General features: G+C 44.2%; 56 protein-coding genes, 1 tRNA gene and 1 pseudogene (2 of these 58 cut by a window edge). 22 read left to right on the forward strand and 36 right to left on the reverse strand.

Annotation, left to right across the window (positions count from 1 at the left end; all coding sequences use genetic code 11):
- The 5 genes from F4V45_RS03535 to F4V45_RS03555 form a co-directional block, all read left to right on the forward strand.
- Positions 1–634: the end of an outer membrane family protein gene (locus tag F4V45_RS03535; protein WP_150337091.1), read on the forward strand. The gene continues 713 nt to the left of window position 1, outside the view; only the last 634 of its 1,347 coding nucleotides appear in the window; the start codon falls outside the window, past its left edge; the stop codon is at positions 632–634.
- Positions 635–704: 70 nt separating this feature from the next.
- Positions 705–1,982 (forward strand): TolC family protein, encoded by a 1,278-nt coding sequence (locus F4V45_RS03540; protein WP_150337092.1) that lies wholly within the window; start codon positions 705–707, stop codon positions 1,980–1,982.
- The gene (locus F4V45_RS03545) at positions 1,979–3,046 is read left to right on the forward strand and encodes an efflux RND transporter periplasmic adaptor subunit (RefSeq protein WP_150337093.1); all 1,068 of its coding nucleotides are present in this window, start codon (positions 1,979–1,981) and stop codon (positions 3,044–3,046) included. The genes F4V45_RS03540 and F4V45_RS03545 overlap by 4 nt, the downstream gene beginning before the upstream one ends.
- Positions 3,046–6,105: an efflux RND transporter permease subunit gene (locus tag F4V45_RS03550; protein ID WP_150337094.1), complete on the forward strand. Its 3,060-nt coding sequence runs from the start codon at positions 3,046–3,048 to the stop codon at positions 6,103–6,105. Before F4V45_RS03545 ends, F4V45_RS03550 begins: the two co-directional genes overlap by 1 nt.
- Before the next feature lie 14 nt (positions 6,106–6,119).
- Positions 6,120–6,407, forward strand: a complete 288-nt coding sequence (locus F4V45_RS03555; protein ID WP_170235152.1) for a DUF3240 family protein — start codon at positions 6,120–6,122, stop codon at positions 6,405–6,407.
- A 48-nt stretch (positions 6,408–6,455) separates the two neighbouring features.
- Here F4V45_RS03555 and F4V45_RS03560 read toward each other — a convergent pair whose 3' ends face one another.
- The 17 genes from F4V45_RS03560 to F4V45_RS03640 form a co-directional block, all read right to left on the reverse strand.
- Positions 6,456–7,304 (reverse strand): hypothetical protein, encoded by an 849-nt coding sequence (locus F4V45_RS03560; protein ID WP_150337096.1) that lies wholly within the window; start codon positions 7,302–7,304, stop codon positions 6,456–6,458.
- Between the two features lie 52 nt (positions 7,305–7,356).
- The gene (locus F4V45_RS03565; protein ID WP_150337097.1) at positions 7,357–8,646 is read right to left on the reverse strand and encodes an ankyrin repeat domain-containing protein; all 1,290 of its coding nucleotides are present in this window, start codon (positions 8,644–8,646) and stop codon (positions 7,357–7,359) included.
- Positions 8,646–9,473 carry a hypothetical protein gene (locus tag F4V45_RS03570; protein WP_150337098.1) on the reverse strand — a complete coding sequence of 276 codons (828 nt, stop codon included), beginning with the start codon at positions 9,471–9,473 and terminating at the stop codon, positions 8,646–8,648. The genes F4V45_RS03565 and F4V45_RS03570 overlap by 1 nt, the downstream gene beginning before the upstream one ends.
- 44 nt (positions 9,474–9,517) lie before the next feature.
- Positions 9,518–11,050, reverse strand: a complete 1,533-nt coding sequence (locus F4V45_RS03575; protein WP_170235153.1) for an ABC transporter ATP-binding protein — start codon at positions 11,048–11,050, stop codon at positions 9,518–9,520.
- Positions 11,043–11,882 carry a nickel ABC transporter permease subunit NikC gene (nikC, locus tag F4V45_RS03580; RefSeq protein ID WP_150337100.1) on the reverse strand — a complete coding sequence of 280 codons (840 nt, stop codon included), beginning with the start codon at positions 11,880–11,882 and terminating at the stop codon, positions 11,043–11,045. Before nikC ends, F4V45_RS03575 begins: the two co-directional genes overlap by 8 nt.
- An 8-nt stretch (positions 11,883–11,890) precedes the next feature.
- Positions 11,891–12,823: an ABC transporter permease subunit gene (locus tag F4V45_RS03585; protein WP_150337101.1), complete on the reverse strand. Its 933-nt coding sequence runs from the start codon at positions 12,821–12,823 to the stop codon at positions 11,891–11,893.
- A complete protein-coding gene (locus tag F4V45_RS03590) occupies positions 12,823–14,397 on the reverse strand; it encodes an ABC transporter substrate-binding protein (RefSeq protein ID WP_150337102.1) in 1,575 nt (524 codons plus the stop codon). Before F4V45_RS03590 ends, F4V45_RS03585 begins: the two co-directional genes overlap by 1 nt.
- Before the next feature lie 81 nt (positions 14,398–14,478).
- Positions 14,479–16,254, reverse strand: coding sequence for a glycosyltransferase family 2 protein (locus tag F4V45_RS03595; protein ID WP_150337103.1), 1,776 nt, complete (start codon positions 16,252–16,254; stop codon positions 14,479–14,481).
- Entirely contained in the window at positions 16,182–16,982 is an 801-nt protein-coding gene (locus F4V45_RS03600; RefSeq protein WP_150337104.1) for an enoyl-ACP reductase, read from the reverse strand. The genes F4V45_RS03595 and F4V45_RS03600 overlap by 73 nt, the downstream gene beginning before the upstream one ends.
- A complete protein-coding gene (gene dapA / locus F4V45_RS03605) occupies positions 16,979–17,860 on the reverse strand; it encodes a 4-hydroxy-tetrahydrodipicolinate synthase (protein ID WP_150337143.1) in 882 nt (293 codons plus the stop codon). Before dapA ends, F4V45_RS03600 begins: the two co-directional genes overlap by 4 nt.
- A gap of 21 nt (positions 17,861–17,881) precedes the next feature.
- Positions 17,882–19,156, reverse strand: coding sequence for a M16 family metallopeptidase (locus tag F4V45_RS03610; RefSeq protein ID WP_246144985.1), 1,275 nt, complete (start codon positions 19,154–19,156; stop codon positions 17,882–17,884).
- A 43-nt stretch (positions 19,157–19,199) separates the two neighbouring features.
- Positions 19,200–20,261, reverse strand: coding sequence for a dihydroorotate dehydrogenase (quinone) (gene pyrD, locus F4V45_RS03615; RefSeq protein ID WP_150337106.1), 1,062 nt, complete (start codon positions 20,259–20,261; stop codon positions 19,200–19,202).
- Between the two features lie 12 nt (positions 20,262–20,273).
- Positions 20,274–20,801 carry a gamma carbonic anhydrase family protein gene (locus tag F4V45_RS03620; protein WP_150337107.1) on the reverse strand — a complete coding sequence of 176 codons (528 nt, stop codon included), beginning with the start codon at positions 20,799–20,801 and terminating at the stop codon, positions 20,274–20,276.
- Positions 20,801–22,885: an RNA degradosome polyphosphate kinase gene (locus F4V45_RS03625; RefSeq protein WP_150337108.1), complete on the reverse strand. Its 2,085-nt coding sequence runs from the start codon at positions 22,883–22,885 to the stop codon at positions 20,801–20,803. The genes F4V45_RS03620 and F4V45_RS03625 overlap by 1 nt, the downstream gene beginning before the upstream one ends.
- 137 nt (positions 22,886–23,022) lie before the next feature.
- Entirely contained in the window at positions 23,023–23,745 is a 723-nt protein-coding gene (locus tag F4V45_RS03630; protein ID WP_150337109.1) for a hypothetical protein, read from the reverse strand.
- 22 nt (positions 23,746–23,767) lie between these two features.
- Positions 23,768–25,255, reverse strand: coding sequence for a zinc-binding metallopeptidase family protein (locus F4V45_RS03635; protein ID WP_150337110.1), 1,488 nt, complete (start codon positions 25,253–25,255; stop codon positions 23,768–23,770).
- Positions 25,252–25,899, reverse strand: coding sequence for a 3-methyladenine DNA glycosylase (locus F4V45_RS03640; RefSeq protein WP_246144990.1), 648 nt, complete (start codon positions 25,897–25,899; stop codon positions 25,252–25,254). Before F4V45_RS03640 ends, F4V45_RS03635 begins: the two co-directional genes overlap by 4 nt.
- 93 nt (positions 25,900–25,992) lie before the next feature.
- Here F4V45_RS03640 and ribD point away from each other — a divergent pair, with 93 nt between their 5' ends.
- Positions 25,993–27,159 carry a bifunctional diaminohydroxyphosphoribosylaminopyrimidine deaminase/5-amino-6-(5-phosphoribosylamino)uracil reductase RibD gene (gene ribD, locus F4V45_RS03645; RefSeq protein WP_170235154.1) on the forward strand — a complete coding sequence of 389 codons (1,167 nt, stop codon included), beginning with the start codon at positions 25,993–25,995 and terminating at the stop codon, positions 27,157–27,159.
- Entirely contained in the window at positions 27,144–28,070 is a 927-nt protein-coding gene (locus tag F4V45_RS03650; RefSeq protein WP_150337113.1) for a tRNA1(Val) (adenine(37)-N6)-methyltransferase, read from the forward strand. The genes ribD and F4V45_RS03650 overlap by 16 nt, the downstream gene beginning before the upstream one ends.
- Positions 28,071–28,080: 10 nt before the next feature.
- Here F4V45_RS03650 and F4V45_RS03655 read toward each other — a convergent pair whose 3' ends face one another.
- Together F4V45_RS03655 and F4V45_RS03660 are read right to left on the reverse strand one after the other, a co-directional pair.
- Entirely contained in the window at positions 28,081–28,578 is a 498-nt protein-coding gene (locus tag F4V45_RS03655; RefSeq protein WP_150337114.1) for a hypothetical protein, read from the reverse strand.
- Complete coding sequence (locus F4V45_RS03660; protein WP_150337115.1) at positions 28,575–29,363, reverse strand: SDR family NAD(P)-dependent oxidoreductase; 789 nt, start codon at positions 29,361–29,363, stop codon at positions 28,575–28,577. The genes F4V45_RS03655 and F4V45_RS03660 overlap by 4 nt, the downstream gene beginning before the upstream one ends.
- A 104-nt stretch (positions 29,364–29,467) precedes the next feature.
- Here F4V45_RS03660 and fliW point away from each other — a divergent pair, with 104 nt between their 5' ends.
- From fliW to argJ, 6 genes and pseudogenes are all read left to right on the forward strand, one after another.
- Entirely contained in the window at positions 29,468–29,857 is a 390-nt protein-coding gene (gene fliW, locus F4V45_RS03665; protein ID WP_023929660.1) for a flagellar assembly protein FliW, read from the forward strand.
- Between the two features lie 23 nt (positions 29,858–29,880).
- Positions 29,881–30,012: pseudogene (locus F4V45_RS09700) on the forward strand (glycosyltransferase); the annotation flags it as partial.
- Between the two features lie 39 nt (positions 30,013–30,051).
- The gene (locus tag F4V45_RS03670; RefSeq protein ID WP_246144992.1) at positions 30,052–31,296 is read left to right on the forward strand and encodes a UDP-N-acetylglucosamine--N-acetylmuramyl-(pentapeptide) pyrophosphoryl-undecaprenol N-acetylglucosamine transferase; all 1,245 of its coding nucleotides are present in this window, start codon (positions 30,052–30,054) and stop codon (positions 31,294–31,296) included.
- A 91-nt stretch (positions 31,297–31,387) separates the two neighbouring features.
- Positions 31,388–32,431, forward strand: a complete 1,044-nt coding sequence (gene argC / locus F4V45_RS03675) for an N-acetyl-gamma-glutamyl-phosphate reductase (RefSeq protein WP_150337117.1) — start codon at positions 31,388–31,390, stop codon at positions 32,429–32,431.
- A gap of 9 nt (positions 32,432–32,440) precedes the next feature.
- Complete coding sequence (locus tag F4V45_RS03680; RefSeq protein WP_150337118.1) at positions 32,441–32,938, forward strand: GNAT family N-acetyltransferase; 498 nt, start codon at positions 32,441–32,443, stop codon at positions 32,936–32,938.
- An 11-nt stretch (positions 32,939–32,949) separates the two neighbouring features.
- Positions 32,950–34,302 carry a bifunctional ornithine acetyltransferase/N-acetylglutamate synthase gene (gene argJ, locus F4V45_RS03685; RefSeq protein WP_210670685.1) on the forward strand — a complete coding sequence of 451 codons (1,353 nt, stop codon included), beginning with the start codon at positions 32,950–32,952 and terminating at the stop codon, positions 34,300–34,302.
- A gap of 75 nt (positions 34,303–34,377) precedes the next feature.
- On the opposite strand, the gene F4V45_RS03690 is transcribed toward argJ, so the two are convergent.
- On the reverse strand, positions 34,378–34,641 hold the full coding sequence (locus tag F4V45_RS03690) for a helix-turn-helix transcriptional regulator (protein WP_150337145.1): 264 nt from the start codon (positions 34,639–34,641) through the stop codon (positions 34,378–34,380).
- 128 nt (positions 34,642–34,769) lie between these two features.
- On the opposite strand from F4V45_RS03690, the gene F4V45_RS03695 reads away from it, so the two are divergent.
- From F4V45_RS03695 to F4V45_RS03710, 4 genes are read left to right on the forward strand one after another with little or no spacing between them, the layout of a single operon-like run.
- Positions 34,770–35,153 carry a hypothetical protein gene (locus tag F4V45_RS03695; RefSeq protein WP_150337119.1) on the forward strand — a complete coding sequence of 128 codons (384 nt, stop codon included), beginning with the start codon at positions 34,770–34,772 and terminating at the stop codon, positions 35,151–35,153.
- A complete protein-coding gene (locus tag F4V45_RS03700) occupies positions 35,150–35,683 on the forward strand; it encodes a hypothetical protein (protein WP_150337120.1) in 534 nt (177 codons plus the stop codon). The genes F4V45_RS03695 and F4V45_RS03700 overlap by 4 nt, the downstream gene beginning before the upstream one ends.
- Positions 35,680–36,258: a hypothetical protein gene (locus F4V45_RS03705; RefSeq protein ID WP_150337121.1), complete on the forward strand. Its 579-nt coding sequence runs from the start codon at positions 35,680–35,682 to the stop codon at positions 36,256–36,258. Before F4V45_RS03700 ends, F4V45_RS03705 begins: the two co-directional genes overlap by 4 nt.
- A 10-nt stretch (positions 36,259–36,268) precedes the next feature.
- Positions 36,269–37,225 carry an HrgA protein gene (locus tag F4V45_RS03710; protein WP_150337122.1) on the forward strand — a complete coding sequence of 319 codons (957 nt, stop codon included), beginning with the start codon at positions 36,269–36,271 and terminating at the stop codon, positions 37,223–37,225.
- A gap of 79 nt (positions 37,226–37,304) precedes the next feature.
- Here F4V45_RS03710 and F4V45_RS03715 read toward each other — a convergent pair whose 3' ends face one another.
- The 12 genes from F4V45_RS03715 to hisF form a co-directional block, all read right to left on the reverse strand.
- Positions 37,305–39,203 (reverse strand): hypothetical protein, encoded by a 1,899-nt coding sequence (locus tag F4V45_RS03715; protein ID WP_150337123.1) that lies wholly within the window; start codon positions 39,201–39,203, stop codon positions 37,305–37,307.
- Positions 39,191–39,952 carry a hypothetical protein gene (locus tag F4V45_RS03720; RefSeq protein WP_150337124.1) on the reverse strand — a complete coding sequence of 254 codons (762 nt, stop codon included), beginning with the start codon at positions 39,950–39,952 and terminating at the stop codon, positions 39,191–39,193. Before F4V45_RS03720 ends, F4V45_RS03715 begins: the two co-directional genes overlap by 13 nt.
- Before the next feature lie 37 nt (positions 39,953–39,989).
- Positions 39,990–42,299 (reverse strand): glycosyltransferase family protein, encoded by a 2,310-nt coding sequence (locus tag F4V45_RS03725; RefSeq protein WP_150337125.1) that lies wholly within the window; start codon positions 42,297–42,299, stop codon positions 39,990–39,992.
- Between the two features lie 7 nt (positions 42,300–42,306).
- Positions 42,307–43,122 (reverse strand): rod shape-determining protein MreC, encoded by an 816-nt coding sequence (gene mreC / locus F4V45_RS03730; RefSeq protein ID WP_150337126.1) that lies wholly within the window; start codon positions 43,120–43,122, stop codon positions 42,307–42,309.
- Positions 43,122–44,162 carry a rod shape-determining protein gene (locus F4V45_RS03735; RefSeq protein WP_150337127.1) on the reverse strand — a complete coding sequence of 347 codons (1,041 nt, stop codon included), beginning with the start codon at positions 44,160–44,162 and terminating at the stop codon, positions 43,122–43,124. The genes mreC and F4V45_RS03735 overlap by 1 nt, the downstream gene beginning before the upstream one ends.
- Position 44,163: 1 nt before the next feature.
- A complete protein-coding gene (gene clpX, locus F4V45_RS03740; RefSeq protein WP_023929675.1) occupies positions 44,164–45,435 on the reverse strand; it encodes an ATP-dependent protease ATP-binding subunit ClpX in 1,272 nt (423 codons plus the stop codon).
- On the reverse strand, positions 45,432–46,220 hold the full coding sequence (lpxA, locus tag F4V45_RS03745) for an acyl-ACP--UDP-N-acetylglucosamine O-acyltransferase (RefSeq protein ID WP_150337128.1): 789 nt from the start codon (positions 46,218–46,220) through the stop codon (positions 45,432–45,434). Before lpxA ends, clpX begins: the two co-directional genes overlap by 4 nt.
- A 2-nt stretch (positions 46,221–46,222) precedes the next feature.
- Complete coding sequence (gene fabZ, locus F4V45_RS03750) at positions 46,223–46,732, reverse strand: 3-hydroxyacyl-ACP dehydratase FabZ (protein WP_407925327.1); 510 nt, start codon at positions 46,730–46,732, stop codon at positions 46,223–46,225.
- A gap of 119 nt (positions 46,733–46,851) precedes the next feature.
- Positions 46,852–48,012 carry an epoxyqueuosine reductase QueH gene (locus F4V45_RS03755; RefSeq protein ID WP_150337130.1) on the reverse strand — a complete coding sequence of 387 codons (1,161 nt, stop codon included), beginning with the start codon at positions 48,010–48,012 and terminating at the stop codon, positions 46,852–46,854.
- Positions 48,013–48,140: 128 nt separating this feature from the next.
- Positions 48,141–49,232, reverse strand: a complete 1,092-nt coding sequence (gene rlmN / locus F4V45_RS03760) for a dual-specificity RNA methyltransferase RlmN (RefSeq protein WP_150337146.1) — start codon at positions 49,230–49,232, stop codon at positions 48,141–48,143.
- A 38-nt stretch (positions 49,233–49,270) separates the two neighbouring features.
- Positions 49,271–49,831 (reverse strand): phosphorylase family protein, encoded by a 561-nt coding sequence (locus F4V45_RS03765; protein ID WP_150337131.1) that lies wholly within the window; start codon positions 49,829–49,831, stop codon positions 49,271–49,273.
- Between the two features lie 9 nt (positions 49,832–49,840).
- Positions 49,841–50,605: an imidazole glycerol phosphate synthase subunit HisF gene (gene hisF / locus F4V45_RS03770; protein ID WP_150337132.1), complete on the reverse strand. Its 765-nt coding sequence runs from the start codon at positions 50,603–50,605 to the stop codon at positions 49,841–49,843.
- A 159-nt stretch (positions 50,606–50,764) separates the two neighbouring features.
- On the opposite strand from hisF, the gene rsmA reads away from it, so the two are divergent.
- Genes rsmA through F4V45_RS03790 form a run of 4 tightly spaced genes read left to right on the forward strand, consistent with a single transcriptional unit; the run spans position 50,765 to position 54,925 of the window.
- Entirely contained in the window at positions 50,765–51,661 is an 897-nt protein-coding gene (gene rsmA, locus F4V45_RS03775) for a 16S rRNA (adenine(1518)-N(6)/adenine(1519)-N(6))-dimethyltransferase RsmA (RefSeq protein ID WP_150337133.1), read from the forward strand.
- Positions 51,654–53,651: a ribonuclease J gene (locus F4V45_RS03780; protein WP_150337134.1), complete on the forward strand. Its 1,998-nt coding sequence runs from the start codon at positions 51,654–51,656 to the stop codon at positions 53,649–53,651. The genes rsmA and F4V45_RS03780 overlap by 8 nt, the downstream gene beginning before the upstream one ends.
- Positions 53,652–53,659: 8 nt before the next feature.
- Positions 53,660–54,676 (forward strand): KpsF/GutQ family sugar-phosphate isomerase, encoded by a 1,017-nt coding sequence (locus F4V45_RS03785; protein ID WP_150337135.1) that lies wholly within the window; start codon positions 53,660–53,662, stop codon positions 54,674–54,676.
- 9 nt (positions 54,677–54,685) lie between these two features.
- Positions 54,686–54,925, forward strand: coding sequence for a DUF2443 family protein (locus F4V45_RS03790; RefSeq protein WP_023929689.1), 240 nt, complete (start codon positions 54,686–54,688; stop codon positions 54,923–54,925).
- Positions 54,926–54,928: 3 nt separating this feature from the next.
- Here the strand turns inward: F4V45_RS03790 and F4V45_RS03795 are convergent, their stop codons facing one another.
- From F4V45_RS03795 to F4V45_RS03810, 4 genes are all read right to left on the reverse strand, one after another.
- The gene (locus F4V45_RS03795) at positions 54,929–55,609 is read right to left on the reverse strand and encodes a C39 family peptidase (RefSeq protein ID WP_150337136.1); all 681 of its coding nucleotides are present in this window, start codon (positions 55,607–55,609) and stop codon (positions 54,929–54,931) included.
- Positions 55,610–55,717: 108 nt separating this feature from the next.
- Positions 55,718–56,515, reverse strand: coding sequence for a hypothetical protein (locus tag F4V45_RS03800; RefSeq protein ID WP_246144986.1), 798 nt, complete (start codon positions 56,513–56,515; stop codon positions 55,718–55,720).
- A gap of 13 nt (positions 56,516–56,528) precedes the next feature.
- Positions 56,529–57,368 carry a hypothetical protein gene (locus tag F4V45_RS03805; RefSeq protein WP_150337137.1) on the reverse strand — a complete coding sequence of 280 codons (840 nt, stop codon included), beginning with the start codon at positions 57,366–57,368 and terminating at the stop codon, positions 56,529–56,531.
- A gap of 99 nt (positions 57,369–57,467) precedes the next feature.
- A tRNA-Phe gene (locus F4V45_RS03810) sits at positions 57,468–57,543 on the reverse strand.
- A gap of 118 nt (positions 57,544–57,661) precedes the next feature.
- Here F4V45_RS03810 and F4V45_RS03815 point away from each other — a divergent pair.
- Positions 57,662–57,671: the 5' end (the start) of an exodeoxyribonuclease III gene (locus tag F4V45_RS03815; protein WP_150337138.1), read on the forward strand. 743 nt of this gene lie beyond the right edge of the window; 10 of the gene's 753 nt are visible here — the first part of the coding sequence; the start codon lies at positions 57,662–57,664; its stop codon lies beyond the right edge, outside the window.

The raw sequence follows: 57,671 nt of genomic DNA on the forward strand, positions 1-57,671 counted from the left end.
AGAGCATTTTGGCGTGCGCTTATATGCAAACTATTTGGCTAGCTTGTATGTCGCTAGCGGACTTGCAGCACACTATAGCAAAGACTTTGGATTCTGGGATTTGGGGATTAAGGCACACGGGACCTTTGTGAGTGCTGGGATACAAGACCCAAACCTTTGTGCTAACCCACAAGTCGCAGAGGAAGTGGGGCTTGCCTGCTATCAAAAGGGTAGCTTTGGCAAGCGTAATGGCGGAGTGGCACATCTTGAAGCACTGCTAGGTTTGGGCTACTTTCATCTATCCCTTGGCGCAGTAGTCAATGACAAAAATCACGCCACAAATCTGCTCCCCATCTATGCGGATAATAACCCGCTTGAATACAACACTTACATTTATGGAGAAGGTGGGCGCACAGGGTATGTCAAGCTGGATTATCGTGGGATTATGCTAGGTAAATCGTGCGAGCTAGGGGGATTTATCGGGCTTGGAAGGACTATGTTCTTCGCCCCTGATGTGCATTACTCTAATCAAGTAGTGGGTGAAGTGGAGCTAGATTTCCCCAAGGTTAAGTGGCATTTAACGCTTGTGTATTTAGATGAAGTGCGCTACTCTAGGACTCTAATAAGCAAGCTATGGATAGGCTATAAATTTTAAGCGATTAACATAATCATTAAAAAATATTTGTAGAATCTAGCTCTTTTAATTTTCTCAAGGTTGGTGCGGAATGTTTGCAGGCGGTGTAAATAGCATAGGTAGGATCGCTCTTGGTGCGGCTCTATGCGCCCTTTTGCACGCCCAGCCTATCAGTAAGCAAGCATTTTTTGAAGCCGTGGAGCAAAATAGCATAAACCTTGTGCAAAATAAGGCGCAGTTTCAAAGCCTGCTAGAATCCCAGCGCGCGACAAACTCGTGGGAGTCGCCCTATACAGAGATAGATACGGGCTTTGTCAAAAATGCGTTGGGCAAAAATGAAGTCTCTGTAACTGCGCTTGTGATGCTACGCCCTAAGCTCCCTTGGGTGCAAACACTTTTGCATAAAAGCCTGCGCACACAAATTGAGCAATATGACAAAGCCTACAAGCTCTACAAAGAGCTAGCTTACATTTCAGCAAAGCGACTCTATCTCTCCTATACACTCACCAAAGAAAAATACAATGTCGCTATGCAAAGAGAGAGCAACTTCTACCACCAATTGCAAATCGCTAAAGCAAAGCTTGATGCAGGCAGTATGTCTAAAAAGGACTATATTAGCTTTAATAACTCCTACCTTGATGCCAAGCTTTTAAAAATGCAGACCCAAACCCAGCTTTTAGAGCTCCAGCGGGTGCTACACCAGCTTCTAGGGCTTGTAGAAGCACACACGATCAATCAAGACAAAGTCGATGATGAGATTTTGGATAGTTTGCACGATGTGGTGGTTGATGATCTCAACTTCGCTTACACGCATATCGAGCCAGAGTCCGCCTACAAGCAGCTTGAGATTTCACCATATTTAGATATTTTAACCCTGCAAGCAAGAAACTATCAAACCAACGCCAAGCTCGCAAACCGCGATCGATTTGAAGCCTTTGAGCTAGGCGGCGGGATCGCGCATTCTGAGTCTAGCGATGGTGCGCAGCTGCGATTCTCTATCCCGCTGCCTGTTACGCCCAAAAATACGCATTTAAAACGCAAGTGGCTAGCCCTGCATAGCGGCAGTGTGCGCGAGGGCGAGATCACTAAAAACAACTTGCTAGTAAGTGTGGATTCTTACCTTGACCAGCTAGAATCTAAAAAGAGCTTCATAGAACTCCAGCAAGAAAATATCCAAAACAAAAAAGACTTAGTAGAAATGGGTAAAATCGCTTATGAGTCGCAGAAAATCAGCCTTTTTGAATACCTAGCCTACCAAAACTCCTATATGGATAGCATTATCACACTAGCAGATGCAAAGCTTGAGTATATAGGCATACAATCGCTACTTGAAGAAACCTTAGGGAAGATGATAGGAGAACCACAATGACACGATATATACTAGGCTTGCTCATCATATTTAGCACACTTTATGGCTACAAAGAAGTGCGCTTAAATGCTGTCCAAGCACAAGGACTAGGCATTAAAGACATTCCCATAAAAAGCCCAAGTATCACACGCGGTGTGCCGTTTAATGCTTTCATCGACTTTGATAACAAAGACTCCACGACACAAAGCTCCACCTTTGATGTAGTAGTAGTGGCAATTTATAGGCGAGAAGGCGAGCAGATACAACAGGGCAATGAGATTTGCGAGATTAGCTCCAATGAGCTCAATAATCTCTTCTTCGAGCTAGAAAACACGCAAAACAAGCACCGCGTAGCAGAAGAAATCGCCAAAAAAGACAAAGATTTATTCCAAGCAGGTGTCATCTCCCAGAGAGAATACCAGCAAAGCTACCTAGCTAGCAGGGAGCTATATTTGAAGCTAAGTCAGCTGCGCAATACCTTCAAACTCTTTGGGATTGATCCAGATAAGCCTAGGGGGAGCTTTGGCTTCCGCGTGGTGGCAAGTGCTAGTGGAATCCTATCTGTCGCACCCAAAAATACCGGCGAGAAAATCCCAGCCTTTACCCCTTATGTAAGAATCTCTAAAAACAACAACCTCCTAGCGCGTATCAAAATCCCCCTATCAGTCTCTGACTATGTGCTACCGGGATCTAGAGTATATAGCGAAAAGGGGCAGTATGTCGGTGATGTTAGCTCTGTCTCTGTGGTTGTAGATAAAAACAACAACTCCATAACCGCCATTGCTGACCTTAAAGAAGGCGTGTTTCGCGTGGGTGAAATCGCAGATGTGTATATAGAGGGCAAGCAGCCTAAAGGCACTTATATCGTGCCATCAAATGCCGTGATCAAAAACGCTAAAGACAACCTAATCTTTATCAAAACTCCTAATGGCTATGCCCCAAAAGTGGTGCAAATCATTGAAAAGCGTAGTAAATCCTTTGTCATCGATGGCAAGGGCTTTAAGGGTAATGAGCAAATTGCCTCTGGTGCGCTTGTAGCCCTTAAGGGACTAATCAACAACATCGGTGTTGGTGGGGCGCAGTAATGCTAGCAAAAATCATTGAGTGGTCTTTAATGCAGCGCATTATTGTGATGATTTGCGCGTGTGCATTGCTGCTTTTTGGTGGGTATAGCTTTTTAAGCATTGCTATTGACGCATTCCCTGATGTCTCATCAACACAAGTGCGCGTGGCAGTCAAAGCCCCCGGTATGGCACCAGAAGAAGTGGAAAATCGAGTCGTGCGACCCTTAGAGCTTGAGCTTCAAGGCTTACCCGGGCAAAAGCTCCTACGCTCCACTTCTAAATACGCCATAGCTGACATTGTGCTAGATTTTGATGATAATGTAGATATTTATCTAGCAAGACAGATGACAAATGAGCGGCTAGCAAATGTGCTAGCAGATTTGCCAAGCGGTGTTGATGTGCGCCTGCAGCCTATTGTTACCCCGCTTTCAGATATGTTTATGTTCACTATTGAGGGCAATATTTCTAATCTTGAAAAACGCCAGCTTTTAGACTTCATTATCCGCCCAGAGATTAGAAAGATTAAAGGTGTGGCTGATGTCAGCTCGCTTGGGGGCTTTGCTAAAGCCTTTGTTGTCGTGCCAGACTTTAATGATATGGCGCGGCTTGGCGTTACTATCACGCAGCTAGAATCCGTGCTTGAAGCTAGCCTCAAAAACGATGGCGCAGGGCGTGTGGATAGAGATGGTGAAAACTTCCTAGTCAAAATCCAAAACGCAGCACTTAGCCCAGAGCAAATCGCCGAGCTGGCAATACAGACAAATGTAGGCTTTGTGAAAATCGGGGATTTTGCTGAAGTTAGCACAAGCTATATGACTAGGCTAGGCTTCACTACTAAAAATGGTGTAGGCGAGACGACACAAGCGATCGTGCTTTCACTCAAAGGCGCGAACTCCAAAGAAACGATAGAAAAAATCTATGAAAAATTTGACGAGCTAAAGCCGCTGCTTCCAGAAGGTGTTAGGCTAGAAGTTTTCTACGATCGCTCTGATCTTACACAAAAGGCTGTTGATAATGTTACAAAAGTGCTGATTGAAGCCATTGTGCTAATTGTGGTGCTGCTCTTTTTGTTCTTAGGGGATTTGCGTGCGGCGATTGCTGTGAGTGTGATTCTACCTTGCGCGCTCTCTGTGGCATTTATCTGTATGAGTCTTAATGGTATGAGTGCTAATCTTATGAGTCTAGGGGGGCTAGCTATTGCTATTGGGATTCTGGTGGATTCTGCTGTGGTAATGGTGGAAAATGCCTTTGAAAAGCTAAGCTCCAATACCACGACAACAAAGCTGCACGCTCTCTATCGCGCGTGTAAAGAAATCTCTGTTTCTGTGGTTAGTGGGATTATCATCATCATCGTATTTTTTGTGCCAATTCTCACACTTGAGGGACTAGAGGGTAAGATGTTTGCTCCTTTGGCTAAAAGTATTGTATTTGCCCTTTTGGGCTCTCTTGTGCTATCTATCACCGTGATCCCGGTTGTCGCCTCTCTTGTGTTAAAAACTAAAGAGCATAAAGAGACCATTATCACGCGCTTTTTTTATAGAATCTACACGCCCACTTTACACTTTTGCCTAACACATAGAAAAATGGTCATAAGCTTTGCATTTGCATTTTTAGTCGCTTCGCTCTCACTTTTCCCTTTTGTGGGCAAGTCCTTTATGCCAACCCTTGATGAAGGCGATGTCGTGCTAATGGTGGAGATGACTCCATCTGTCTCACTTACGCAATCACGCGACCTACTCCTGCGTATCCAAAAGACCATTAAAGAAAAGGTCCCGGAAGTCAAAGAAATTGTCGCGCGCACAGGGACTGATGAGCTAGGGCTTAGTCTTGATGGACTCAATCAAAGCGATATGTTTATCTCCTTTATCCCCAAAGATCAGTGGCAGGTAAAAAGCAAGCAAGAAGTGCTTGAGAAAATCACACAATCTTTGCAGAGCTTTGTGGGGATTAGCTTTATTTTCACCCAGCCCATTGATATGCGGATTTCTGAGATGCTCACAGGGGTGCGGGGGGATTTGGCGATTAAAATCTTTGGCGATGATATTGCCACGCTTAATGAACTTAGCAAGCAAATTAGAGAGATCCTAAAGGGTGTGCGCGGCAGTAGCGAAGTTTTCACTACGCTCAATGAAGGGGTAAATTATCTCTACATAACTCCAGAAAAGCACATAATGAGTAATGTAGGTGTGAGTGTTGATGAGTTTGCTAAATTTATGAAGTCTTCACTAGAAGGCATTGTTGTCTCCTATATCCCTATGGGTGTGGCGCGCGTGCCTGTGATTATCCGCCAAGACCCAGAAATTTCCACAGATATTACCAAGCTTGAAGCTTTAGAGATGTTTTCATCGCGTGGCTATGTCGTGCCAATTAGCTCCATTGCTGAAATTAAAGAAGTCGATGGTCCTGTAACAATCGTGCGCGAGAATAATCGCAGAATGAGTGTCGTGCGCAGCAATGTAGAAAACCGCGATTTAGGCGGATTTGTCGATGAGGCAAAAGAGAAAATTGCCGCGCAAGTAAAACTCCCGCCAAACTACTACATCACCTTTGGCGGGCAGTTTGAGAACCAGCAGCGAGCAAACGCGCGCTTTGCGGTGGTGATTCCAATTAGCATTGTGGTGATATTTTTTATTTTGTATTTCACTTTTAAAAGTGTGCCTTTAGCATTGCTTATTTTGCTAAATATCCCCTTTGCCGTTACAGGCGGGCTTATCTCGCTCTTTTTATCCGGGGAGTATATCTCTGTGCCTGCAAGCATTGGCTTTATCACACTCTTTGGTATCGCCGTGCTTAATGGCGTGGTGATGATAGGGTATTTTAAAGAGCTCATCAAGCAGGGCAAAAGTGTCGATGAAGCCGTAGAAATGGGTGCAAAAAGACGCTTGCGCCCAATCCTTATGACGGCATTTATCGCGGCATTTGGGCTTGTGCCTATGCTGCTCTCAAGTGGTGTGGGAAGCGAAGTGCAAAAGCCCCTTGCCATAGTCGTGCTAGGCGGACTTGTAACCTCTAGCTCTCTAACGCTACTACTCTTGCCCGCGATGTTTGGTATCATCGCTAAGCGCATACGAATTGTGTAATGAAAGGGGGAGCTATGTGTAGCTGGCTACAAATTTATGCAGATAGTAAGCTTAAAGACCACATTGTCGATGCCCTGCTAGAGCGCAGGCTCAATGACTTTTATTACAGCTCTTGTGATAAATACGCCTTGCGCGATTTGCTCATTAGCCAAAGGGAGCAGGTAAGCGGACGCAAGCAGTATGGGCGGTTTGACTTATATATCGACTACGATAGAGCAGTGGAGCTTGTGGAGTATTTTTATACCAAATACGGCAAAGATGATATTACTTGCTATATGCTACAAAATATCATTGACTGCTAGCCCACAGAGCTAGATTCTACTGCCTAGAATCTAGCTCTAAATTTGCGCCTAATCAATGCCAAAGGCAAAAACCACCTGCGATTCGTGGATATAGCCAAATATTGGACTTTTTGCGCCATTGGGGAAATAAAACACCCCAAGCCAAGCAGAATCTTGCGCACTACCCTTACTCCTAGCCGATAGGATCTCCCCCGCATAATACAATCTCGCACCAGCTTCATTACTAGCCCCTCCGCCAAAATCCTTTGCCACACGCTCGCGCTTAATTTGCGTGATGATTGTGCCATTAGGGGATTGGCGTAGGTTGATATAGCTATCTGCAGATTTATATTTCAAACGCAAAGACCCTAAATCTTCATAAGCCAAAGACGAGATAAAAACATCGCCCAAAATCTCCACGCATTCTATATTTGCATAAATCTCGTGTCCCGCATCGCTCTCACCATAGAATCTATAATCCTTAAGCCGCACTTTTGCCCTAGCTGCCACGACACCAAAAATCTTTTTATCTAGCCCAAGCTCTCCTTGCAGTGCCAAGTCTCTAGCATTCAAGATAAGCACGGATCTATTTTCCCTATGCTTTGTGAAATCTATCTTCTTCAACTCATCTACACCCATAAAACTATCATACAAAAATGGTAGTGCCAAATTCTTATCAGGATAGAATCTTAAGCTTATTTGACTCCCCTCCTCTTCGCCCTCATAGCCTTTCTCAAGCACACCGGTAAGCTCCACCTCTCCGCTAAAACGCGTATCAGACGCTTCAATCCCGAAAAATTTCAGCGAATCTAAGCTCATCACACCTTTATCACTTAATAGCCCTGTATGTGTTAGCTCCCTAGGGAAGCCAAAAGCTATTGCCACAAACAAACTCATAATCACAAAAACTCTTAACATTGCTACTCCTTTGGTATTTAGGGCTTTTCCTTTGTTGATAGATTCTAGCTTGTTATCTTTGCGTGCTTGCTCTGCTATCTAGCAAAGCTTGGATACTCTTGCCAGCGGTGGTGTTTGTGTTGCCCTGATCAATGCGAGGATCAATCTTCGCACCAGAATCTAGCAAAAGCCGCACAAGCTCTATATCCCCGCCAATCGCAGCAAAATGCAAAATCCCCCGCCCAGAATCATCGCGCAAATTGATGTCTGCACCCTTTTGCAAATAGAGCTTTATAAGCTCGCGCTTATTGCACTCATACACACCTTGCTTCTCCCAAAACTCCCCGACAAAGCCCATTTCATTGTAGTTGTTATACATTTGCACTAAAGGGATTTGCGTGCTGCCATCATAGGTTATGGTGTGGCTTGGATTTGCTTTATACTCTAAAAGAGCTTGAATACTGCGGCAAGTTTTGTTGCTAATGCGTGGATCTGTGGCAGCAATCAAGGGTGTGCGTCCTTCATTATCGACTTCTTCAGGGTTCGCGCCAAACTCTAGTAGCAGGGCAGTAATCTCTGGATTGGTGATCCCAAGTATAAGTGCTGGCGTGCCAAAATCGTCCATAATGTTTGGGTTTATGCCATCTTTTAGCGCGGAATACACACCATCACTATTACCTGCCTTGATCGCCTCAAAGAGTGCTTGGCTAGAGTTGTAGCCGCGACTATAATGGTAGCTTTTGCTTGTAGCAATGTCTTTTGAAGGAGCTTGAGCAGAGCTAGAATCTGCTCGCCGCTCAAACATCTTAGGATCGATAGAAGAATACTTCGCTGCAAAGTAGGCGAGATTTTGCTTAGGCGCGCTGTGTATAGGCTCTCCCATAGCAAGTAGCACCAGCTCATAGGCGCGATAGGATTTATATAAGCCTATGATATTCTCTAGCTTATAAATGCGCTCTTTTAAATCCTTTTGCGTAATGGGCGCATCAATGCCTATACTTAGTGCATCAATTTCAGCACTAAGCTTCTTTAGCGCGGCGTGGTATGGGGCTGGGTCATCGATTAAGATAGCTGCTTCATAGAGATTTTTCTTAAGCTTTTTGTAGGTGATTTTTGGCTGGATAAACTGCGAGCTAGATTCTAGTGTGATGTGGCTTATCACTTCTTCATAGGAGTGCTCTTCGCGCTGAGCTTGGATAATCTCGTGCTTAGCACGCACGCTTACTTCTATACTTTGAGAGAGCTCATCAAGTGCGGCACTTTTCGCCTGCTCTTGCGTGGGCGCGGTGGCAGAGCTCTCTAGCACTTGTGCCAAAGATAGGCTAAAAAGCAGAGCGATAAGCGCGATACACCGCAGCAGCATTATTTGCAGCCTATGCTAAAGTCTGCGCTAAGCTGTAGCTCGCCGTCTTTAACCACAGGCAAAGAGTCTGCAACTTGTATAGCTTCTAGGGTATCTTCGTGCGCACTGCTTGAATACTTAGCATTTGCGTTGCTGCCTAGAGGTATGCTGCTTTTGTAGGCGACTTGGGGGGTATTGTTTCTATCGCTAAAGCGCAGGCTTGTGATGTGGCACTTAGTGGAGAGAATCTTGCTGTAATCTTTAGTGATTTGCTTGGCTTGGGCTAGGATTTCATTGCGCATAGTTTGGGTTTTGGCGCGGATTTGCTCTTGGGTATAAATTGGCGTTATAGCTGGAAGATTGAAGCGCAGGTAGGGAGATTTAGCGACATTGACTCGCAGGGCATTAAGCAAATCTTCATAGATCTTAGCCTGCTCTTTTGTAAATTCACAAGCAATGCCTTGACGGACAAAAATCCCTGTGCGCTCGATATAGCTCCACTTACCATTGATGAGCCTTCTATCTTCATAGGTTCTAGTCTCTATGCCAAACTCCCCGCCTACACACACTTCTTTAGCTTGCACTACAAGGGCGTTGTTTGCTTGCAGAAGCTCTACAAGGGCATTTTCTTCTTGCGCAGAGAGAGCTGGGGTCTGCTCTAGTTTTTTCGTGGATTCTACGCTAATTTGCGCGGTGAAAGTCTCTGGGGCTAGCTTATGCTCCACTGATATAGCTTGGCTAATCACAAGCTGCTCTACTTTTGTCTCACAGAAAAACGCTAGCCCGAGCACCGCCCCAGCGACAAAAATAAACGCCCAAAGCGCAAGCTGCATTATATGATTTTGCATAGAAGTCCTTTGCTATTAGATGGTCGCAAGTATAACACACTATATTACACTTGATTTGTGCAAGCAAAAGTAGATTCTAGTAGCCTGCCTTGCGTGCTTTTAAAGGGCTCATTAGCTGCGACTATCTCAACGATCTCCCCAGAATCTAAAAGCACGATACGATCGCAAAATGCGCGCGCTAGGGAGAGATTATGCGTGATACATAGCACGCTTAGATTCTGCTTTGCACTTGGGCGGCTATCTCTGTGTGCTTGCATAGTGGCAATATGCTCTAAAATCATCGCTTCAGTGCTGGCATCAAGACACGATGTGCTCTCATCAAGGATTAGTAGCTCTGGCTCTAGCACAAGCACACTAGCAAGATTTATCCTAGCAGCTTGCCCACCAGAGAGCATAGCAGGGTAGCTATCAAGCGGCAAAGATTCTAGTCCCAAAGCGTGTAGTATAGGCATAATCCTGCTTCTCTGCTTAGCTTTATCTACCACACCATATAAGGCGATAAGCCCTTGAGTAAGTGTATCCAAAAGTGTTTGATTGGGATTTAGTGCGCTTATAGGATCTTGAAAAAGCAGCTGTATATGGCGGTAGAAATGCCTACGCGCTTGCAGACTACGCCTATTAGAGTGCCAATGCGTGGGGTAGGTGATTTGCCCGCTAGATTCTAGCTCCAAGCGTGCGATGAGCTTTGCTAGCGTGCTTTTGCCGCTGCCACTTCTACCCACAATGCCAAGCCTCTCCCCTGCACAAATAGTAAGCGAGATAGAATCTAGCGCGCAGATGGATTGGTGGGCAGCTTGATAAGATTTAGTGATATTGTGTAGTGTGATAAGTGGGGTAGATTCTAGTGATTTTTGTCTATCATATATCGATATATACGCAAAGTTTGTATGAAAACTTCCCAAATCTCTAGCAGCAATCTTCCCAGAATCTATATGGTAGCTCACATCAGCTATACGCATAAGCCTATGATCGTGCGTGATGAGCAAGACTCCCTTACCAAGCTCTTTAGCAGCGCGCCTTAAAATCTCTAATAGTTCTTTTGTAGCGATAGCGTCTAAATCACTTGTAGGCTCATCAGCGATGAGAAACTGCGCATCTGCAAGCAGTGCGATGAGTATCATCGCCCTTTGTAGCTCCCCTCCACTCATCTCAAAGGCATAGCGATGAAGCACACTAGAATCTAGCCCCAGCCTATGCAGCAAGCTAGAGATTTGCTCAAGGTCATAGGGCTTGCCCCACGCACGCAGACTTTCTGCAATGTGGCTTTTGATTGTGTAGAGTGGATTGAAGTAGGTGCGCGGATTTTGCAAAATGCTTATGATAGCAGGGCTTTTTGCGCGCTTTTTGCGCAAAGATGGCTTGTAAGGCGAGTCATCTAGCAAGACTTCCCCGCTAATTGTGAGATTTGGCGGGAGTAAGCCCTGTAAGGCTAGAGCGCAGAGTGTTTTGCCACTGCCGCTTCTGCCTATGAGTGCCGTTATTTGCCCACATTCTAGCGATATGCTAATGTCTGTAAGCAGGGGTTTTGCACCAAAGGATACAGAGATATTTGCAAGTGCTAGCCTAGATTTAGCCATAGCGCACATCTTCTAAATGCGTAGCAAAATATCTTCTTAAGCTATCACCTAGCAGGGTAAAGACCGCCACGCTAATAAACAACGCCCCACCCGGATAGAGGAGCAAATGCGGCGCGCTATAAAGATACTCTTTCATATCACTAAGCATAATGCCCCACTCCGCAAGTGGCGGCTGCACACCTAGCCCCAGAAATGAAAGCCCAGCAATATGGAGCATAATATGCCCCATATCCATAGTAGCTAGCACAAGTATGTGGATACACAAGCTTGGGAGAAAATTCCGCCTAAAGCTTTGCCAGAAGCTTTGCCCTTGCATATAAGAGATAGCTACATACTCTTTTGTGCGCAGTGTAATGGTAAGCGAGCGAGCTATGCGCGCGTAAAATGCCCAGTGCGTGAGTGTTATAGCAATGATTACATTCACCAATCCAGCTCCTAGCACCCCTACAAAAAATAACGCCAAAACCATTGTAGGCACGCTTAAAAACACATCACACACACGCATAATCACCCTATCCCACGCCCCGCCTAATGCCCCCGCCACCCCACCTACGCAAATCCCTATCCCCATAACTAGCACGATGATACAAGCACTTGCCCCAAGTGAGATATATGCCCCATAAATAAGTCTTGTGAAAATATCTCTACCTAAATGATCGCAGCCCAGCCAATGCTCCTTGCTTATAGGAGCTAGCTGCTTGGAGAGATCAATCGCATCAGGCTTATAGGGGCTAAATAGTGGCACAAGCAAGGCTAATGCTAATAAAAGCACAAGGGCGCATAAGGCGATTTTGCCTTGTAGGGGGAAATGCTTGTGGATTTGATTTTGCATAGCGACTCTTATAGAGAGACTCTAGGGTCAAGGTAGGCGCATAGCACATCGCTAAGTAGATTTGCTAGTGTGAAAATCACGCATAGCACAATGACAAAGCATTGGATAATGGGAAAATCGTGATTAGCAATGGCATTAAGACAATACAGCCCAATCCCCGGAATAGCAAAGATACTCTCTATAATCAACGCCCCCCCTAGTAGCTCACCTATATGCATCCCCATCATCGCAATAATGGGAAGCAGAGCATTGGCAAAAATATGCTTCAAGGTAATAATAGGGCGTGGGATTTGGCGCGCGCTTGCATACGCTACATAGCTAGAATCCATCACTTCTAGCATACTTGCGCGCAAAAGCCTTGCAGTGATACAAAGCGACATAAATGCAATACTAATGCTAGGAAGCACATAGCTGGCAACGCTAGAGTCCCACACCGCAGGCAGCCACCCTAAAGTAATGGCAAAAAGCCAAACTAGCAAAAACGAGAGCCAAAAATTAGGCATACACGCACCTATAAAGCACATAATGCTCACTACAATATCTGGGATTCTACCTTTATACAGCGCGCCAAGCACACCAAATAGCGTAGCAAACACACCAATAAGCACCACCCCTAGCCCCACAAGCTTCAAAGTCGCAGGCAAAAGAGCGAAAAACTCACCGCTCACAGCCTGCCCACTCATAAATGAAGTGCCAAAATCAAGCATAATAGCCCTATATAGCCATACCGCATACTGCCAGAGCAATGGCTCATCAAGCCCAAATTCCACCCGCAAGTGCGCAATCATCTCTGGTGTGTTTGGGAGATTAGATAGGGCAAGATACTGCGCTATGGGATCGCCTCCACCAAGGCGCAGCAGCATAAAAATCCCAAATGACACCACTAGCAAAATAGGCACAAGATACAAAATCCGCTGGCAAATTTGCTGCAACAATGGCATTATTGATACCACTTAGCTATAGGAAGCTCTGCGACAAGCACGCCCATATTTTCTTCTATACCTTTAATACCACTGCGTGCGATAGCGACATTGCGCTTATAGGCTAGCGGGAGTAGGATATAGCTTTGCGCAAGCAAATCTAGCGCGGCATTAAGGTCTTTGTGGAGCTGGGGCTCATTGGTAGCGCGGATAGCATTGTTGATATGCGTATAAATTGCATCTTTTTGTGAAAGGCTTTGCAAGAGTCCATACTCGATATGCCCCTGCTCCTGCATAGAGTAGAGATGGCTTAGCGGCTCATATGGCGCGCCCCAAGTCTGCGTAAAAGCAAGGTCAAAAGCATTGGCGATAAGGCGGTTTGCATACGCGCTAGGCTCAATACCTTTGATGGCAATGCTTATGCCACAAGTTTTGGCTTGCGCTTGGATAATTTGCGCGAGCTTTTTTTGCGATGGATTGTTGCTTACGAAAATAAGCTCTAAGGGCGCGCTTTGTGCTATGGGCTGGGCTGGGTCGCATTGGTGTGCTGGGAGAGCAGGGAAATGCAAGGCTTGTAGTAAAGAAGTGTTTTTCACATAGAGACTTGTAGCAGGGCTTGCAAGATCTCCATAAACACTAGAGACTAGCGCGCTAGAATCTAGGGCTTGCATAAGGGCTTTGCGCGCGGAAGTAGATTCTAAGGCTTTGGCGCGTGGGTTTAGTGCTAGGGCAATGGTAAAAATAGGCGCGCTTGTGTAGGCTCTAAGCGAAGTATCCCTGCCTTGTGCTATGACATTAAACATATCAAGCGAGATGAGATCTTGCCCATAAAGGACATCAACTTGCTTGGCTTTAAGCGCGGCAAGCTTGGCACTTGGGTCAAAGATGATCCTTGCCACTATGGTGTCAAAATACGGCACTTTGCCACTTTGCCTATCTGTGTAGTAGGGATTTTTGCGGAAAGTTACTGCGCTAGGGCTGCTAGAGTCAAGCATATACGCCCCCGTGCCAATGGGCAAAGCCTTAGCGGGGTCTTTTTGCAGCTCACTTGGAGAGTGGAAGCGAAAGGGGCGCACAAATGCTAGCTCATTAAGTGTGAGAGCGTAGGGGTATTTGAGTGTTAGGGCAATTGTGTGAGAATCTAGCTCTTTTATAGAATCTATCGCGTGGATAAGCCCTGCCCAGCTATGGGCTTGCTTGTTTTGTAAAATTGCAGTGAAGTTTAGTGAGACAGCTCGCGCATCAAAGGCTTCTCCATTAGAAAATCGCACCCCCTTGCGCAGTGAAAATCTATAGGTCTTGCCATCTGGGCTAATGCTCCACGAAGTGGCTAGACTTGGGATAACATTGCCAGATTTATCAAGCTTGGTTAGACCCTCATAGATAAGATTTTGCGCAAGCATTGCATTTGCGCCATAGCTTTGTGGAGTAAATGTGCTTATAGGAGTTGATATGGCTATGGTGATAGTGCTTGGGGTGGCATTGGCTACTTTTATGGTAAAAACTCCCATAAATACCGATATTTGTAGTATGAAAACTAGCCAAATACGAAAGCCTAGCCACACCCTAGCATAAGTGATAAATTGTGCTTGCACGATAGATCCTGTGAGTGGAATGACGTATTATATTATTATTTTTTAGATATGTGTAATACTTGGTGCAAGCTAGAATCTAGCCTAGCTATCTTTAGGCAGTGTGCCAGAAGAAGGCAGTGTGCCAAGATGAGTGCGCAGCGTCTCAAGGTAGAGCTGGTAGTTGGCATTAGCACGATCTTGCGGGCGTGTAGGGTGGTGGATATGATAGCCCGCAGCGCAAAACTTCAGCCTAGCACTTCTCCCCCCGGCAAACAAAAATCTAGCCACAAACTCCCAATCTTCTGACCCGTGCCCTGTGAAGCTCTCATTAAACCCACCTACTCTCTCAAAATCTGCTTTATAAAAGCTCATATTGCAGCCTCCAACATTTGCCTTGACACTTTTAGTGAAGCTTTTGGCACTTTTTTGGCTACATAGATAAATAATCCACGCTAGAGGCGCGCAGCGATAAGCCTTCCAGCTCTTGTATTTAAAGCTCTCTTTATACGCGCTTGTATCGCCATTAGCGCGACAGGCTAGGATCTCCTTAGTAGTATTCTCACCAAGCATCGTGCGAGAGCCGCCTAGGCAGAATCCTCTTTTGGCAAAGCGCAGATGATCCGCGATAAAGTGCGGATCTAAAATCATATCGCCATCAATTAAGATAATGTAATCTTGCTTAGCAGCATAAACACCTTTATTGCGGATCGCACTTGCGCGAAACCCCTTGTCTTCCTGCCAGATATGGCGCAACGGGCAGGGGAAGTGCTTGGCATAAGATTCTATAAGGATTCTAGTCTCTTCCGTGCTGCCATCATCAGCGATGATCACTTCTGTTGGGAGTGGGGAGAGATCTCGCACAGAGTCTAGCACTAAAGCCAAGCGATCTGGGGAGTTGTAAGTGGTGATGACAAGTGAGACATCGCTAGGATTTGGTAGGGGGGGGGGATAAGTAATGCCGTGGGATTCAAGCATAGCGAGATAGCGTTTATCATTGATCGCTAGGGCTTGTGGGTTGATATTACTCTCGTGGTAGATATGGTATGCCACTGCGCTAAATGTTACGCGCTTTAGCTTACCACCTTGGAGCAAAAGCCGCGCGACAAAGTCTGTATCATCTCGCCCCCAGCCTGTATAGCCCTCATCAAATCCACCCAGCTTCTCCCAATCACTCTTATAAAAGCTCATATTGCAAGTGCGCACGACAGGCTTAATGTATGGACTCTTGCGTAGATGGCGCGTAGTTGTGGAGCGTAGGCTTGCCAAATATGCCATAAATCCTATGCGATAAGACTTAGCCTTTTTGTGTGCAAATGCTAGGCGGTAGGCTGTGCTAGGGCTTTGGGATTTGGTATGTAGAATCTCTTGGGTTGCAGAAGCACTGAGTCCTGTCCTAGAGCCTTGCAGCACTACACCCCTTTTGGCAAATCGCAGATGATCCGCGATAAAGTGCGAGTCTAAAATCATATCGCCATCGATTGTAATGATGTAGTCTTGCGTAGCTGCGGCAATGCCCTTATTGCGACTAATGCTAACACGAAACCCCTTGTCTTCTTGCCAGATATGGCGCAACGGGCAGGGGAAGTGCTTGGCGTAAGATTCTATAAGGATTCTAGTCTCATCAGTGCTGCCATCATCAGCGATGATCACTTCTGCTGGGAGTGGGGAGAGATCACGCACAGAGTCTAACACTAAAGCTAGGCGATCTGGGGAGTTGTAAGTGGTGATGATAAGCGAAGCACCTAGAGTGGTGCTTGATAGATTCTCATTTGGATACATAATTGGATATAAGGAGTGCTTAAGAGTTATTTGAAAGTCGTCCCACCATCGATAACGATTGTCTGCCCTGTGAGCCAGCCACTTTGCGCAGAGTCGCATAAGAAATACGCCGCGCCAGCTAAATCCTCTGGCGCGCCCATACGATTAAGCGGGGATTGCTCTTCAACTTTGGCGCGCACTTCTGCATAGTCTGGGAAAGCACGCAGTGCATCTGTATCAATCGGTCCGCCACTCACAGCATTGACGCGTATCCCCCACTCACCAAGCTCGGCAGCTGCGTATTTGACCATTGTTTCTACCGCGTTTTTACAATTTCCGTGCCCTGCATAGTTTGGCATATAGACAAGATTGCCCGTAGAACTTAGAGAGATGATAGAGCCACCACCTACTTCTTTCATACGCTTTGCCGCCTCTTGCGCGCCCACGACAAAAGCTAGCACCGTGGCGGTGTAAATGTTGTTTAGCCCCCTAGGACGCAAGCGCATAAAAGGTCCAAACCCACCAGCCACACTTTTGCCATAAATAATGGCATTACTTACGAAAAAATCCACACGAGAAAAATCAGCATCAATCTTGCTAAAAAGCTCGCTATACTGCTCTGGCTCTAGCACATTTAGTGGATAGTAGCAAGCTTTAATGCCATATTTAGATTCTACATCTTTAGCGATTTTGTCTGCTTCTTCTTCGTTTTTATTGTATGTGAAAGCTACATTAATACCATTTTGCGCGAATTTATACAAAATAGCCTTGCCGATACCACGCGTAGCACCGCTTATGACAAGTGTTTTACCCTGCATAGATTGATTAGAGCTTTGAGATTGTGTCATTGTTTCACCTCATAGTGTTGTAATGTCTGCTCGATGTAGCGTAGATTCTCCACGCTTGGGGCAAGCAGCGGCAGCCGATACTCTAAGCTTGGTATAAGCCCTGATAGATACATCGCTGCTTTGATAGGGATAGGATTGCTCTCGCAAAACAAAGCACAATTTATAGCATAAAGTTCATTATTTATAGCTTTTGATTCTTTAAAATTTCGCTCCAAGGCTAAGTGTGTGAGCGCAGAAATTTTATCTGGCAAAAGGTTGCCTGTAACAGAGATCACCCCTCTTCCACCATTGGCAAGTATAGGGTAGTTAATGGCATCTTCTCCGCTAAATATCGCAAAATCTTTGGCAAGTGTATTGAGCTCAACTATGCGCTCCATAGAGCCGCTGGCTTCTTTAATGGCAGTAATATTTGGCACATCTTCATAGAGTCGTATCGCCGTGCTTGGCTCGATATTTACCCCTGTGCGTGATGGGACATTATAGAGCATAAGGGGGATTTCCACAGATTCTGCCACGGCTTTGTAATGCTGATATAGTCCCTCTTGGGTGGGCTTGTTGTAATAAGGACTTACGCACAAAATCCCATCTGCGCCGCATTGCTGCGCAAATCGCGCTAGCTCTATGGCTTCGGCGGTGGAGTTGCTCCCAGCACCTGCTAGCACCTTTGTGCCACTATTTTTGCAGACACTCACGGCAATTTCTATGCACTCTTTATGCTCATTGTGCGAGAGCGTGGCAGACTCTCCTGTGGTGCCAACAGGCACACACGCATCCATTCCATAGCGGATCTGCCGCTCAATGAGAGAGATGAAGCACTCCGTGTCGATCTTGCCATTTTTAAAGGGTGTAATAAGCGCGCTCATCGCGCCACTTGGCATTTGATCTGCATAAGACATACTTCACTCCTTTTTATCGCATAAAATAGCCACGCTTAGCGTATCGTCTAAGAAATACTTTTGTGCCACGCGCGTAAGATCTGCTAAAGTCAGCTTGCTAAACTCCTCTTCATAGCGCAAAAGTGGGGCTAAATCTTCGCGCACCAAAAACGCCCCAAAAAGTCCAGCTACAGAGCTTGACTTCTCTAGTGAATACACAAAGCTTGCCTGCATATTACGCTTGGCAGTATCTAGCTCTTCTTGCGTGATTTGCCCCTGCTTCACGCGCTCCAAAATAGCTAGAATCTCCTTTTGCAAGGTTTTTGCCTGCACTTTTTCATTCCCCGCTGCCATAATCATAAACACCCCAGAATCCTTAAGCCCCATAGCCGAAGCAGAGACTTCGCTAGCGAGATTGCGCTTATCTACTAGCTCACTATCAAGCAAAGCGGACTTCCCGCCACTTAGCACTTCTGCAAGCGCGGAGAGCGCGATTTGATCAGTATGAGCAAAGTTTGGAATCTTATAGCCCATAATGAGCCACTCAATTTTGGTAGGCTTTTTGACAATCACTTCGCGGTAGCCATCTTGCTCTGGCTCTTGAATGCGGACTTTTGGGGGAGTCTTTGTGGCATTGATTGAGCCAAAATGCTTGCTCGCAGAAGCAAAAACCCTTTGTGGATCAATATCGCCCGCTACAACTACGACAGCGTTATTTGGCTGATAGTAGTCATCATAAAAATCTCTAATGTCTTCAATCTTCCAGCCTAAAATATCACCCATAAATCCAATAGGTGTCCAGTGGTAAGAATGATGCAAAAATGCGGTGTTAAAAAAGCGGAAATACAAATACCCAAGCGGGGAATTATCCGTGCGCCAGCGTCTTTCTTCTGCGACTACCTGCCGCTCTGGCTGGAACTCCTCATCTTTTAGCGAGAGATTGCGCATAAGCTCGGCAAAAAGCCCTAAAGAAGTGTCGATATGCTCTGCGCTTGATTTGATGAAATAGCGCGTGTAGTCAAAACCTGTGGAGGCATTATCCACGCCCCCAAAGCCTTTGACAACCTTATCAAACTCCCCTGCTTGAAGGTTTTTAGTCGATTTAAAGCTTAAGTGCTCAAGCATATGCGCTATCCCGCTCTTGCCTAAAGTCTCATTCCTAGAGCCGACTTTATAGAAAATATCGCTCTCAATCACACCGCTGCCATTATCCATAGGGATAACGACAATCTGCAAGCCATTATCTAAAGTCTTTTGCTCATATTTTGGTAGCACGCTCTTGCCCAAGCTTACACTCATCAACACTCCTAATAACAATACAAATCGCATAGATTCTAGCTAGCTACAAATCCGCACCAACTGCCTGTGCAATGGAGTCAAACCCATCGGCTTTAAGTAGAGCAGCGAGCTCTTGACTCATCTTCGCACAAAGGCTTGGACCCTGATAGATAAGCCCTGTATAAACCTGCACAAGTGAAGCTCCAAGCCTGATCCTACTGTATGCTTCTTTAGCGTTAGCGACCCCACCCACGCTAATAAGTATCGCGCTTTTGTGAGTTTTGTGCAAAGTTTTTGCCAAAGCAGCAAACATCTCTCTACTCTTCTCACACAAAGCAGCCCCACTAATACCGCCGTGCTTAGGATTGGCGATCAATGAAGTGTCCGTAGTTGTATTTGTAGCGATAATCCCACTCGCACCAGAATCTAACGCCTTAGCGCACACACTTAAAGCAGAATCCATATCCATATCCGGGGCAATTTTTAAAAATAGCGGCTTTTGTGTCTTTTGCCGCGCCATAGTGAAAAGAGATTCTACGAACTTTTCATTCTGCAAATCCCGTAAATTTGGGGTGTTTGGTGAAGAAAGATTGAAGGTATAATAATCACCAATGTCCAATACATCTTCTAAAGTTTTTTGATAGTTTAGCGCGGCGTCTTCTTCATTGATTTCTTTATTTTTGCCAATATTTATGCCAAGCGGGATACAAAATGGATAGAGCTTCTTAAGCCTTGTGGCAAACGCGACACTACCTAGGTTATTAAACCCCATAGCATTTTGCAAGCTTTCTTCACTCTCGTGGCGAAAAAGCCTTGGCTTTGGATTTCCACTTTGGGGGATTTTAGTAATTGTCCCAAGCTCCAAATGCCCAAAGCCAAGCCCCACAAGAGGCTTCACATACTGGGCGTCTTTATCAAAGCCAGCTGCTAGACCGATAGGATTATAAAACCGCAAGCCTAAAATCTCTTGCGCAAGGCTTTCATCACTATAGCCACCAAGGCGCAGTAGCATATCATCGCCAAATGGTAGCGCGCGCAAAGCTCGCAAAGACTTTTGCGAAAAGTGGTGCATCTTCTCTGCATCAAACTTAAATAGTAATGGCTTTAGTCGTTGATAAATTTCCATATATACTCCTTGCTACTTGACTTCATCATAATGCGAAGCAGCTAAATGCTGGTAATGCAGGGCTGATGATAAGCATTGAGCCACCTCATCATCTCGCAAAGGACGGATAAGGCGCGCAGGATTGCCTAAAATTAAGCTTCTGGGGGGGAATTTCTTCCCTTGTGTAACAACACTTCCAGCCCCCACGATACTCTGCTCGCCAATTTCTGCCATATCCATAATAATCGCGCCCATACCAATGATACACTCCGCGTGGATATGACAAGCGTGGATTATGCAATTATGCCCGATGGTAACATTTTCATCAATGATTGTGCTGCCATCAAAGTCCTGTGTCGCATAGCCGATGTGAATGGTGCTATTATCTTGGATATTGCTGCCATCGCCAATGTGGATTCTAGCTCCATCAGCGCGGATTACACTTCCATACCACACACTAGCATTTTCACCGATATGCACTTCACCGATAATGGTAGTCTGCGGTAAGATTATGGCACTTGCAGCGATTTTTGGGGTGTGTCCATTAAAGCTAGCGATCATTACGACTCTCCTATCATTCTCTGTAATAGTTTTTTAGCCTTGGCTTTGGCTTCCTTTTTATTGGAGCTATGGATTTCATTGACATAGCGTTCATAGACTACTTGTGAAGAAATTGGATTCTCCTTAGGGGTGGGGATTTTGCGATACTCTCCATCGCTTAAAAGCTCGTGGGCTTGCGTGTTATCACTAAGCTGGATTGTAAGAATCTCTATGAGCCTATCGGCGATGGCTTTGTTCGTCGCTGGGGTAAGTAGCTCCACGCGTCTCTCAAGATTTCTAGGCATAAGATCCGCGCTAGAGAAAAACACCCTTTCTTTGGCGTGGGCGAAATAGTAGATTCTAGCGTGTTCTAAATATTTGCCAATGATTGAATGCACGCGGATATTTTCACTCATACCCTTAACTCCCGGTCGTAGGCAGCACACACCACGGATAATAAGATCAATTTGCACGCCAGCTTTTGAAGCTTCATAGAGTGCGAGTATCACATCGGTATCGACAATGGCATTTGCTTTGAGGATAATGCGCCCCTGCGCACCAAAGCTAGATTCTAGCTTGATAAGTTCTAAAAGCTTTGGCTTAATCTGCGTAGGTGCGACACAAAGCGTATCAAGCTCTGTTTTATGCGAGCTGCCTGTGGAGAGTGAGTGGAAAAGCTTAACGACATCATTACTAATTGCTTGATTACTTGTAAAAAGACTTATATCTGTGTAGATTTTCGCCGAAGCGGTGTTGTAATTGCCCGTGCTTAAATGCACATATTCTGTAAGCTTATCGCCCATTTTTTTGATTACAAGTGCGACTTTGGCATGGACTTTGAGCCCGGGCACACCATAGATGACGTGCGCTCCGGCAGATTCTAGCGCGCGCGCCCAATGCAGGTTGTTTTCCTCATCAAAGCGAGCCTTAAGCTCGACAAGCACAGTTACTTGCTTTTCTTCTGCTGCTTGGATAAGTGCTTTGACTATGGGCGAGTTTTTCCCCACGCGATAAAGTGTCATACGAATGGAGAGCACATCTTTATCCTTAGCAGCAGTGGTGATAAAATCTACCACCGGGTCAAAGCTCTCATAGGGGTGAAATGCGATAATGTCGCCAGATTCTATAGTGTCTAAAATATTACACTCAGGGTCGATTGGGGGCAAAGTCTTAGGCACAAATGGCGTAGAGCCCAAATGCGCAAAATCCTTTGCCAAAACAAGCTCCCACATCGAGCCAAGATTAAGCAAAATCGAGTAGGAATACACATCTTCAGGCACGACTTCTACTTGCTTTTGGACAAACTCCTTAAGCTCTATCTTGCCCTCTCCTATCTCTAGGCGCGTGATCTCACCCCTCCTCCTAGCGCGCAGCCCCTCGCTCATTAGCTGCATAAAGTCATCTGCTTCATCTTCTTCTATCTCAAAATCCGCATTACGCGTAACGCGAAATGGCACATAATGCTCCAAGCTATATCCTAGGAAAAGCTCCGCTGCAAACTCCCCTACAATCGTCTCCACCGGCACAAACACGCCCTTATCAATAGCGACAAATCGCTTTAGCACGCGCGGAATCCGCACGATACCAAACTTCATCTCCTTTGTCTCATTGTGGCGAAGCTCAATAGCTATGCCAAAGCTTAAGTTGTTTAAATGTGGGAAGGGGTGGGTAGAATCCACTACAATTGGCACAATCACCGGATACAAATAGCGCAGGAAATACTCCCTTAGCTGCGCTTTTTGCGCTTTGTTTAGCTCGCTAAATACCTTGACTCTTAAGCCCTCTTTATCTAGCCCTGCTTGTATCTCACTAAAGAGCTCTTGCACTTGGGATTTCTCGCGGTGCAAATACTCGCGGATATGAGCAAGCTGCTGCGCAGAAGTGAGCTTATCAGCACCAATCTCACTAATCCCGCTTGCATAGAGCTTTTTAAGCCCAGCTACACGGATCATATAAAACTCATCTAAATTAGTGCCATAAATAGCCAAAAACTTTAGCCGATCAAGCAAAGGGATTTTCGTGCTTCTAGCTTCATTAAGCACGCGCGTATTAAACCGCAGCCACGAGAGCTCTCTATTGAAAAACATCGCATCAATTATCTCCATAACTCCTCCTTCCTTGTAGCTTTATCCTTAGGGTATGTAGCTATTGTATCTTAAAATCCCCAAATAAACCTAGCTAGATCTAATGGCTAGATTCTAGCAACAACCCCTTGTAACAACCTAGCAGCCAGCACCAGAATCTAAATAGAAAAATCATACATACACAAGCTTACGACAAACGAATACCCGCTAAACACAGGATCACCATAGCTGCGCGCATCAGCTCCGCGCAAAATCACAAGCGGGTAAGAGTAATTCCCCTCAAGCTTTAGCCCAAAACCTCTCATAATATTGACAAACAAGCCAGCATTAAAGTTTGCGCCGTGGATATTATATTGCCTAGTATCGTTGGGGAACTTTATGTGCTGCAGTCCCCAACTAATCCCCACACTTGGGATCACATACCGAGCTATGAGATATGAAGCGCGCACGCCAAAACTAAGCGAATAATCTTGTGCAGCCACGCCATTGATATAGCCCCCTAACATAAAGCTATGCCAATGCGCCCCACGCTCCAGCCCGAAAAACACTCCGTGCGCCACTTGGCTAAAATCTCTAGCCACACGCGAGTTTGTCGCTCCATCAATCAGGCTTATTTGCTGGGCTTTGATATGACTTTGTGAATAACCTATGGAAAAAGACCCATAAGATCTCTTGCTAACTGCTATGGGCTGATAGAGAGAAAACTTCTTCGCGCCCCTAGCACTAGAATCTAAAGCGGACTTGCTAGAGTCAAGCACACTTTGGCTAGGCTCATCTTGTGAAACAAGCTGCGCAGAAGAGCTGGGCTTGGAAGCAACTTGCGCGCTAGATTCTAGGCAAAACAGCAACACCGCACATACGAGAGAGAAGCCTACTTTCATCAATCTTCCTAACATATACATTTTAGTCTAATGTTTTGAGAATCCTACATAGCACCACAACAAACTCTTCAAAGCTCCCAATATCAAGACGCTCTTGTGTAGAGTGTGGGGAGAGAATCGTAGGACCTATACTTGCCATAAGCACGGGCTCTAAGCCCATTTGCGCAAACCGCTCCTGCAAGATCCCACACTCAAGCCCCGCGTGGATCTCGCTAATCTCCGTGTGTCGCCACTCAAACGCCTGAAGAATATGCCGTAAAATCGGGTGATCATCTGCAAGCTGTCTCTGCCACGGCGCATAAAAGCCACTTATTGTAGCAGGTTTTTGACAAAATCGCCCAGAAATCTCAAGGATAGAAGCGCGGATAGATTCTAGGAGATCATCTTTGTTTGCGCGCGCTTTTAGGCTAAAGTCTATATGCTGCTTGTGTGCGCGTGCTAGCGCGACATTGAGCGAGCTTAGGACACTATGCCCATCTCGCTCCCATACACCCTGCCTAAGCTCACCCACAAAGCGTGCAAGAGCTATAAGCTCATAGCCTAGCACTTGGGCTTTGGCATTAGGCTCTTCCGTGATCCTCACCACAAAGCCCGCGCACTCGCTGACATACACACGCCACGCGCTAGAATCTAGACTAGATTCTCTCTTAATGCGATAAGTAGTAGAATCTATATGCTTCACAGCTTCAAGTGTGCGCATACACTCTGTGAAGCTACGCGCGGTTTCTTGCGTGCTAAAGGCTGCTTGAGCTCTAAGCCCCACAGCTATGGAGTTTGACTTCTCTCCAGCTAGTAAATGTGTGAGTATTAGCCCACTTTTGTCGCTTAAATACCCACTAATCACACCAAATACTGCAAAAAACTCCGCCAAGCTTGATTTGATATTTTTGTGTATATCTACGCCGCTATGCCCCCCACTAAAGCCAAAGCTCTCAACATAAATACCGCCCCACACAGAATAAGTCCTAGCAGCAATAGAGCACTCCGCATCAAACCCACCAGCGCAGCCCACAATCACTTCTCCAAACACTTCACTATCAAGGTTAAGCAAAAATGGTGCTTGTATAGGCATAGTAAGCGCGTTTGCTCCACAAAGCCCCACTTCTTCATCATTAGTAAAAAGCACTTCAAAATTGCTAAACCCACGCTCCATACACCACAAAATCGCCGCGATTGCCGCGCCATTATCCGCCCCAAGTGAAGAGTCTTTAGCGCGCAAGAATTGCCCATCTTGCACAAGCTCTAATGCCCTATCTTCCCCAGCAGCCCCCACACCTACCATATCATAATGCGCTTGCAAGCATACCTTAGGGCGCGCTTGGGGACGCACTTGCAAGGTAGAATCTAGCGCAGAGCTAGACTTAGTCGCATAAATATTGCCTGCTTCATCTACCACGCTCCTAAAGCCTAGCCGCTCACATTCCGCGCATAAAAACTCGCGCATAGCCTGCGTATGGTAAGAGCGATGAGGGATACTACAAAGCTTGTAGAAATACTCTAGCGCGCTCATTGCTTCTCCATAAGTATTTGTATCGGTAGCTTTCGCTTGCTAAACTCCACGATTTTGCCGTGATACCTAGCATAAATTTGCGCTAGTGGCATTGTGGGATAGAGCTTTTCAAGCTCCCTAGAAGGCATATCCATAAACCACCTTTGCACATCTTCATAGCTCTCCATCTCCCAGCCAAGAGCAGCAAGCAGCCTAGCACTATAACTATCCACCACCATAATTTCCCTACCGCACGCATAATTTAGTATAGAATCCGCACTTTCAAAGCCTATCCCCTTACGCTCTAAAAGCCACTCTCTGCTAACTTCCTGCTGAAAGCTTGCAAAATCGCCAAAGTCTTCTAAAATCGCTTGTGCTAGCGCGATGATTCTTGCACTTTTTTGCCGATAGAGCCCGCTTGGAGCAATGAAGTGCTCAATAGAATCTACTTTTGCAAGATTGTGCAAGCTTGCATTATCATCGCCCAAAATCCCAGCACTTTTCAAGTTTGCCAAAGAGAGCTTGACCTTCTCCCACTTGGTGTTTTGCGTAAGGATCGCACCTACAACGACCTCAAAGCCCAAAGCCCCACCCCACCACCAATCACCCAAACCATTAAGCAAATCCAAATTTTTAAGCCGAGTAAGTAGCTCTATACTATTTATATCCACGCTTGCAGCCTTAGTAGTTTTGGGCATTGTAGCAGAAATTTAAGCCCCAAAAGTGTAGAATACCGCATTTATAGGGCGGAGAAATATGTGCAAATCGATGAAATCCTACTAGAGCGATGCCTAGATAAAGCGTGGGAGTATCAAACGCTAACCCTACCAAACCCCGCTGTCGCCGCTATGATTTATGATGAAAATGGAGAAATTTTAAGCCTAGAGTCTCACCAAAAGGCTGGATTACCACACGCTGAAGTTCTAGCAGTTTTTTGGGCTTATGCTAGGATATATGCGCAAAAGAATCAAATAAAGCTAGATTCTAGCCTAGAATCTAATCGCGCCATCTTGCTCCAAGCACTCGCCCCACTATGGCAAAGCTTCCAAGCAAGCCATCAAAAATTTGCACACCTAGCCCTAGAAGACTTGCCCTCTCACTCTCAAGCAATCCACGCTTTCATTAGCACCCACCACAACGGCTTCTTCCAAGATAAGACACTCCTGCTCACTCTAGAGCCTTGCAACCACTTTGGCAAAACTCCGCCTTGCGCCCAGCTTATCGCACAAATCTGCCCCAAAAAGGTGTGCATACTTGCGCGTGATATATGGGGAGAGAGTGCTAATGGTAGCAAAATGCTACAACAAGCAGGCATAGCAGTAGAATTTATCGCAAACAAGCCTCTGCAAAAGCGCGCGCAAGATCTACTCTATCCATTTCTATGCTTAAGGGAATGTGGGCAATTTGTCGTGTTTAAGCTCGCCTCTAGGCTTGATGGTAGCTATAAAAACGGGCAAATCTCTGGGGATTTATCGCGCATTTTTACACACAATCAACGCGCCATAGCCCAAAGTATCATTATCTCCGGGGCAACCGCGCGCAGCGATAGACCAAAGCTTGACACCCGCTATGCCACGCCACCTTATGCCAACACGCGTGTGCCAGATGTGGGCATTTTTACGCATAAGGATATTGATACAAGTATCCCACTTTTTCATATAGATTCTAGGTCAGTGCGCACTTATGATGATAAAACTCTACAAAATCTACCCAAAGGATTTCATATTATAGAGGGGAGCTTGCAGCTCTTTACTCACATCTGCTCCTTGCTCAAAGCTCCACCGCTCTTGCTTCTGCATCTCTCTGCAACCACCAAGCCCCAGCAATCACCCCAAGCTTTTACTCAAAGCTTGGGCAATATGTCCTTTAGGATTCTCCATACAACCAAGCTTGATAGAGATCTACTTCTATGGCTAAAGCTCTAAGATTCTACCAGCTAGCCGATGGCTATGCCTATAATAGCGATAGCTTGCTGCTGCTTGACTTTGCTGCACAATTTTGCAAAAACACGCCAAAAAATATCCTAGATATGGGGGCAGGGTGTGGGATTTTAGGCATTATGTGTGCGCACTATTTCCACGCCAAAGTCGTTGCCATAGAGTGCCAGCCCAAAGTCGCCCTACTTGCTGCTATCAATGCCAAAACCGCCCCATTTAACACACAATTTAACCCGCACACAAATAGCGAGCCAAGCAAGCCTAAAGGCTCCTGCCAAGTGCTTTGCGCAGACTTTTTAGATAAAGCCACGCCACAGCACGCATTAAACCTACTTGCATCAATGCCTAGCCAAGAGAATCTAGCCCAAAGCCCCAAAATCCACCCCCACACGCCACAGCCAAAATCTAGCCCAAAGTTTGACCTACTGCTATCAAACCCTCCTTTTTACCACGATGGCACGCTTAAATCTACCAATGAATTTCTACGCCAAGCGCGCTATGAGAGCCAGCTCCCCTTGCAAGCGTGGATACACCAGAGCAAAAAGCTTTTAACCCCTCGTGGTGCGCTGGTGTTTTGCTTCCAAGCAAGTGAGATAGCACGCGTGCTAGAAGCCCTAAAGCAAGAGAGCTTTACTTGTGAAACCCTGCGCCTAGTCTATCCGCTACAATCCAAGCGCGCAAAGCTCGTGCTTATTTACGCACGGCTAGATTCTAAAGCAAAGCTCTGCATAGAGCCACCACTTTTCACGCACAATTCCCCAGAGCAAAGCGACTTCACGCAAGAAGTCGCCCAAATCTATGCCACCTATCGCACCCACAGCATCAAGGTCTATGCGCAAGACATAGTGGATTCTAGCCTTATAGATAAATGCGGAGAGATTTTGACATTTGCCACCTAGAGAGCGCGTATCACTTATCGGCTTCTCTTAGGCTTGCGTTGGTTTTTTCTTGGGCTTCTAGGAGTCGCTTGGCTTCACTATTAAGCATAAACTCTTCATCATAGGCTTTTTGGATCACAGAGCGCACAATTTGCAGCTTTGAAGCATTGGCTTCACCGGGTAGCATATCAAGCACAATCCCATAAAGCTGGATATTATGTATGATTTCTTCAAACATCTTGTTTCGCGCTTTTATATAGAGCTCTTCATCAGCCATATAGCGCGCGATTTCCACCTGCGCACGCTCAAAGATAATATGTGCCATAGCATTAAGCCGCACGCGCTCTTGGATAATCTCGCGCGCTCTCTCTAGCTGCTGCTCTAGGGCATTGCGCCCCATATACACTAGCACACTTACAATCAAAATAAGCGCATCAATATCTGCCCCAAGCGATCGCGTCTTCCAGCGGATAATAATAGTCTCTACAAATGAAAACTTCCTATACTCTACCCCAGCTTTCACACTCACGCTTCACTCCTTTTATGCACATTAAGCGCGGCGGGGGCTTGGGTGGTTGGCATCATCTCTAGGCGATTGATATTGATATGCTCTGGTAAATACGCCACAAAGCATACCGCTTGAGCCACATCTTCTGGGCTAAGGGGTGTCGTGCCAGCATAGACAGAATCTGCGCGCGCCTTATCACCTTTAAAACGCACGAGAGAAAACTCACTCCCACCGGCTAACCCGGGCTCAATATCGCTTACGCGGATATTTTTGTCATACAAATCCGCGCGCAGATTTAGACTAAATTGCTTCACAAATGCCTTGCTCGCGCCATAGACACTACTGCCCGGATATGGATAGCTCCCAGCAATTGAGCCCATATTGATGATATGCCCCTTTTTGCGCGCCACCATAGCAGGCAAAACTCTATGTGTAAGCCGCACTAATGCTAGGATATTGACACTAATCATCTGCTCCCAATCTTCTATCTTGCACGCATTTGCAGGCTCTAGTCCAAGAGCTAGCCCAGCATTATTGACAAGCACATCAATCCCACTAAGCTCACTCTCGCCATCACCCCCAAGCCCAAAGCCCTTAAGCGCGCTAGAAATCCCCTTGCTCAAAGCACAAGTATCCACCACATCGCACACTACAATCGCACAAGACTCTGCCCCAAGCTCTCGCTGCAAGTCTAATAGCTCCTGCTCTCTGCGCGCTGTGGCGATGACCTTCGCCCCCCTAGCCACAAATGCGACCGCACACGCCCTACCAAATCCAGATGATGCCCCAGTGATTACCACAACCATAGCAGCTCCTTAAGCGACATTTGCTTGCAATAAGCGGTTATTATAGGTGCTTTTGGCATAGCTTTTGCTTAATATTCAGCCACTATCACACTTAAGGAGTTTCTATGACATATCAAATAAAAGCCCCTATTTTGGGGTTTGAGCATATTACAAGTGTGGAGCTTACAAGGCTAGATGAGTATTTCGCCAAAATTGCAAGCGATGACAAAAGCCTTGAGATGATGCTGGTTAATCCCTACTCTTTGCGTGAGTATAGCTTCACAATCCCACGCTATATAGAAATGCTCCTAGGGCTTGATAGAGACTCTAGCGTGCTGGTGTATTGCATTGTCATCTTGCAAAGAGATTTAGAAGAATCAATGGTGAATTTCCTAGCACCGCTCATTTTTAATACCAAAGACAAAGTCGCTGGGCAGGTCGCACTCTCTATGATGGACTATCCAGATTTTGGCTTCAAAGATACGCTAAAATCCTTCCTCCAAAAAGGCGCGTAAAGCTGTATAAGGAGTTTTAGAGAATGATTGTTATCACCGGTGGTGGCACAGGCGGGCATCTAGCCATAGCTAGGGCATTAGCACAAGAGTTGCATAAGCGCGAGATCCCAGCCATTTATATTGGCTCACTCTATGGACAGGATCAAATGTGGTTCGCTGGGGATTCGTCTTTGGGCAATCATAGCAGCGATTTTATGGATTTTGGGGTAACCGCAGACCATCAGTCTAGCTCCACCCCAAAATCCATAAAAAGCCCCACTAGCACCACCGCAAATCCTAGAATCCGTGAAGAAAAAGGAGCTGTGCGTGAAAACGCTGCAATTCCGTCATTGCGAGCTGACGCAGTCGGCGAAGCAATCCATAAAGAATCCACGAAAGTGGATTCTAGCTCCAAGCCCCAGAATCCACTTTTCCAAGAATGCTACTTTCTCAACACTTCAGGCGTAGTCAATAAAAAGGGCTTTAAAAAGCTAGCAAGCATTTATGCCCAGCTGCGAGCGATGTGGGGTGTGCGCAAGATTTTTGCTAGACACGGGGTGCAGGCAGTCATTAGTGTGGGGGGCTTTAGCGCGGGACCTGCAAGCCTAGCAGCCATTATGCTTAGAAAGCCCCTCTTTATCCACGAGCAAAACGCTATCCAAGGTAGGCTAAACTCCTTGCTAGCCCCCTTTGCTAAGGCGGTGTTTAACTCATTCCACCCGCCATTCCCACCCTATCCTATCAAGCAAGAAGCTTTGCAAAGTCGCAGAATCCGCACGGAGTTTCAAAGCATTATCTTTATCGGTGGCTCACAAGGTGCAAAAGCGATCAATGATCTAGCCCTACAAGCTGCACCAAAGCTGCTAGCAAGGGGGATACGCATTATCCACCAATGCGGAGAGAGAGATTTAGATCGAGTTAGGCAAGCATATATGGAGCTAGATTCTAGCTTGCTAAAGTCTAGGGAGAGTGCCGAGCTAGAATCTAAAAGACTAGATTCTAGTAGCGCGCAAGAGCCTAGCACCGCACCTAGGCTCACACTTTTTAGCTTTGACAAAGACCTAATTAAGCATTTAGACAAAGCAGACATTTGCATAGCGCGCGCTGGAGCTTCAAGCATCTGGGAGAATGCCGCTCTATCTCTGCCCACCATCTATATCCCCTACCCCTACGCTGCTAATAATCACCAGCTCCACAACGCTAGCTACTTCACAAATCAAGGACTTGGGCTAATGATCACCGAGCAAGAGCTGCGCAAGCTAGATTCTAGCCCACTAGATTCTAGCCCAAAAGAGTCGCTAGAATCCGCGCTAGATTTAGCGAAGTTTTTTGCTCTACTTTCCCAGCTAGAGAGTAATCTCACAGAAATTTCTACCGCCCTAAGCCAAACGATCACCACAAATGGCGCAGAGCCTATCATTACAGACATTATGCAAACCCTAGCGGGCAAGCAAACATAAAGCGTGCGATTAAGCGGGCGTTGTAGAAAAATTTGCTATAACTACCCACTACAGCGGTGGCTATGGGGCATTCTTAGAAGAAAGGCGAGCAATGATAAAAGTAGGGATTTTGGGATCAAGTGGCTACACGGCAAACGAGCTTGTGCGCATACTACTAGGGCATAAAGAAGTAGAAATTGCCTGGCTAGGCTCACAAAGCCAGATCGATAAACCCTACCACCAAAGCTACCAAAACTTCTTCCAAATCTTTCCGCTCTCCTGTGTCGATGCAAGCGAGCTAGAATCTATGTGTAAGCAAATTGATGTGCTGTTTTGCGCTACGCCGCATAACTTTTGCGCCAATATCCTTACGCCAAAAATCCTAGAATCCACAAAAGTCATCGACCTAAGCGCGGATTTTCGCCTGCGTGATGTGGAGATTTTCGCCGAGCATTACCACACCAAGCACGCCAGCCCAGCCCTACTAGCACAGAGTGTTTATGGACTTTGCGAGCTCTATAGAGCGCAGATCAAATCCGCACGCCTTGTGGCAAACCCGGGCTGCTACCCTACTTGTAGCATTCTCTCCCTAGCTCCCTTGCTTTTCCATAAGCTTATCGCCCTAGATAGCATTATCATCGATGCAAAATCAGGCACTTCAGGTGCAGGGCGCAAGGCTGCTTTGGATAGCTTGTTTTGCGAGGTGAATGAAAACTTCAAAGCATATAGCATTACCACGCATCGCCACACCCCAGAGATAGAGCAAGCCCTAAGCGAGATCGCCAAAGAGCCGATCGTCTTAAGCTTCACGCCACACCTTGTGCCAATGAGTCGCGGGATACTTGCCACAAGCTATGCGCGCTTGCTTGTCAATTTAGATTCTAGTGAGCTGCGCCAAGTCTATAAAGACTTCTATAAAGGCGAATATTTCGTGCGTGTGCTAGATGAAGGGCTTAGTGCGCAGACAAGGTGGGTTAAGGGCAGCAATTTTATCGACATAGCTCCCTATATCGACACGCGCACCAATCGCGTCATCATCACCGCTAGCATTGATAATCTCATCAAAGGTGCGAGCGGACAGGCTGTGCAGAATATGAATATTATGTGCGGGTTTAGAGAATCTAGCGCGCTTGAGTGTGCGCCGATGTTCCCATAAGGTAGTTAGATGAGTATCCTAGCAAATCTCCTTATCCGTCCTATGCACATTGATGACTATGAGCAAGTCGCCACGCTGTGGCAGCATATTGATGGATTCTATATCCGCAGTATTGATGACTCTAAAGATGGTATCGCGCGCTTTCTTGCGCGTAATCCCAACACCAGCGTAGTCGCCGTGATAAAAGATAACGATTCTGGCGCGGAGCGCATTATCGGCAGTATTTTATGCGGACACGATGGGCGATATGGCAGTCTCTACCATGTATGCGTGCATAAAGACTTCCGCCAAATGGGCATAGGCTCACAAATGGTGGAAGCCGCCCTAAATGCGTTAAAAAAAGAGCAAATCTCTAGCATTTCTCTCATCGCCTTTAGTGAAAACACCATCGGCAATGCCTTTTGGAAAAAGCAAGGCTGGGCTAGCAAGCCAAACGCCAATCGCTATGAGTTTAGCCTAAACCCAGCCAACATCTCTCACAAAATCCACGACCCCAATCCCAAATAACAGGAGTCCCTATGCCAAAATCTCCCAAAACCCCCACACAAAAACTGCTAAAAGCCACCGCCAAAGCCGCTCTGGCAACAATACCTACAACTTCTCCCACAAGCCCACAAGCCCACGCAGGCAAACTAGAATCTATAAAGATTCTGCGAAGTGGGCTAAACGCGCTGCCTAGCTTCCAATACAGCGGCGCACAAGCTGGGATCAAATACAAAAAACGCACCGATATGAGCCTGATTTTTAGCCCCTATCCTTGCGTAGGGGCGGGAGTTTTCACGACAAACAAAGTCCGTGCTGCGTGCGTAGAGTATGATGAAGCCACATTGAAACTCAAGCAGCCTCTCCACGCTATCATCGCTAATGCTGGCAATGCCAATGCCTGCACGGGCGCACAAGGTGAAAAAGCGTGTAAAGAGAGTGCGATCACCGCTGGGGCAGTGCTAGGGGTAGAATCTAGTAGCGTGCTGCTTGCTTCCACAGGAGTTATAGGCGTGCAGCTCCCACTTGATAGGATCAAAAAGGGCATAAATCTCCTAGCTCAAAGCAAATCCAGCAGCAAAGCAAGTGCTAAAGCCGCGGCGCAAGGGATTATGACAACAGATTTGTTTGAAAAGGAAGCCGCAGTAGAGTTTATCTCCTCTAATGGCAAGCGCGTGCGGCTAGCAGGGATTGCCAAAGGCAGCGGTATGATCCACCCAAATATGGCGACAATGCTATGCTTTATCATCACAGATTGCGCTATCAGCCAAAAGCTCTTGCAAAAAGCCTTGCAAAAAGATGTGAAAGACTCGTTTAATATGATTAGCGTAGATGGCGATACTTCTACCAATGATATGATCCTAGTGCTGGCTAATGCAAGAGCGCGCAACACGCCCATTACTTCACAAGATGATAGTGATTACGCGCTTTTTGCCAAAGCTCTCTCCCTACTCACCACAACGCTTGCGCGCAAAATCGCGCGCGATGGCGAGGGTGCGACAAAGCTGCTCATCGCCCACTGCCTAAATGCTAAAAGCAAAAAGGACGCACGCAAAATCGCAAAATCTGTGATCGCATCAAGCCTTGTAAAAGCAGCGATGTTTGGCAATGACGCAAATTGGGGGCGGATTTTATGCGCTGTGGGGTATAGTGGGGGAGATTTTGACCCCAAAGTCGTTGATGTAAAGCTAGCAAGCAGTGCTGGGGAGATAGAGATTATGCGCGGTGGCAATGCGCAGGTTATCGATGAGAAGTTTGCCAAAAAACTCTTACAAAAAGATGAGATACATATATTTATCGACTGCAAACTCGGCAAAAAAAGCGCGCAAGCGTATGGCTGTGATTTGAGCTATGACTATGTGAGAATCAATGCCGATTATCGCTCGTAGCTCTTAGGAGCTAGACGCCACGCCCAAGCGTGCTACACAATCTTACACCTAGAATCCACTTTATCACCACTGGCTCTAAGCCTTAGATAGAGCAAAAATATCTGCAATATCAATTTCAAAGGCTTTGGCGATTTTGTAGCAATGCTCTAAATTAAAATGCTTCCCATAGCGACAATTTTCACAATTTGAATAAAACGCCACGGATTTAATGCCAATCTCAAGGGCTAGGTCAAGCTGGGATACTCCGCGCTTCTCACGCAGGATTCTAATATTAGCGGATACGCGTTTGTAAAACTCGCTAATCTCCTCTTGCGTGGCGTTGCCATAAAGCTTTTGTATCACCCAAAGTCCCTTGATAGCCGTGGCTAATATTTATCCTATAGGATTAAGTAGAAACTAAAATTTACAAAGATACAATGCACTTTTATATATCCTATGGGATAAATTTTTGGAGAAAGGGGTTTAAGATGAAGTTTATTTTATGGCTAGTCTTAATCGTAGCTTTCACCTTTGGGAGCGACAACAATCAAGCTGCATTTGTAAGAGATACAGGCTTAGCTCTTACAAAAGGATATGAGTTTGGAGCGTGCTTGTATAGTGAAACTTTCAATGTTCTTAGTAAAACCACACACAAAAAGACTAAAGCGGATTATGACAAGGCAGAAAAACTTGCTTCAAACACTTGTGAAAATAAATTAAAAGTCAAACAATGGCTTAATCAACATACAGCCAAAAAGCATTTCGAGCTTATGGAGAGTGGGGTAAAGCTAGGAACAACCGAGGGATATAACAATGCTATTGAAACACAGCAAACATTTTGGGATACTATGAAAGAGGCTTTTAACAGATGAAAACACTAACACATAACTTGATATTTGTCTTTTCAGCTCTATTCCTGTTAAGTGGCTGCGCTAGTTGGACACAATACAAAGAAGCGTATCAGGATATAAAATCTTCAATCAGCGATCAAAAAAAATTAAAACTTGATGCAAAAGAAATTGAAACTATTGTTAAAAAATATCAAAACCACACCATAGCTTCGGAAATCAAACAAGCTGGATTCGATGATAAAACAGCCAAATTACTTGAAGCAGTATGGTTTTGCCCTACATTGATAAGAGAAGTTGTGAATAGAGAATACAAATATGAACGAGGAGAACTGCTCCGCTACGCAAAAGCCTATGAGCTTTCACATTATTGCCAATTAAAACACACACAATTAAAATATTACGACAATGAAGTAGCTCTACTCTCATCAATCTCTAATTATAAAAAATATGAAAAAAACACAACCACTGAGTATAAGAAGCTTCGTAGCAACTTCAATTACCAAGAAATACAAGCTTTATATACAAAACTCATCAAGGATGGATCTAAATGAAAAAGCTAATGCTGATATTGCTTATTTGCTTTATGCACCTTGGAGCAGATGAATGTTTTAGAATGAATGACAACACTTTTTGTAATAACGATGTTTTACAAATAGATCAAACAGGGCAAACAATTTTGCTCAAAGTTTTTGATATTGGTGGCGGACGCGTAAGCTACGATATTTTTGCGTTCTCATTTAATCCAACTTCGGAGCAAGGATTATTGGGAGAGGCATATTCTGGAGCTGTGCCATACTATGTTACTGATCAATTTAAGCTAGGTCGAGTTACAAAGCTCTACTCCAATACACCCGCTATGCGAAAGATTCTACTAAATAATCTACGATACAAAAAAGATGCGAAAATAAAATCAATCAAAGCAGAAGCCGCAAAATGTAAAAAAGGTGCGGAGATAAACAGCAAAAATAATGCTTTTGTAAAGCAACAGCTAGAAGCATTGTGCGCTTTTGTTTTAGAAGAGCAATTTCAAATTGAGTTTATGGGAAAAACTATTGATATAAGCCCAAGTCCGTGGCACAATCCATCAGCATTAGATACTTATATAAACATCAAGCAAAACAACTAAAGGAATCCCTATGTCTTACACTTATCTTCATCTAGCACAAGAAGTGCTACACGATTGCGCTATACCTTTGCAGCTCGGGCAAATATGGAATCTAGCCAAGCAAAAAGGCTTAGACAAAAAGCTAGAGAGTGAAAATCCTAGAAAATCCGTTTTGGCGACTGCTTTGCACTCACCAACAAGGCGTAAAGCCTACAATATTTTTGCATTTTCAAAGTCTCCCACACTCTTTGGTATCATAGGCAAACATCAAGCCATAATCCCTGAAGAAGAAGCAAACGAAGCACAAGAAAATGAGAATGACAAAGCAAGCAAAGAGCAGCTTGAACGCTCTCTCCATCCGTTATTTGTGAAATTTGCTAGAGAGAAACTCAATCTTTTTTGTAAGACAATCTATCACGAGCAAAGTAAGAAATGTAGAAAAGGTAAAAATGAGTGGATTCACCCTGATATTGTTGGTGTAGAATTTGTGTGTAAAGACTATCAAAATCAAACACTTGATTTTGTCAATACATTTAATCACCCTAAAATCAATCTCTATTCATTTGAACTAAAAGTGGAGATAAAATCTACTGATTTGAAAAAGATATATTTCCAAGCGGTGTCAAACTCCAGCTGGGCAAACTATGGCTACTTGGCAGTATTTAATCCCATAGATGATTTTGTCAAAGATGAGTTAAGGAAGCTTAATGCGCGATTTGGCATTGGCGTTATTAACTTTGGCATACCAACAGAAAATGAAGAAAAAGAAGAATGGGAGATTCTTTTTCCAGCTAAAAGGCGAGAAGATATTGATATTTCAATGCTTGATGAGCTTGTTGAGCTAAATCCGGGATTCAAAGAGCTAATAGAAAGTATTGTGGCAGGAGCGAACGATAGTAATGAGCATAATGGCTATGATAAGTATTTGGAACACGAGGAGGAAGTGCAAGACCACATTCAAACACACAAAATTATACGCGACCAGTAGAGATAAGCACACCTAGAATCTACTTTAGCCACCTACCTTGCTCACACTACTCCCAACCACAGCACACCGATCATCAAAACTACTTAGCAAAATCTAGGCTACCCATAGCGATAAATACCGCTTCATTATCGCTTAGTAGATATGTTTCACGCGGATAAATGAGCAAGATTCTAGTCGCCTTCTCCTGCTCACTTAGCAATACAATATGCGCTTGCGCTGGGTAGTTGTAGCCCTCTCTGTCATAGGACACAAAGCGATCGCCGCCATATTTGTGGGATTTATCTATGCTGCTATGTTTTAGGCTTACAAGCTCTAGTGGGGAGAGCCCTAGCGCATTAGCTTTGGCGAATGTCTGCTTGAGACTCTTTAGCCCTGTGTATCGATAGCCTTTTGAAGATTTGTTATGAAAAAGTGCGTGCGTAGTGGAATCTATGGGCTTAAATTCTGCATTTTCTATGATGGAGAGCATTGTTTTTGCAAGCGCGTAATCTGGCAGCGCACTGCTATCAGTATCCTTGCACATACTTATACTATCACTAGCGATATAGCCACTTATCGGCGGTAAATGGCTAGCGCGGAACGAAATAAACATAGCATTTGCGCTAGATTTTGCGCTAGGCAGAGTTTGGAGCAAAGCAAGCTCCCCCAAGGCTAAATCTAGCTTATCAATCCTTGTAGAAAGCTGGCTTAGCTTACTATCTGCATAAACTTCCAAATACCGCTTGTAGCGTAAATTACCCCCGATACACAATCTAGGCTCTTGCAGGCTTTGGCTAGATTCTAGCTCTAGTCGCACAAGCTTGACTTCTGGCTCAAGGTGCAAATACGACAGACTTGGCATATCAATATACATACGAAGTGCGGCATTGATACTAGGATACCCAAGCGACTTGGCTTTATCGGCAAGCTTTATGCGATCTGCTTGGCTTAGGTAGTAATCAATCTCCTGACTTATAGGCAGATAGGGCAAAAGTGCAGAATCTGCAAGCGATATGCGCCCACTTTTTGTATCAAATATTACGGCAATAGTGAGCATTTGGGCTAGATCTTTGGGCTTAGGCTTTAGCAGAGTGTGGATCTTCTTTTGATGGGTTTGGCGCATTTCTTGTAGTGTCGGCTGCCTAGTAAAAAGTGTCTTTGTGAAAGCTGGGAGCGCACTTGGGGCAAGCTGGGTAGCATTGGCTGGTAGTGCTTGTATCGCTGCTTCATCAATATACCCCCAAAAATACACCGACTCATTGACAATCACCACCGCTTGGTAGAATCCTTTCTCATAGCCGATGAGAAACACCCTATCCCCTAGAATCTGCGCGCGCTCGCGCTCATCTAGCAGCGCGGTTTTGGCTTTAGCTTTGGCAAGCGGCTCTCTAGGCGATGTTGCATAAGGCTGTGGTGCGGCGTGTATCTCTAGCACTACATTTTGTGAAGCCTTTTGTGAAATTTGGGGTGTTTTATACAAAGTAAGCTTCTGTCCTGCTTCAAGCCTTAGCTCATAGAACACATTGAAGCTTTTGAGCCCCCACTCTTTTTTGTCTATCTCTTCACCTGTTCCTATGCCTATTTGTCCCCTTACATTGCGCTCTGCCACCATCTCTATGCCATTGTGCGTAGATACACTCCCAAAGGCGTAGCGTTTATACAGCAGGGGCAAGCCACTATCCCCGCTAGAATCTAATGCCACAAGCGTGGGGATTATCACAGGGCTTATGATGATACTAGAGCGGCTATTACTTAGGCAGGTGTCGCTAGCTTGGCAGTAAAACTCCCCAGACTCTTTATCTAAGACAAGCACTTGATTGGGCAGGATATAAGTGGGAGAAGACTCTGCTTTGGCATTTGGCTTAGTATCCACTAGAAAATATGTCCTATCTCCCACATATAATGCGCGCCCATAGGCAAAATCACTCCCAAAAGCTTGACTCAAAGCCGCTTGCCAGAGCCACAAGCCCAGAGCTATGCCAGCTCTTACTCCTGCCATACTTTGATCACCTTAGGTGGTGTGAAAAACACCGACACATCAGCATATGCCCTATCAAAGCGCACGAGCGGACTGCCTTTGGGTAGAGACTTGATCGCAGACCTTTGGACAAACGCATTGATAGGCGTAATCTCTCTGGCAAGCTTCATTGCTTCTTCTACATACTTGGAAGTCATAATGCGCTTTGCATTGGGGAATATAATCACTTGGTAAAACTTCTCATCACTTGTTAGTGAGAGTGGGAAAACAAGATCATCTTTTCCTAGTTTATGAAGCTTTGTCGCGCTTTGGCTTGGTTTATCTTGTGCTATCGCTCCTTTCTTAAAATGTTTGGCATAAGGTAGCAGACAGCCAATACCTGTTGGCATATAGCAGAGGCTTTTATCTTCACTATCTAGGATTAGCCCATTTGACTTAGACCAAAATGCCCAAATCCAAAAGGGCACGCTACTATCATTCACTTCTGCGCCTAAATCCTGCGCCCAAGACATAGCAAATATCTCATCAATAGGCGTTATGCTCTTTTGCACAAAGCTGCTGCCATAAGCCAAGCTAAATGGGAACTCCCACGGATCAAAGCGAGAGAAATCTACTCCATTCTCATCTTTGAGCGTATGCCCGACCCAATTTAGCTGCACGACTAGCCCATCTTCAGGCTTAGGCTCATAAGCACTATCCACCCACTCCGCTTGCAACGGCAAAAGATAAGTAGCAAAAGCAAGCAACGCTCCAATCAGTCTAGGTTTCATTTTCTCTCCTTATCGTTTTGTGTTTAGGAACTACCACCTATAAATGCCCCTTAACAAACCCTAAAAAATACTCCACGCCAAGTCGCGCCCTTATCTCACTATTCACCGCGTGGATAGCGGATTGTATCGCTATTTTTCTCGCATACTCACTAGGATCTAGCTCGCATAAGCGCATAATATGCGTGGCTTTCTCCACATACTCTGCCTCGCTAAACGCGCTAGTTTCTCTAACAAATCCTAAGACACACTCCTTGTAGCTGGCAAAATCGTTGAAAAAAGTGGATTCTAGGGCATTGTGTAATAGCGCAGAGTTTTCACCCCTAGAATCCACTTTTTCACCCCCACTATTTGCACATCCGCACTCATCGATAATTGCTTCTATAATCCCCCTTGTCTCATTAAGCTGATGTGCAAAAGTGGATTCTAGCTGCTTGGCTGACTCATAGTAGCGCAGACTAAGCCCACGCCCCTTTGCCACATACTCAATCCTACTCTCCCCTTGCTCCATAGGGAAGCTATCTGCCCAAAAGTCCAAAATATGCCCATACACCGAGCTATCCACATAGCCGCTAAAGAAAAAGCGCGGAAGAAGCTGGGGATTGATTTGTGAGATTTTTTGCTTGATCTCGCCTTCATTCCCAAGCCCACAGGCTAAAAAGCTCCAATGTGGATTCTGCTCCAAAATCGCACAAATACTGCGCAAATATGCGAGCGAGTCGATCTTCACCAATCGCCCAATCACGCCAAAGAGATACACAGGCTGCTTCGCACTAGAATCCACATAGCAAGCGCGCGCGTTAGTAATGATCTCTTGTGGCACTTTTGGGTTATAAAAACTTCTATCCATTTGCACCGGGATTCCATAGAAGCTAAAGCCGCTATGCGTGATGTGCTTTTGGTTATTGCAAATATGCGTTAGGCGCGCATCGATTCCGCTAATATCATAGGCAAAATTCCCGTGCGTCCAAAATGCCTGCACCCTAGCACATCTACTTGCAAGCAGAAAATCACTAATCCCATAGCCATTGTTCGGGCTAATGAGCATAGCCACCTCATCTTTAAGCATAATCTCGCGCAAGGCTAGGGCTTTTTGCAGGTGGGAGTTGTAGAATCCAGCTTTATTAAAGCCAAGTCCAATATCGATGGTTTCTATACCAAGTTGCGCTAGTTTAGCGATGGCTTGTGGGTTGTTTTCGGACTTTTCTATAAGGCTCATACAATAGATTTTGATTTCGTAATGCTGTGTAAATTCTGGGCTTGCAAGGAGATTTTTTATCAAGCTATATTCGACCTTGAAGGGTGAGTTTTCTACAATCCTATCGCGCAATATGCCAATGATTTTGCGCTTGTTGGTGCTTAGGCTAGGCTTAGGCAAATGTGGCAAAAACTTTGCAGCAAACTCCGCATAAATAGGGGTGGCATATTGAGAAATCTCGGTATTAAACTCCTGCCACTGCTCTTGCTTGCTAAAACTATTACCACAAATATGATAGATGAAAAACTGCAAATATAGCGCGAGATCCAGCCATTGCGCAAGAGCAGGGGGCATAGCGCTACCATCTATATCGCGTAGTGCCTGTGCCACTCGCTCTAGTGCAGTATAGAACTGCTCCCTCCACACAGGATACAAACGCAACCACTCGCGGTTGTTAAAGAGATTTTTTGCATTCCAGAGAATATGTAACTGCCAATTACACACATTACGCACTAAAAGTGGTGCTTGAGCGAAGTAGTGTGCTCGTATATATGCTCTCTCAACTGCTGGCTTTACATACGCAAACCCAACATCTCGTATTGAAAAAAGCTCGAGCAAAAACTCTCCACAGCGTCCAGCTGATAGACCATCAATAGAAGCGCACATAATGCGCGAGAGAAAAAACATCACACCATCTAAGCTTTTTTCATCTACTTTATCGTATTTATCGGTATTTGTATTAAAAAAACTTAGATTCTGGCTTGATGGGTTTGCTAGAACTCTCGCAATTGCACCAAGCTCTATAAGCATAATATACTCTTCTTGGCTAGGTTGTGTCTCTAAGAGCTTTTGCACAGATTCTATAAACGGATCAAATCTTTCATCAGTCTCAAGGGTGCTTGGCGCAATAAATGCAAGATACAAAAACGCACAATCAAGTATATCCCCCCGCTCAAAAATACCCAGAATCTTGGTGCGAAAACTTTCAAACAATCTCTCATAAATAGATAAAGATGAGACAATATCAGCGCGTCCTAAAAGCTGGGTTTTTAACAAATACGAAACTATGCTTAATAAAAGCGCGCGAAGCTCCTGCTTCGTATGAGCATTTTCTATCAAATCTAGGAATCTAGAGTGTGGGGCTTCTGTCATTGTCTGCCTATGGGGTTAGCAGTGATTGCGGGGCACTCGACTGCATAGGGAAAGCTGTATCAATCAACCATAAATACCCGAGTCGCGATCGCTGGGCATAGGGCTTAATTTCTGCAGAAATATAACCAAAGTCGCGATTCACACTCACTACTTCTCCCACAGAAATCCCCTCAATGAAAATCCCATCAAGCCCACTTGTTACTACTTGGTCGCCGATATTTACCTTCCTCCAAGATGGGATAAAATCTGCAGTGATATACCGATGATCTAGCGCACTGGAATGCACTATTACAGGGATTTTCTCATCACCTATAAAGACACTATAGCTACTTTTTCTCTCTCCATTTAAAAGCCCCATTAGCTTATTATCATAAATAACCGCAATGCCTAATGCCTTATTATCTTGCACAAGCCCAAATATCCTATCTTCTGGATAGTTGCTGACATCAAAGTGTATCCACACGCGGTTAGAATCCCCCATACTCACATAGGAATACGCGCGCGCAGGGAAAAATCTCGTATCATTGGCAAAAGCTTGCTGCGTGTCAAAAACAGAAAGTGCATCAAGCTCATTTTGTGTATGCTCAAGCTCAAGCTCGAGTCTCTCATAATTCTTTAGCTTCTCTTCATAATGCTCAATGGTTTTGGCTTGGGCGATGTATTTGTTATAAGAAAGCGTGATGCCATCTTTTACATTAAGGATAAAAATCTTTACACTATCCCCGACTGAGCCGATATGTCTTTGTAAAAAACTGCTAGAATCTATGGCGATAAATAAAACCGCCACCAGCACAACAACAATCGTCAGGGATTGATAGCGCATTATTCGTAACGACTAGTATTGTGCAGAGTATCGAGCTCTTCTATAGCTTTTCCTGTGCCTTTTGCCACAGCCAACAATGGCTCATCTCCTATAAATACAGGAAGTTTCACGGTATCAGATAAATACCTATCGAGCCCCCTAATGAGTGCGCCACCACCCGTAAGTGTCAAACCATTCTCTACCAAATCGCCCGCCAAATCCGCAGGCACAGCTTCTATAACACTTTTCACCGCACTGCTAATTTCTCGTAGTTGATCCTTTATCGCTTCCCGTATATCTTCACTTGTAAGCTCAATGGTATTGAGTAATCCACTCACCTGATCGCGCCCCTTAATCTGCATAGAAAGTGGGGTATCCAAAGGCGCTGCTGCACCGATTTTTATTTTGATTTCTTCTCCTGCACGCTCACCAATTAAAAGATTATAGTGCTTGCGCACATGATTGACGATTGCCATATCAAGCTTATCTCCAGCTACACGAATAGACTTAGATATAACAAGCCCACCAAGAGAGATAACGCCTATCTCTGTCGTCCCACCGCCAATATCAACAATCAAGCTTCCTTGGGGCTCTTTGATAGGCAGTCCTGCACCTATAGCTGCTGCCATTGGCTCTTCTATAAGATAAACTTCCCTAGCACCTGCACTCATAGCAGATTCTTTCACGGCTTTACGCTCAACACCTGTGAGCCCATAAGGCACACACACCATAATCCTAGGGCGAATAAGTGATTTGCGATTGTGGGCTTTCTCAATAAAATAGCGAATCATTTTTTCTGTTACATCAAAATCTGCAATTACACCATCTTTCATCGGGCGGATAGCTTGGATACCGCTTGGGGTTTTTCCAACCATTTCTTTGGCTTCGTGCCCAACTGCCAGAATCTCCCCATCTCTATCGTATCGATCCACACGCACCGCTACGATTGAAGGCTCGTTAATAATAATCCCCTGACCTTTTAGCAAAACGATTGTATTTGCTGTCCCCAAATCAATCGCAATATCATGCGAAAATATACCGATAAGCTTATTTAACAACACTTTACGCTCCTTGTGTTTTAGGTGATTCTTTTGATTTCTTAGGCTTGGTGATAATGGGCTTTTGCTTGTGCTCTACACAATCTTTGGTAATTGTAACCTTACAATGACGCATTGTGGGTAAATCAAACATAATATCCGTAGCAAAGCTCTCAATAATCGCGCGCAAGCCACGAGCACCTGTCTTTCTAGCAATGGCTAGCTCGGCAATCTTCTCAATAGCATCTTGCTCAAACTCTAGCACGACATCATCTAATGCAAAAAGCTTAGTATATTGCTTAACTAGGGAGTTTTTGGGCTTAGTGAGAATATCAACCATAGCACTTTTAGTAATAGGCTGCAAAGTCGCTATGATATGAAGCCGCCCTATAAGCTCTGGTATAAGCCCATAGCTTACCAAATCATCTGGCTCTACGAGATGCAAAACATCATCTTGCTCACTTTTTGTTTTTTGCACCTGCCCAAACCCTAGCACATTGCTGCCCATTCTGCGCTTAATAATATCCCCCAAACCATCAAATGCCCCACCGCAAATAAACAAAATATTTGTCGTATCAATCTGTATGAACTCTTGATTTGGGTGCTTTCTTCCACCTTTTGGAGGGATATTAACCACACTACCTTCAATAATCTTTAACAGCGCTTGCTGCACACCCTCGCCAGAGACATCGCGCGTAATGGAGCGATTTTCTGAGAGTCTAGAAATCTTATCAATCTCATCGATAAATACAATCCCCATCTGCGCTTTTTTCTCATCATTCCCAGCCGCTTGATAAAGTCTTGTAAGGATATTTTCTACATCTTCCCCCACATAGCCAGCTTCTGTAAGACTCGTTGCATCAGATATAGCGATCGGCACATCTAAAAATCGTGCTAAAGTCTGTGCCATAAGTGTCTTACCACTACCAGTAGGACCCACGAGCAAAATATTTGATTTTGTGATTTCCACATCACTCGTGTCTGCCGTATTGCTCGCTATGCGCTTGTAGTGATTATAGACAGCTACAGAAAACACCTTTTTAGCTTCTTCTTGCCCTACGACATATTCATCAAGCTTAGCTTTCATCTCTCTTGGTGTGGGAATATCGATGAATGCAGGTGAATCATCGGCTAAAGACCCCCTAGAAGTGCTCGGCACCCGCTCCATATCTACGCCTGATTGCCGCAATGTCTTGTATAAACCACCGATACACGAAGGACAAATCTTCCCAGATTTGCTCCCCTCGAAGTAGGTGCTCTCTATCTCTTTGCCACAAAAATCACAATACTTTTTCATTCTTTTCCTTTTCGGATCGGAATACCCCTTGATGAGTCAAGCACAAAGCGACAAATATTCTCGATAGATTCTAGTCTCGCACCAGAATCTAAAACACTTTGAGCATAATCGCGCATAGAAGTCGCGGCAAAAAGCTCTTTATAAAAAGAGCTGATGGCATCAATTTCTTCGCTTGTAAAAAGCTTGCGCATTCTATGTTTGTTGAGTCCCCTGATCACGGCACGATTGCCCTCTGCCATACAAAATGGTGGGACATCTTGGGAGAGTGCGCTTGCTCCAGCAATCATCGCCCCATCGCCAATTTTGACAAACTGATGCACAGGAGTCATACCACCGATATTGACATAATCACCAAGCACGATATGCCCACCAAGGGTAGCATTATTTGCAAGGATACAATGGTTGCCAATCACACAATCGTGAGCAATATGCACATACGCCATAAAAAGATTATGATCTCCTATGATCGTTTTTCCTATGCCGCCTTGTGTCCCCGGATTAAACATACAATGCTCACGGATAAGATTATCTGCACCGATGATAAGCTCGACCTCTTCGCCAGCATATTTCAAATCCTGCGGGATTGTGCCAAGCACAGCATAAGGAAAAATTGTCGTGCGCGCACCGATAATGGTGTTACCAAGAATGGTAACACCATTATACAGCTTGCAACCAGAATCGATTTTCACCCGCTCGCCGATGACGCAAAAATCACCGATCTCCACGCCATCGGCTATTTGCGCACCTTTATGGATAATGGCTGTTTTTGCTATATTGCTCGCCATCACTAACCTTGCGTCTCTTGACTATCTGCGACCATTGCCTTTAGCTCCGCTTCACACACAAGCTTACCATCGACAAATGCCTTTGCTTCAAGCGACCACACCGCACCCTTATGTCTCAAAACGGATAGATGGTATTCTAAGCGATCGCCCGGGACTACAGGGACACGAAACTTCACCTTATCAATTGTCATAAAATACACAATCTTATCTTCTGCGGCACGAACATCATCACCAAACATACTCACAAATGCCAAAACACCACCAGCTTGCGCCATACCTTCAATGATCATAACCCCCGGATACACAGGCTTACTAGGAAAATGCCCCAAAAATATCTCTTCATTGATAGTAACATTCTTGTATGCTTTGATATAGCCATTAGGAGTAGCATCATCAGTATTGCGGACAAGCTCTGTAACTCTATCTACAAGCAACAAAGGATAGCGATGTGGGAGAATCTTCTTAATATGATTGACATCCATCATAGAAATACCTTGACTAGTGGAATCTATATTGACAAATTGCGCATAAAATCAGCAAAAATTGCGCCGATTATACACAATATTTTCAAAAATTTTCTTTAATTTGGCAATGCTTTTTGGTGGAACATTGAATCATTGTGGCTAAGTTTTTACGACAAAAATATCGTTTGAAAGATTCTTTCATCTTGAAAAACTGACTTAATGTCTATGGTTAGATTTTCACTAATCTCATCAATGATAATTATAGGATTGATACTTTCACTGCCACAGAGCAAGCTCCGCATAAGTAATTCCAACTCATAGGCGATAGGGTTGTATATTAAATCAAGAACACACTCATATTGTGTATTAAGCAGCGCATTAACATCTTTTAAACAGACAAATACACTATCATCTTTTTTAGAAAATCCTAGCCGTATGGTAGCCTTAGGCGTTATGGCAAACATATTTTTGAAATTGTCTTGCGCCATTATGTGTCGAGAGTCCAGCAAGGATTCTAGGGTAATATTTCCCCAAACAATAGTCGTATTTTTAGTAGCCCTAGAATCTGAATGGGCTAAAATATAACTATATATCACTTTTTCATTATAGGAGACTTTTCCTTGCAAAAGTCGCCACACACGAAGCTTTTTCTGTGTAAGAATATAGCTTTTCCCGGTGGATTCTAGTGTATTTCTTAATGCAAAAGATTTTTGCCGCTCTTCTATGCTCCCGGGTAATGCTCTACCACCTAGCTCGCTTATCATCTCAAGACTTAGGCGATCTTGTTTCACTCGTTGCTTGGACAGCGCAAATTGACAGCCGCAATAGTTTTGACGATAGAGATTATCTCTTTTGGCAAGCTCATTTTGCTTCTGCACACCGCCATTTTTACGGACATTAATTTTAATGAAGTTTAGGTCATTGTTTTGTGCGATTATATCCCCTTGCTGGTAGAGAGTCTCCTGCTCTTTCATAGGACTTGATAGTAGTGTGGTGGTGAAGGTTCGCTCACCAAGGAGCTTGGCAATTTCCGCACTTTTTTTCAAGCGAACATCAAAACAAGTGCTACATCTAGCACCCTTTTCCGGCTCATCTTCTTGCCCTCTCACCGATGAAAGCCAATTCTCTAGCTCATAACTACCCTCAATGAGTGGGATCTTCAACATACTACAACTTCTGCGAACATCACTTAGTCGTAGATCGTGCTCCGCTTTTGGGTGGATATTTGGATTATAAAAAAACCCTACAAAGCTTTCTTGTGGGTAAGCCTTTTGCAATTCGCTTAAGAAATAATGGCTATCTACTGAGCAGCAAATATGAACAAGCATTGCGCGCCTTTATTTTTTCTTTTCATTTTTGACAAATAACACATATCCAGCAATACTGCCGATAGCAAATATTGCTAAAAATACCAATAATATCCACTCTAATGCTTCCATCTTATCTCCTTCATATATTATGTTTCATATGAAACACTTTGCTTTGTCTTTTCTCGTAATTGTCCGCAGGCAGCTGAAATATCGATACCTTTAGATTCTCGTATGGTTGCAAGCAAGCCTTTATTTGTAAGAAAGTCTGCAAAAGCCTTGACCTTAGCTTCTTCTGGTCGCTGAAATTTCGTGCCACTATGCGGATTAAACAAAATAAGATTGACCTTAGCCTTTATGCCATCAAGTAGCTTTAGTAATTTTTTCGCGCTAGCAAGATCATCATTTATATCTCTTATAACAAGATATTCAAACATCACGCGCTTTCTCGTATCGATAGGAAAGGCACGGACCGCATCAATAACGCTTTGGATATTATAAGTTTTATTCATAGGGATAAGTTTTGAGCGCAGAGTATCATCTACAGCGTGGAGCGATATGGCAAGCTGAACACCTAGATTCTGCTGACCTAGATCATAGATTCTGGGGCTAATGCCACTTGTAGAAATTGTTTGCCGTTTTGGTGAGATAGAAAGCCCCTCAAGTGCAGATAGAATCTTGATCGCGTGCATAAGATTGTCAAAATTATTCAATGGCTCTCCCATACCCATATAAACAATATTAACCCTCTTTTCCGGAGCTAAATTATTATACTTCTTAAGATTAACCACCTGCTCGACTATCTCTCCACTTGTTAAATCTCGCACGAACCCACCCTTTGCCGTAGAGCAAAAAGCACAGCCCACTTTGCAGCCAATTTGACTAGAGATACAAAATGTATATTTCTCTCCTTGAATGACTTTGCCATTTTCATCATATTTTTTATCTCGCATTTTGATACACACGCTTTCAAAGGTGTGATTATCCCTAGTTTGAAACAAATATTTTCTCGTGCCATCGCGACTCACTTCTTGTGTGAGCAAATTTAGATTCTGTGCGCTGTATTGTAGCTGCAACATCTCTCTAAAGTCTTTGGGAAGGTTGCTCATTTTAGTGAATTCTTTTTCATAGCATACATAGAGCCAATAGTAGAGCTGCTTTGCTTGATAAGGTTTTTTACAGATTTCTTGCAGCTCTGCGAGAGAGAGACTATAAATATTCTTCAAACTCTCTGCTTCCAATGAGCTAGAATCTACCTTCCCATACCCCTGCACTAAATTCACAGAATACCCCCTTGCTGTATAAAATCTTCCAGCTTTTGTTTGGCAGCAGCGTGGTTTGCTATGAAATCTTTTTGCGCGTTTGTATCACAATAATTTGTGATACAAAACACCCCATAAGCAGGGATATTAAAATCCTGTGCAACACGCAAAAGCGCGAAAAACTCCATATTCTCCACCATAATACCCGCTCCACACATCGCAGCACAAACCCCAGAATCCATCGTAATATAATTGGAAGAATTTACCACCACATCGCGCAAGCACCGATCTCCTACCCTAAATGTTTCCTGTGAAACATTGCTTTCTATATAATTATCTAGCGGTGTGTAGCTACCCCCAGAGACAAAGCTAGATTCTATCTGTGTAGCACGAGCACTTATACACAAAGACAACAATGGTATTTCATAGCAGTATGCCCCAGCAGAGCCAACAAACACCAGCTTCTCTACATACTCTCGCAAACAAAGTTTCATAAGCCCCATACTCGCTTCTACCAATCCCACACCAATAGGCGCAGCATAAGAAATAGTTTCACTTCTACCCGCACACACTATCATCACAGCTTCCTATAATCGAACCGATATGCCACAATCTCTAAGGTAATGTTTAACATCAACAATGCTGATTTCATTATTGTGAAAAATACTCGCTGCCAACGCCGCATCTGCAATATCAAGAGAAAAGATCTCTCCTAAATGCTCCATTTTCCCAGCACCACCAGAAGCAATTATCGGTAGATCGCTCGCTTCTCGCAAAGTTTGTAATGCAGCAATATCATATCCGCTTTTCGTGCCATCTGTATCCATACTTGTTAGTAAAAATTCCCCAGCACCTTTGTCCTTACATATCCTTGCCCAATCAGCAAGCAATATCCCCGTGGGCTCTCTTCCGCCTTTGACATATACTTCATATCCCAAATCACTTAAACGCACATCGATCGCCACAACCACGCATTGCGAGCCAAATCTTTTCGCCGCTTGCTCGATCAAGCTTGGATTTGCGATCGCCGCAGAGTTGATACTAATCTTATCCGCACCAGCATCTAAAAGCACATACATATCATCTAAAGTTTTTATCCCACCCCCGATTGTCAAGGGTATATACACTTCCTTTGCAATTTCACGAATGAGCTCAACGATAATTTGACGATGCTCAAACGATGCTGTAATGTCTAAAATCACAAGCTCATCGGCTAAAGAATCATTATAAAATCTAGCTAGCTCGATAGGATCGCCGACACTTTTCAAACCAACAAAATTTACCCCCTTCACAACCTGTCCATCTTTTATGTCCAAACACGGGATAATTCTCTTTGCAAGATGATTTACCATCTCACATACTCCTTACATAAAACACATAAATTAAAATAGGCAAGTATAATACAAACGGCAATAAATTTTTATAAATCCCAATAATTCTTTAACAATAGTTAATAAAAAAGGATACAATACACCCTATCAGTATTTACATATTTGCTATGCGAGCTAACAATGCGAGCGAAAAAGTGTTTTGGACAAAATTTTTTAAAAGATCCTTTTATTTTAGAGAAAATTGTCCAAGTGAGTGCCGAGCTACTACAAGGTCAAAAGCTTATAGAAATCGGTGTTGGCTTGGGTGATTTATCAGAGCGGCTTTTATCTCTTTCTAGTCTTACGACTTATGAAATTGATGCCGATCTGTGTTCTTTTGTTTTGCAGAAGTTTTCATCGCGCAAGTTTGCACACCCTTTTTCTTTGGTGCATTGTGATGTGCTTTCTATCCCTTTTAGTATAGATTCTAGCTCAAGCTTACCAAAGGAAGTGGCGAAGCAAACTCTCCGCATAACAGCAAGTGATGACAAAAAAAGTAGAATAGAATCTAAACAGGGCTGGCTTGCTAATGAGCCTTATATCCTTGTCTCTAATCTCCCTTATAATATCGCCACTCGTGTCGTGCTAAATCTCTTGCACGATCCGTTATGCGAAGGCTTTGTCGTGATGACACAAAAAGAGGTCGCCTTGAAATTCTGTGCGGATAATTTATCAAGTGATTTTTGCGCGCTAAGTGTGATTGCACAAAGTGCAGGAGAAATAACACTGCTTTTTGATGTTGGTAAAGAGAGCTTTGATCCTATGCCCAAAGTTACTTCATCAGTTTTTACACATAAAAAGTTTAAAGACTTTACCCACATTGAAAGCGGCTTTGAATCGATGCTAAAAGCAGCGTTCAGCTCTCCGCGCAAAAAGCTTTATAATAATCTTTTGCCAATTTTCCAAAAAATTGAGCAAAAAAACTTATTAGATAAAATTTTCGCACAAGAATCCATCGCTTTAAACGCACGACCTCATCAAATCAGCACACAAAAGTATCACCATATTTACAACACACTAAAGGATTTCTATGAATGAGCCAAATAACAAACCAAATCCACAAAGTCCGCAAGATACAACACAGCCAAAAAGGCGGTTTTTCAACAATCGTTTCAAAAAAGACCACCGACAAAAAGAGCCGCATAATCGCGAGCCACAATCTTACCAAAAGAGTAATTCTCAAGGAGAGCAGCCCAAACGCCAATGGCCCAATCGCAATAAGCACGAGAATCAAGGTGGTGCAAGAGAAGTGCAAGGAGCAAGTGAGCGCGGTAATCTTGCATTCCACAAAGACTTGAAAAAAGGTGTAGAGACAAACACTAGAATCCAAAAAAACAGCCTAAACCCACACAACAAGCTCGATCTCAACACAAAAGCCAGCGTGCGTATCACGCCGCTTGGTGGGCTAGGAGAAATCGGCGGCAATATGATGGTAATGGAGACGGAGAAGTCTGCCATCATCATCGATGTGGGTATGAGCTTCCCAGAAGAAAATATGCACGGCGTGGATATTTTGATCCCAGATTTTACTTATCTCCACAGCATAAAAGACAAAATCGCTGGCGTTATCATCACCCACGCACACGAAGACCACATCGGCGCAGTGCCCTATCTTTTCAAAGAATTGCAATTCCCTCTCTATGGCACGCCGCTAGCACTTGGAATGATTGGAGCGAAATTTGACGAACACGGGCTAAAGAAATTCCGCCCTATGCTAAAAGTCATTCAAAAGCGTGAGCCTGTGCAAATTGGAGATTTTGAAATAGAATGGATACATATCACGCACTCCATTATTGACTCTTCTGCACTTGCAATTAAAACAGAGGCTGGCATTATCTTCCACACAGGAGATTTTAAAATCGACCACACACCTATTGACAATCTCCCCACAGATTTGCACCGTCTAGCGCATTATGGGGAGCAAGGCGTTATGCTACTGCTTAGTGATTCTACAAACTCACACAAAAGCGGCTGCACGCAGAGTGAAGCAGTTGTAGGACCGACATTTGACTCACTTTTCAAAAGCGCGCAAGGACGCGTGATAATGAGCACCTTTAGCTCCAATATCCACCGCGTGTATCAAGCGATCACCTATGGGATCAAATATGGGCGCAAAGTTTGTGTCATAGGGCGATCGATGGAGAAAAATATCGACATAGCACGAGAATTAGGCTATATCGATTTGCCAAACTCCATTTTCATCGAAGCACACGAAGTAGAAAAATACCCAGAGCACGAGATTCTAATCGTTACCACAGGCTCACAAGGCGAGACGATGAGCGCACTCTATCGTATGGCGACAGATGAGCATAGACATGTCAAAATCAAAGCCAGCGATTTAATCATACTCTCTGCTAAAGCAATCCCGGGGAATGAAGGCTCCGTATCAGCGGTGCTAAATTTCTTAATGAAAGCAGGGGCAAGTGTAGCTTACCAAGACTTTAGCGAAATCCATGTCAGCGGGCACGCCGCACAAGAAGAGCAAAAGCTTATGCTGCGACTTATTAAGCCTAAGTTCTTTCTCCCTGTCCATGGGGAATACAATCACGTTGCTAAACACAAAGATACTGCTATTAAATGCGGTGTGTTAGAGAAAAATATCTTACTTATGGAAGATGGCGATCAAATTGAGGTCAATCCAAGCTATATGCGCAAAGTTGGCAATGTCAAATCTGGCAAGGTTTTCATCGATAATCAAGCGTGCAAAGAAGTAGATTCTAGCACGATCAAAGATCGCCAAGATCTAGCAGATGCTGGGCTTGTGAGTATGGTGGCTTTCATCTCGCAAAATGAGCAGAAAATCCGCTCCCTAGAAATAGAAATGATAGGCATAGCAAACCAAAAAGAGCAAGATGAGCTGCAAAAAGAGCTCCAAGGTGCGCTTGAAATGTCTATCCGCACGATAAAGCCAGAGGTGATTGGCAATAAAAAGCTTTTAGAAGGAGAGATACGAAATCTCACAAGAAAACTGCTCTTCAAAAAGCTTAAAAAATATCCTGCGATTTTGCTCCATATTTTCACTGCTTAGGCAAGAATATGAGCCCTACAAGAAACACAGCAGAATCTAGTTTAGATTCTGCTCAATATGCGCAAATCGCACGCGAAGTTTTACTCCTAGAAGCAAAAGAGCTGCAAAACACAGCTCAAAAATGTGCGCACATTGCTTGGACTCCCATTATAGAATCCATCATTAAAGCTACGGATAAAGGCGGCAAGCTTATTGTCTGTGGCGTGGGGAAAAGTGGGCATATCGGCAGTAAAATCGCCGCTACACTTGCTAGCACAGGCACGCCAAGCTTCTTTCTCCACCCCACCGAAGCTCTCCACGGCGATCTTGGAATGATAGGGGAAAATGACATCATTTTAGCCATTAGTTATAGCGGAGAGAGTAGTGAGATTTTAGCGATTATGCCGCATTTCAAACGACTTGCAAGCGGTATTATCACAATGAGCAAAGCCCCAGATTCTGCACTAAGCAAGCTTGGGGATTATTTCCTACCTATTGCCATAGAGCAAGAAGCCTGCCCCATACAAGCCGCCCCAATGAGCTCCACTACTCTTACCCTAGCTATGGGCGATGCCCTAGCAGCCTGCCTCATACAAGCAAGAAATTTTAGCAAATACGACTTTGGCGCATTGCATCCGGGCGGAAGCTTGGGGAAAGAACTCTTTGTCAAAATCACAGATCTTATGCAAAGAGACAATCTCCCCATAATCTCTCCGCAAACACCACTAAAAGATGCCATCATCACAATGACGCAAAAGCGGCTTGGAAGTGCGCTGATAGCCGAAAATAACGCGCTTATAGCAGTGCTAAGCGATGGAGATTTGCGGCGAGCTATGATGAGAAGCGATTTTGACATCAACGCTAGTGCAATCACCTACGCCACACAGAATCCAAAAACCTGCCAGAATCCAAATCTCCTAGCCAAAGAAGCCCTAAAAATCATAGAAGCAAACAAAATCCAGCTACTTGTCATCACAGATTCTAAAAAGTGGATTCTAGGAGTTTTGCATATCCATACTCTTCTTAGCGAAGGTATCACACCATAAGGAGTAAAAATGTTTGAAAAAATCAATGAAATAATCATTAGAATCGAAGAAATCCGCGATGAAATCCAAATCCTGCTTGGTATGGGGAAAATTAGCTTTGTGGATTATATTATGATAAAACGCGGCTCTATGGATATGCCAGAAGAGCTAAAAATGGCGGTGCTAGAGCAGATTAACGAGCAAGTCGATGCACTAAAGGAGCAAATCGATAAGCTCAATAAAATCAAACGCGAAATGCTGGTATTCTAGCCGCTATAAATGCCTATCTAGTATTATTTCATACACCATAAACAAGCTATTATCCAAGTGCATAAATGCTTGATTTGGCTCTATTTTAGCTCTATCTTTGGGGACAAAAGCAAGAATCCTACCCGGATATTTTGCATCTTCACGCTGATAAAACATCTCTTGGAATTTTTTGTGGCTTATTTTTATGTTGCCAAAGCTTGGGTCTGCAAGATAGACAAAGTCGCTATCCATACCCTTAAATACACTAAAATGCTCCACTTCACGCACATTAATATGCACAATGACAGGGATTTGTAGCTTTGCTAGATTCTCCATATCAAGTGCCAAGCCTATGGGTGTAAATCCACGCGTTTTAGCATACTCTCCTAAATCATAAAAAGATATAGACACCTTTTTTCGTAGTTGCTCTATACTATGCTCTTTTTTGTTAATATCAATTCCTTTGCCTGATAGTATAGATTCTAAAATTGCAAATTCATCTGTTTGATCTATTTTGTAATAATAAGTAAAAATCGTTGAGAGTGAAGCCGCGCCACAGGTGTAATCATACTTCTGCCTTGTAAGATTCTCATCGCGTAGCTCAAGCCACGATTGTGTAGGATTTGTAAATTCTACTGGCTCGTTATAAATTTGCGCACTAAAAGCAATAGAGTGCAAAAAAGCTAGCAGTCCTACGCGCAGCATTTGTAGTCCTAGATTCTATAAGAAAGCATTAGTGATAGAGAATTGCTAGTATATTGACTTGTAGGCAGAAAATCCACACTTGCAAAAAGGATAAGCTTGGGCTTGATCTCATAGCCAATACCAATCGTGTAGCCTAGAGATGATCCAAGTGGAGCTAATGTAGTGCCATTGACATTTGACATTATCACTACTTCTATATTGATATTTTATCCCTGCATTTAGCGACACATAAGGATTCACAGCGAAATACACCATAGGATTAAGTATGAAAGATTCTCCGCTATCTAGTGATAATCCTTGCGATTCTTTTTTAAGATTTAAGCGAAAGTTTGCTTGGAGAAGAAACACCACAGGATCTATGGTAAAAAAACTTGTCGCGAAAAACGAATATCCCTTAGCATACTCTAATGTCTTATGCGTAGTAGTGAAATACATCTGTTCTAGTAAATCCACGCTTCCACCAAGCAAAAGTGCTGGATATTTACCCTCTTTTTTAGCTTGTATTAGCACTCCTAGATTCCATAGTCCAAAATCTCCGCGACTACTTGCTATATATTTACCGCTAATCGTATCATTTACACCACTATGCTGCCAAAAGGCATTAATTGTGCTAAATACTTCCACACGCCTATAAATACCATAACGCATATATAAAGAAAAATTTAGATGATCTTGATTTGTGCTTTGCGCACCGACATAGGGCAAGGTTATATGTGTGCCATCTGGCAGCTGCGCACCTATGGAGCCTAGGTAAGAATCCTTGCGAGCAAGATTGATATAAGAAAATGATGTAATAAGCTTAAACTGCCTACTTTTCGTCAGTATTTCATCGACATTGATAGCCTTTGCACTCATATAAGAGCATAGAATGACAAAAAGCCAAAAAAATCTACAAAAGCTTTTCATCTTCTAATATCTCTTAATTAAACGGCGCATTAAGCCCTATACCAAACTCAAGCATAAGCGCAAAATTATTTGCTTCAGGGTGGTGGAGTGTCTGTGTATCTAAATAGGGCATAGTAAGGGCATTCATATGATAATACACTCCCTTGATTCTGGCGTAGAAATCTGGCATTTCAAAGCTTGATTTTTGTGCAAGCACTTCACCTAGATCTTCTACACTATTGTAAGCATTGCCACGATAGAGTATCCCTAGAGATAGCTCTGCTTTATAGCTGCCATCAAACGCACCAGCAACATCACTAGAGAGCACATTATAGCCATAGCCAACAAGTCGGCGTGTGGCATTCCAAGCGATATTAGCCCTAGGCTCTAGTGCAAGTTTATCTGTAATCATTATCCTATGAAATGCCCCTACACCAAGAAAAAGCCCAAAATCCCTAAATCTCCCACGATTATTTTCAAAGCCTACATCGTATAAATCTGTAGAAAATGACATATACAAAAATGTAGGCTTCTCTAATGAGCCAAGATTCGCCCCAGCATTGATCGTAACAAGAGCAAACCAATTTCTATCGCTGATACTCTCATACTTACCACTTGCGCTTGCTATGCCGCTCATTGACGAGCCACCAACTCCAGCCAATAGCTCTCCACCTAGATAGAACCACTTCAAATATAAATCTTCTTGCAAAGTGAAAAAGCCACCACCATTGTGCGTGCCAACACGCGGCGAGTTTAAATGTGTATAATATCCACCAAGCCCTATACGAGAATCTTGGCAGCGAACTCCATAATGACATTTGTAAGCCCAAGTAAGATTACAGAGTAAGAAAATAAGTAAAAATATCCGCGCCATTATCAAATCCTTTGCAAAGGCAAATGAGTTAGTGTAGCACAATGTATGTAAAAGATAAAAATACTTATCATAAAAAGAATGAAAAATGATTAAGAATAGTGGTGGCTCGAGGCGGAATCGAACCACCGACACGGAGATTTTCAGTCTCCTGCTCTACCGACTGAGCTATCGAGCCATAGGCAAAATGAAGTAAATTTGGATTCTGCCTTACTTTGATTAAAAATCCGCTTAAATTATAAAAATCAAAGAAGTTTTAGCCTATAATCACTCATTTCATCATTTAAGGATTTACATTGAAATTGA

This window comes from Helicobacter canis (genome assembly GCF_008693005.1).
GTDB classification, from domain to species: Bacteria; Campylobacterota; Campylobacteria; order Campylobacterales; family Helicobacteraceae; genus Helicobacter_B; species Helicobacter_B canis.

Excerpts from the sequence above, each read along its gene's own strand:
- lpxA (WP_150337128.1), bottom strand. The coding sequence starts at position 46,220 with ATGGCGAGCAATATAGCAAAAACAGCCATTATCCATAAAGGTGCGCAA.
- F4V45_RS03540 (WP_150337092.1), top strand. The coding sequence starts at position 705 with ATGTTTGCAGGCGGTGTAAATAGCATAGGTAGGATCGCTCTTGGTGCG.
- pyrD (WP_150337106.1), bottom strand. The coding sequence starts at position 20,261 with ATGGAAATTTATCAACGACTAAAGCCATTACTATTTAAGTTTGATGCA.
- F4V45_RS03755 (WP_150337130.1), bottom strand. The coding sequence starts at position 48,012 with ATGCTTGTTCATATTTGCTGCTCAGTAGATAGCCATTATTTCTTAAGC.
- mreC (WP_150337126.1), bottom strand. The coding sequence starts at position 43,122 with ATGCGCTATCAATCCCTGACGATTGTTGTTGTGCTGGTGGCGGTTTTA.
- F4V45_RS03720 (WP_150337124.1), bottom strand. The coding sequence starts at position 39,952 with ATGAAACCTAGACTGATTGGAGCGTTGCTTGCTTTTGCTACTTATCTT.
- F4V45_RS03545 (WP_150337093.1), top strand. The coding sequence starts at position 1,979 with ATGACACGATATATACTAGGCTTGCTCATCATATTTAGCACACTTTAT.
- F4V45_RS03570 (WP_150337098.1), bottom strand. The coding sequence starts at position 9,473 with ATGCAAAATCATATAATGCAGCTTGCGCTTTGGGCGTTTATTTTTGTC.
- F4V45_RS03795 (WP_150337136.1), bottom strand. The coding sequence starts at position 55,609 with ATGCTGCGCGTAGGACTGCTAGCTTTTTTGCACTCTATTGCTTTTAGT.
- F4V45_RS03765 (WP_150337131.1), bottom strand. The coding sequence starts at position 49,831 with ATGATAGTGTGTGCGGGTAGAAGTGAAACTATTTCTTATGCTGCGCCT.
- dapA (WP_150337143.1), bottom strand. The coding sequence starts at position 17,860 with ATGCCAAGTGGCGCGATGAGCGCGCTTATTACACCCTTTAAAAATGGC.
- F4V45_RS03610 (WP_246144985.1), bottom strand. The coding sequence starts at position 19,156 with ATGAGTGTAAGCTTGGGCAAGAGCGTGCTACCAAAATATGAGCAAAAG.
- F4V45_RS03670 (WP_246144992.1), top strand. The coding sequence starts at position 30,052 with ATGGATTTTGGGGTAACCGCAGACCATCAGTCTAGCTCCACCCCAAAA.
- F4V45_RS03575 (WP_170235153.1), bottom strand. The coding sequence starts at position 11,050 with ATGGCTAAATCTAGGCTAGCACTTGCAAATATCTCTGTATCCTTTGGT.
- F4V45_RS03585 (WP_150337101.1), bottom strand. The coding sequence starts at position 12,823 with ATGCCATTGTTGCAGCAAATTTGCCAGCGGATTTTGTATCTTGTGCCT.
- nikC (WP_150337100.1), bottom strand. The coding sequence starts at position 11,882 with ATGCAAAATCAAATCCACAAGCATTTCCCCCTACAAGGCAAAATCGCC.
- F4V45_RS03660 (WP_150337115.1), bottom strand. The coding sequence starts at position 29,363 with ATGGTTGTGGTAATCACTGGGGCATCATCTGGATTTGGTAGGGCGTGT.
- F4V45_RS03550 (WP_150337094.1), top strand. The coding sequence starts at position 3,046 with ATGCTAGCAAAAATCATTGAGTGGTCTTTAATGCAGCGCATTATTGTG.
- F4V45_RS03725 (WP_150337125.1), bottom strand. The coding sequence starts at position 42,299 with ATGACAGAAGCCCCACACTCTAGATTCCTAGATTTGATAGAAAATGCT.
- fliW (WP_023929660.1), top strand. The coding sequence starts at position 29,468 with ATGACATATCAAATAAAAGCCCCTATTTTGGGGTTTGAGCATATTACA.
- argJ (WP_210670685.1), top strand. The coding sequence starts at position 32,950 with ATGCCAAAATCTCCCAAAACCCCCACACAAAAACTGCTAAAAGCCACC.
- clpX (WP_023929675.1), bottom strand. The coding sequence starts at position 45,435 with ATGAAAAAGTATTGTGATTTTTGTGGCAAAGAGATAGAGAGCACCTAC.
- F4V45_RS03715 (WP_150337123.1), bottom strand. The coding sequence starts at position 39,203 with ATGGCAGGAGTAAGAGCTGGCATAGCTCTGGGCTTGTGGCTCTGGCAA.
- F4V45_RS03785 (WP_150337135.1), top strand. The coding sequence starts at position 53,660 with ATGAGCCCTACAAGAAACACAGCAGAATCTAGTTTAGATTCTGCTCAA.
- F4V45_RS03635 (WP_150337110.1), bottom strand. The coding sequence starts at position 25,255 with ATGAGCGCGCTAGAGTATTTCTACAAGCTTTGTAGTATCCCTCATCGC.
- rsmA (WP_150337133.1), top strand. The coding sequence starts at position 50,765 with ATGCGAGCGAAAAAGTGTTTTGGACAAAATTTTTTAAAAGATCCTTTT.
- hisF (WP_150337132.1), bottom strand. The coding sequence starts at position 50,605 with ATGGTAAATCATCTTGCAAAGAGAATTATCCCGTGTTTGGACATAAAA.
- F4V45_RS03600 (WP_150337104.1), bottom strand. The coding sequence starts at position 16,982 with ATGACACAATCTCAAAGCTCTAATCAATCTATGCAGGGTAAAACACTT.
- F4V45_RS03710 (WP_150337122.1), top strand. The coding sequence starts at position 36,269 with ATGTCTTACACTTATCTTCATCTAGCACAAGAAGTGCTACACGATTGC.
- F4V45_RS03680 (WP_150337118.1), top strand. The coding sequence starts at position 32,441 with ATGAGTATCCTAGCAAATCTCCTTATCCGTCCTATGCACATTGATGAC.
- F4V45_RS03560 (WP_150337096.1), bottom strand. The coding sequence starts at position 7,304 with ATGTTAAGAGTTTTTGTGATTATGAGTTTGTTTGTGGCAATAGCTTTT.
- F4V45_RS03650 (WP_150337113.1), top strand. The coding sequence starts at position 27,144 with ATGGCTAAAGCTCTAAGATTCTACCAGCTAGCCGATGGCTATGCCTAT.
- F4V45_RS03555 (WP_170235152.1), top strand. The coding sequence starts at position 6,120 with ATGTGTAGCTGGCTACAAATTTATGCAGATAGTAAGCTTAAAGACCAC.
- F4V45_RS03790 (WP_023929689.1), top strand. The coding sequence starts at position 54,686 with ATGTTTGAAAAAATCAATGAAATAATCATTAGAATCGAAGAAATCCGC.
- F4V45_RS03630 (WP_150337109.1), bottom strand. The coding sequence starts at position 23,745 with ATGAAAGTAGGCTTCTCTCTCGTATGTGCGGTGTTGCTGTTTTGCCTA.
- F4V45_RS03700 (WP_150337120.1), top strand. The coding sequence starts at position 35,150 with ATGAAAACACTAACACATAACTTGATATTTGTCTTTTCAGCTCTATTC.
- F4V45_RS03595 (WP_150337103.1), bottom strand. The coding sequence starts at position 16,254 with ATGCGACTCTGCGCAAAGTGGCTGGCTCACAGGGCAGACAATCGTTAT.
- F4V45_RS03800 (WP_246144986.1), bottom strand. The coding sequence starts at position 56,515 with ATGAAAAGCTTTTGTAGATTTTTTTGGCTTTTTGTCATTCTATGCTCT.
- F4V45_RS03705 (WP_150337121.1), top strand. The coding sequence starts at position 35,680 with ATGAAAAAGCTAATGCTGATATTGCTTATTTGCTTTATGCACCTTGGA.
- F4V45_RS03695 (WP_150337119.1), top strand. The coding sequence starts at position 34,770 with ATGAAGTTTATTTTATGGCTAGTCTTAATCGTAGCTTTCACCTTTGGG.
- F4V45_RS03780 (WP_150337134.1), top strand. The coding sequence starts at position 51,654 with ATGAATGAGCCAAATAACAAACCAAATCCACAAAGTCCGCAAGATACA.
- argC (WP_150337117.1), top strand. The coding sequence starts at position 31,388 with ATGATAAAAGTAGGGATTTTGGGATCAAGTGGCTACACGGCAAACGAG.
- F4V45_RS03625 (WP_150337108.1), bottom strand. The coding sequence starts at position 22,885 with ATGGAGATAATTGATGCGATGTTTTTCAATAGAGAGCTCTCGTGGCTG.
- F4V45_RS03565 (WP_150337097.1), bottom strand. The coding sequence starts at position 8,646 with ATGCTGCTGCGGTGTATCGCGCTTATCGCTCTGCTTTTTAGCCTATCT.
- F4V45_RS03805 (WP_150337137.1), bottom strand. The coding sequence starts at position 57,368 with ATGGCGCGGATATTTTTACTTATTTTCTTACTCTGTAATCTTACTTGG.
- F4V45_RS03620 (WP_150337107.1), bottom strand. The coding sequence starts at position 20,801 with ATGATCGCTAGCTTTAATGGACACACCCCAAAAATCGCTGCAAGTGCC.